Genomic DNA, 57,671 nt, shown 5'->3' on the forward strand with positions numbered 1-57,671 from the left:
AGTGAATTTGTATGTCTATTGAAGAGTTAAATCAAGAGTTAACTAGATTACGTCAATGCCTTCAGCAACTAAAAACAGATAATGCTGAACTACGCCAGGCAGTTCTAGAATATACTACTCAATTAAAGCAACACAAGAGCGAACAGCAAGCTGCACTGCTTGAGCGCCAACGGATAGAAGAACAACTCCAAACTACTCAACAGTTTCTGTATTCTGTGATTCAAACCATGCCTGTAGCAGTTTTTGTCAAAGATGTGGTTGATCTGCGAATTGTCTTATGTAATCAAGCTGCGGAAAAGTTAGCTGGTGTCAGTGCCGATGAAATTTTAGGAAAGAACGACTACGACCTATTCCCCAGAGAAGAGGCCGATTTTTTTACTACGCGAGATCGCGAAGCACTTAATAGCAAAAAATTATTAGAGATTCCTGAAGAAATAATTCGGACAAAAAGCGGCGAAACCCGCATTTTGCAGATTAAAAAAGCTCCGATTCTTGATTCTCAAGGACAGCCTAAATATTTATTAGTGGTTCGATACGACATTACGGAACATAAACAAGCAGAGGCTCAACTCAAACAGCAAGCAATAGAACTAGAGCAAACTCTCAAAAAATTACAAAGTACTCAAGCTCAACTTATCCAAAGTGAGAAAATGTCTTCTCTGGGTCAATTAGTTGCTGGAGTTGCCCATGAAATCAATAATCCAGTAAATTTTATCTCCGGCAATTTAACTTACGCTAACAAATATATCCAACAACTACTGAATCTACTTCATCTTTACCGCATAAACTATCCGAATCCGGCTCAAGAAATTCAAATGACAATTCAAGAGATGGAATTCGATTTTTTAGTAGAAGATTTGCTAAAATTACTCTCTTCAATGGAAATTGGTGCTGAACGCATACAGCAAATTGTAGTTTCTCTTCGTATCTTTTCGCGGCTAGATGAAGCCGAGTTAAAAGCAGTAGATATTCATCAGGGTATTGAAAGTACATTGAGTATTTTAGAGCATCGTTTAAAACCCAGAGCTAATCATGTAGAAATTCAGGTTCTTAAAGATTATGACGATTTACCTTTAGTTGAGTGCTATGCTGGCCAGCTAAATCAAGTATTTATGAATATTTTGTCCAATGCAATCGATGCTTTAGAAGAGGCATTAATTCAAGGGAAACTCTCGCATAACCACCCACAAATTCGGATTTGTACTCAACAACTGAATCCTCAACAAATAGTTATTCGGATCATCGATAATGGCCTTGGTATTCCCGAACAAGTTAAACAAAAGTTATTTGATCCTTTTTTTACTACCAAAGATGTGGGGAAAGGTACTGGTTTAGGTTTATCGATTAGCTATCAGATTATTACCGAACGGCATGGTGGTTCGTTAGAGTGTGTTTCTTCTCTTGAAGAGGGAGCAGAACTTATTATTACAATTCCAGTTGTACAACCCAAACAGTAATTTTGATTCAAAATGTGTGATTGCAGGTATCTGGAATATAGCGAGGATTTTGGGGATTGGTCGGAACTTGGGGTGCTGGCAGTGCTTTCGGGGTTACAGCAGGAGTTCTATCGGGGGCAGTTGGTGGGGTCCGGCTGAGGGTGGAGTGTCTTGCGGGAGCGGCGAAGTTACAAGGCTTTCCTGACTGGTACGAATTCCCTAACGAAACTGCTACGGCTGGGTCATCAGTGAGAGGTTAGAGTGATTGGACTTTTGTCAAGAGGGTGCGGGAAAAGGCGATAAATCCAGCTTTGAGACTGGCTTTCGTATGGCTTTGACAAACTCCTAAATCTTGATTTTCTTTTGCAGCAAAGTACTTAATCGGGTCATCAGCGTTACCTTTGTCGTAGGCAACACTAAAATGGTACAAACCCCGGAAAATCATCTCCAAAGAAATGCGGTCAAACGGTAGAGATAATTCGTCAGCAACCGCATCTCCCAAGTCAACCAAAACAGCATAAAACAGCCAGGTAGCCCAGACTTGTAACTTCACACCATTAATAGAACCAGTCCATAAATAAGATAGTCCCAGCAGGCGTTTGACTGTGTAAAAAGCTTCTTCAACTCTCCATCTTCGGCGATATAAATCTGCCACAACATCTCTGAGGTAATATTTGTGGATCGAGGACAGAAGTAACATAAGAATATGTGCTTTTACCAACCTTAATTTCTATTAAACGTAAAGTGAGTACTGGTGCGCCACGACGAACAGTGCCAAGTTGAATCAATCGGTCTTTAGTAGGAGTATTATGTTTGTGTACGTGGTCAGAGTTTTGCTTTGGTCGCTTGGGCATGGCGGTAAACCAAACTTTTCATTAACTCGTTTAATAATTGAATTTACCTAACAATGTTGCCCACTTCTTATAAATTTATTCTGCCGTTACAATACCTTTTCGCTTGAAATTTTAACTCTCAAAAAGTTTTTGATAATGATAATCAAACAGAGGGGAAAGGAGGCGAGCGACGCTCGCCTCCTTTCCCCTCCCCCACGCACGATTATCATTTTCAATAAGGCTATTTTGAGTATTTTAACTAATTGACAAAATGCGCTTTATTTTAACCTCTCACGGATGGGGCAAAAGTGGATGTTGGGGAATAGTCAACCATGTAGGTGAATTCAGCTGCACTGTAAAACTCTGGGATGGTGAGTACACCGTTTGCAGCACCTGAAGTCCTTCAACTACCTGCCTGCCGAATGTCAGCAGATGCAGGTGATTTGCGATCGCATTAATCAACGTGAGTTCGACAGAGCTAAAAAAGGGCAGGAGGTAGAGCAAGTAAGCCTTTTGGGTAAATGTCAATAGAAGGTTTTTTAGGCAAATAAGTATAAGCAGCTAAACCAGCCATTAAATTAACCAAAAAGTTAAATGGACTACGATGGCGAGAATGTTCGATTTGACATATATTTTTTAGATGGTCATTGACGGACTCAATCACAGCGCGTTTGCGTAACAGAATCTTATCAATCAGTTTTACCAAACGGTTTTTCATTTTCTTCTTAGATTTTGTGACTAACTGCAATCCGCGCTCATATAACTCCTCAAATAATTTTTGAGAGATGTATCCTCTGTCACCAAAAAGTTTACCAATTAAGTCACGAGTCATTTCTGGAACTGGTTTTCGGTCATCTACATTCGCCGGAGTTAATGAAAATGCAAGTAATTCTCCGCAATCATTAATAATCAAATGAAGTTTAAATCCAAAGTGCCAACCTACAGAATTTTTACCCCATTCTACTAAGCCTTTAAATACCTTATGAGAATGGGCTCGACAGTTATGACAAACATTAATCGGAGTGGAATCAATAAAGCTAATCCCTGTAATTTCTCCTGTACGTGTATGTAAAAAGCAACATAATAACATTAAGCACCAAGGCATCAATTCCACAAACCGAGTGTAGCTGACCAAATTCGGAAATGCTTGATGCCAACTTTGAAGCACATGCAGAGTGTAGAATTCCTTGAAAGTCTTATATCCACTGCCATGAAACGCAATGACTATTGTCATTACCTCTGATAAACACATCCTCGATTTACTGCGACGCTCTCCAGAAGTAGACGGTAATTGTGGTATTTGCTGCCATAGATTTTCCCATTGGTTACAGAAATCATCTACATCCCAGAATATTTGAGTGATATCGAGCCGAGATACAATGGTAGACATAGCCGAGACCTTGATTTTTCTTAGATATTTTTAGTCTCGGCATTTTTTTGTCACTTTTTCACAGATTCTCAATCAATCGTAGCGATCGCCTGAACAATACCCAATTGTGCAAATCTATATATGGCAAGCTTTTTTGGCTTTTTCTAACCGTCGAACTCGCATTAATCAGGTGTATTCCGATTCGCTGGAGGAGACAGTTTAAAGTCTGTTGCAGTTATTGGGAAAGGTGAATCGGCCTTATTTAACTGAGTTAGAAGAAAAACTTTTGAGCCTTCTAGAGTCTGAAGTTAAAGTGAATAGCTTTTAAGCAAGCTGTCGGTAGAACTGCCAGTAATTCCAAAGAACAAGGCAGTTCATGTAGTCGTAGATTCAACTGGGGTGAAAGTCTATGGTGAAGGCGAATGGAAAGTGCGTACACATGGGATTGGTAAAAGGCGGACATGGCGCAAATTGCATCTAGGAGTTGATGAAGAGAGTGGAGAAATTCTCGGCGCAGTTGTCACTACTAATGATGTAGCTGATTGTCAGGTGCTAACAGACATATTGGAGCAGATAGATGCGCTGATAGCGCAGGTTTGTGGTGATGGTGGCTATGACACATTTGACTGTTATGATACTATTGCCGAGCGCGGGGCAAAAGCGACAATTCCACCTCGTAGCAACGCCAAAATTCAACAACCAAATAATCAAGCACAGCCACACCCTAGAGATGAAAATCCGCAGCGGGTGAACCAAGTCGGGCGTAAGCAGTGGAAACTTGAAAGCGGGTATCATCGCCGTTCATTGTCCGAAACAGCGATCTTTCGCCTCAAAATCATCTTTGGTGGCAAGTTGAGACGACGCTTTTTTGATAATCAGGCTGTCGAGTTATTCTTACAATGCGCTACGCTCAATCGCATGATTCAGTTAGGTAAGCCCGACTTTTATAAAGTTGAAGACTAATTCCTATCGTCACTTCGGATTGGTGTGTCTTTTTTTCCTTTCATGCAACAAAGCCCTGTCAGGGTACAACTGTAGTACTAAGGCAAACCTTTAAATACTTAGCAAGTTCTTGAACATGAGGCATTGTCATTATTGTTGTATGATTTCCTTCAATTGAATAAGTCTTAACTGGCTCACCGATAAATTGACTCCAGCCATAGGATTCCTCCTGCCAAAGTTCTGAAGGGATAAGATCAACAAATTCAGGAGAAATATCAAGAGCACGAAATACTATGATGGGAGTTTTATAAATTTGCTTTTGAGAATAACAAAGTTGATGATTTGCCTTAATGACTTTTAAAATACTAGGACTTACGCATTGACAAAAAGGATCATCTATGAAGTCTAGATAATGCCATCACTGCTAAGGTTTGCAAAAATATGCTCACGTACAACTAATGTGAACATATTCCGTTGTACCTCGTACCAATTGCTAATTATTTTTTCAGACCGCATAAACTCCAATCTAATAAAAGCTTGAAGTGAACAAAATATGTGAGTCTTGATTGCATAGGTATCCCTAACCATGAATCGACAAATTCCACATACTTGTTTTATGGCTCGATGAAAGGTTTCAATTCCCCAATGGGTATCATGAATTGTGATAAATTCATTTCTGGTTATGTCCTTGATTCTTTCTTCATCTGGAACATACAAAATATAGTGTCTAGAGTCTTCTTTCTTGAAGTCTTTCCTAAACAACTTTATGAATCCAAATTCTTTCAGATGAGTTCTTAATCCTGACTCTGGAATCACCAAAGTACTTACCTGGCAATACTTATGCGGTTCATTTGAGACAGTTCTATTTTTTTCAATCCCGAATAGAAAACCCAGCTTCTGGTTTTTTAGAAATTTTAAATTCTCTACTCCTGAATACCAACTATCTCCTGTTACTATTCTTGGCTTGACTCCCCAGCTTATTATTTCACTCACCATTTCTCGAAAATAATCGTTTTTTGTTTTCGCCTCCTTTTTGTCATATATTCTGTAATTTATTGGGACTGAATTACCGTTAGTATCGCTGTAATATAAAGTGATTAAATTTAAGCCAATAATAGCTTTATGGGCTTTTACTGACCAAAAATAACTGATTAATTCGGCATTTTTTGGGTCGCTGTAAATCTTTTCTATTACTGTATCGTCTACACTTAATATCCCTCCTACCAAGTTAATGATTTTCTCTACTATGTTGAATAAATCTTTCGCTTCGTATCTCTCTCTCAACAAAAACCGATTCACACTATCATGTGAAACGTCTCCCAATATCTCTGCCAACCTACTGCACCCCCCAAACTTTGGCTCTGACAGCAGAAATAAGGTGTAGAGGTCTAGATTGCATTGTCCTGTGGATGGTTTAGTAATTTCTCTAATTGTCCGATACCTATAAAGTAAACAACCCTTATTTATGAATTCACTATTTTGTTATTCTGTCAATGCGTAAGTCCTAAATACCATAAGGTAACTGTATTTTACTTCCAGACGGAGAAAAATTAATCTGCTGTAACTGCTCTCCAATGTATTTGAGTTGTTTATCGGGTGCTAGAGATTGAAGAAATTCATTACTGATATCCAGCTTTTTACCATACATCAACTCGATGTTCCTAAGCAAACCACTTAATAATTTAATATCATCTAACTTAGTATTAAGTTGAAGTATAGGTGGTGGAGCATCGAAAATAGCAACCAAAGCAACTTCATGTCCCTTTTGCTGAAACTGCTGTGCCATCTCAAATGCAACTTTTGAGCCAAAGCAGTGACCACCAAGAAGGTAAGGACCATTTGGTTGGACTGCCTGAATTGCTTGAATGTAGTATGCGGCCATATCTTCAAGCTGAGTGAAAGGTTGAGATTTTCCATCCAGTCCCCGAGCTTGCAACCCATAAAAGGGTTGGTCTGAACCCAAAGCCTGTGCTAATTGATAAAGATAGATTGGAATTCCTTCAACTCCAGGTACGCAGAAAAAAGGTTGCTTGCTACCATTAGGTTGGAGTGGTACTAACGGCGACCAAGATTGTATATTTATTTCTTCACGGATTGCCAGAGCAAGGTGTTCTATAGTTGGACCTTGGAAAAGAATTGAAGCAGTTAATTCTTTTCCAAACTGCTGTTGAATAGGTTCTAACAAGCTAAAAGCTTTTAGAGAATCGCCGCCCAGTTCAAAGAAGTTGTCCTTAACTCCAATTGGGCTAACATCTAGCACCCGTTCCCAAATCTTGGCTAGTTTTATCTCTACAGTGTCACTGGGAAAGATTATAGTTTCTTGCAACTGCTGCTGACGTTCTTCAGGCGGTTTAATGTTGAGTAATTTTGCCATAGAGAGACGTTGAAGTTTCCCAGTATCTCCACGAGGGAGTTCGTCAAGAATGTGAAATCGAGCCGGTACTTTGAAGTCTGCCAATCGCTCTAAGCAGTGTAAGCGCAGTTCTTGTTCATCCACTTCAGTGTTTAACACCAATGCTGCATGAATGTTTTCTCCTAGTGTTTTATGGGTCACAGCAAAGGCGAGAGCTTCTTTTACAGCAGGATGGCGTAATAATACGTCATCTATTTCTACAGGAGAAATTTTTTCACCACCCCGGTTAATGAGTTCTTTTAAACGTCCGGTAAGAAATAAATACCCATCTTCATCTAGTTTACCTTGATCGCCAGTGCGAAACCAACCGTTGACAAAAGCACTAGCGTTTACTTCTGGGTCATGTTCGTAACCGTCAATAATATTGGTTCCTTTGATCACTACTTCCCCTAATTTACCTTTGGGAAGTAAATTACCGCTCTTGTCCATAATTTCGACTTTTACTTCTTTGCTGTAACCTACACTTCCTAGTTTGCGTACAGTCGGCGGTAAAGGATTAGTCGTCATCATGTGTGCAGCTTCTGTCATACTGTAGGACTCCAACACAGGAGCTTTTAATGTTGCCTCCATCTGCTCAATCACAATGGGTGACAAAGGAGCGCTGCTGGAACGCACAAAACGAAAACGGTTAGTTTCAACAATCTCTAAGTTGTTATTTGCCTGATCTAATACCATTTGATGGATGGTTGGTGCCGCTGAATACCAAGTGGGTTTAAACTTTTCAACTAGTTGCCAAAACTCTAAACTATTAAACCCAACTGGACAAATCACCGTTCCGCCAGAAGCAAATGTTGACAGCATCGACCCTACCAGCCCGTGAATGTGAAACAGTGGCATAATTAAAAGAGTTTTGTCATCTGCCATCAAAGAATAAGCTTTTTGAATGTGAGCGGCTGATGCTGCTAGATGACGATGACGAATTGGAACTCGCTTAGGACGACTAGTTGTGCCACTCGTATGCAAAATCACCGCCACGTCGTCAGGAGATGCTACTTCTACTGGGTGGGGACAATTGACTTCAGAAATACCTTCAAATCTAAGTGTACCGTTAGCTTTGGTATGAGCATAAAGTAGCATCATTTCTGGCGTTAAGGCAGCCAAAGCTTGTTCAACAGTTCCAGGTAAAGTAATCAACGCTTTGGCTTGGGTATCTTTATAGTAAAAAGAAAATTCTTCTTTTTTATATCTTGAATTTAATGGACAAGCAATCGCACAAAGAGCGCTAGCTAGAAATGTAATTATCATTTCTGGGCTATTGGGGATTGCAAGCGCAATGCGATTTCCCCGTTTTAAACCAAAGCTATTAAGCTGAGATACCAGTTCAACAACATTTTCTCGTAGTTGCTTGTAAGTCAAAGTCGGACGACCTGGCGTGACTAAGGCTATTTGTTCGTCACTACCTGCCAATAAATCTAATAAATTCATAAGATATTCGCTTTCAGATTTTCAATTGTCAAAATTAGAACACTTATTAACATTTAGATACATACTACAAAGCAGAACTTGAAGAGTAGCGGCTTTTCCTTAGACTGCCAGCTATTTTCTAAACCACCTGTCAGATTGTCCGTAACCAGCCATTGTATGTTTGTTCTAGCGCTTCAGCAATACCTGTCTGTTCTAAAAAAGACATAGGAAACGTTTAAAAAATTTATCCTCTACAAATCACACCTAAAAATTAGTTAATTCATAGAGTTAAGACATAGATTAATAAATCAAATTTATCAAATAATTTCAGTCATTAATCAATAGCTTATCTGAATAAAATTGGCTTACCCAACGCCGATATTTCATGATAGGCCCATCACCATCGCAAAGGATTGGGTCACTGCAATAAATCTTGTTTTCCCAAATTGTTATATCTTCATCTTGAGCTTCTTTAACATCAGAATTGATTATTTTGGCTATAAGAGAGGTTATAGCTTGATTGACAATTGTCTTCATACTAAAGAGTAAGCGAACCTCAATATACTCTTCATCAATTGGGGTTGTCAGAAATAAATATATCCAATCGATATTAATTTTTCCTTTTAAAGATACATGAAAAATTTCGTATCCCGATCCATAACGAGTAATTTTAATTGGAAATTCATTTTCAACCCCTAAAACTTTAGCAGCAAAGGAAGGTTTTAAATTAACAGATATTTGATGGATAAGCGTCGAACCATTTACTTCTAAAAACTCGCTTTTAGCATAGTTAAATACCTTTGAATGTACAAATGAAAAGTGAGCGGTATCGTAACTATTTTCTCCGTACTCTGCAATATTTGTGCGTACTTTCCATTGATGAAGAAAGCGCAATTCAGTCCATTCCCCAGAAGTATATTCAGATATATTTGGGATATTCCACTGAGGGGGAATATTCTCTGTATGATGGTACATCAGAATTAATCCATTAACTTCATGGACTAGCCAAGTAGGGATTTGTGCTTTAGGGGGGATTTTATTAGTGTATGGTACATCTATACATTGACCATTGCCTCCGAACTTCCACCCGTGAAACGGACATTGGATAGCTTCTCCTTCAACTCGTCCCCCATAGCCAAGATGCGCCCCCAAATGTGGGCAATGAGCATTGAGAATATGAGGAGTGCCATTCTTGGTACGAAATAAAATAAAATCTTTTCCAAAGTAGCGAAGCGCTCTAATTTTTCCAGGAGGAATATCTTTGCTTAATGCAACAACAAACCAACCATTTGGAAAAGTTGAAAATGCTGAACGAGAACTGAAAGCCTGTGTGTTTAATTTCCCTATTAAATTCATTAACTAACCTCAAATTTTAATGACTGATGTACAGGTATGCGTCCCTATAGATTAATCGCTAGCTAGTCAATTAATTGAGTTTCGCAAACTGAGAAGCTCGAATTTTTGCTAATTCTTTCCCAGTTGTACCCATAGTGTAGAGGATCTGATCTTTGTATTGATTGCTCCATTAATGACTTGTTCTGCTTGTGTCCGGTCTGCAACATCAGCTGAGATAGCTATAATATCCTGAGTAGAATGCGATCGCATTACCTCAATTTCTGCCTTTGCTGTTGCCAATACATTTTCGTTACGAGCGATAATCGAAATATTTGCACCAAGACTTGCTAATAATTTCGCTGTAGCCTTACCAATTCCACTAGAACCACCAGTAATAATAACGTGTTTTTGAGAGTAATTCATCAAAAATGTTGATATTAACGTAGATTACTTACTTTTTATTTTCGTCCATTCTTCAACTAAAGTATCCACAGTGAAATGAATTTGTTCCTCTGTATGATTACAACTAATAAAAAAGCGTAGACGAGCTGCGTTTTCTGGAACAGATGGATAAAACATCGGTTGAACGTTGATGTCTCGATTAAAAAGTGCTTCTGCCAACTGTATAGACTGTAAAGATTTACCAAGAATAATTGACACTATAGCTGAGTCACCACTCATACCTGTATTAAGTCCTCGTTCCTTAGCTAATTCCAAGAATAATTTTGCTCGTTGCTGAAGACAAGAGACTCGCTCTGGTTGAGCTTTCAGTAACCTAATAGCTGCTAATGCTGCTCCTGCGTTGGGTGGCGAAATACCTACACTATAAACAAAGCCTGGAGCAGTATATTTCAGGTATTTCACCAATGCTTTGCACCCTGCAATATAACCACCGCAACTAGCAAACGATTTACTAAGAGTACCCATCCATAAATCTACATCAATAGGATCAATCGCAAAATATTCACCAATTCCCCGGCCTTGCTTACCAAGAACACCAATAGAATGAGCTTCGTCTACCATTAAAAAAGCTTTATGACGTTTCTTGACCTCGATAAATTTTGGTAGATTGGGGATATCTCCATCTGCACTGTAAACACCTTCAATAACAACAAGTACCCTTTTATAATTATGACGGTGTTCGTATAGTATTTTATCGAGTGCTTGCCATTCGTTATGAGGAAAAGCAATCATAGTTGCTCCAGAAAGCAAACAGCCTTCTAAAATACTATTATGGTCAAGTAGGTCATAGACAATTAAGTCATCTCGTCCGAATAAATGACTAATTGTTGCCACATTAGTCGCATGACCTCCAACATATACAATACAGTCTTCAGTGCCGATCAAGTCTGCTATTTCTTTCTCTAACTCAAGATGCAATAACTTTTCTCCTGAAGAAATTCGGCTAGCAGAAACGGAAGTCCCATAATAATCAATGGCTTGTTTGGCTGCTTTTGATATTGTTGAGTCGCCAGACATTCCTAAGTAATTATAGGTGGAATAGTTAATCAGTTTCCTTTGATCTACGATTGTTGTATCCTTTGCAACTCCATCGTGAACTGTAAAAAAGGGATTAGTAGTACCTAAAGCCTCAATTTCTGCTAGTTGTTGCTCTAATTGAAGGTACTTAGGATAGAACTCAAAATTATAATACTCTGGCAGAATTTCAACGTATTTTGTATTTTCTATGAGTGAATTATTAGGCTCCTTGTCTGCACTTAATTCAGAAATTGATTCTGAAACATTCATCTGTTCAGCTAAATATAAACTCAAAGTGTTGATATTGGAATAATCCCAAAATAGAGTAGGGGAAAACTTATGATTTAAGATTTTTTCTAGGTTAGCTGATAAATTTATAGCTTCTAGTGAACTTATGCTGTAATCACTAAAATCTTTATAAATATCTATTTCACCAGGCTCTCTCTCTAGTCTTTCCGCTAACATAGAGATTAACAAACTTTGAATAGCTTCTACATTTGAAAACGAATTTGAGTGTATGGGAAGAGAATAAACTTTATTTTCTACCACTGTTTCTAACTCCTTAACAAGCACTTGTGATTTGCGATTATTGAAAATAAACTAGAGAAAATAGTTTATCTTCTCTGTATAACTTCAGCATTTTTTCAGCTACTCTATCCTCTACAAAGCACACCTAAAAATTAGTTAATTCATAGAGTTAAGACATAGATACTGCTGAAGTTGCTCAGATAAACTCTTCAACAAAGGTGCTAGTTGGTTGTTTATAAAAAAGTGGTCTCCTGGAAACATTTCCATCAGAAAAGAATTACGAGTTTGATAACGCCATGCAGCAATCTCTTGTTGAGTCACTATTGTATCTTCCATACCTCCAAAAGCTGATATTGGGCAATCAAAAGGTTCATCAGGATGGTAGATATATGTTTCTTCGAGTTCTGCATCAGACCGCAAAGCAGGTAAAAATAGTTGTATTAACTTTGGGTTTTGCAAAATTTCTTCTGGAACACTATTAGCACGACGCAAATGCTCTATAAATTCGATATCAGAGAATTTAGAAAAGGGAGTAATCTTCTTAGGTAATTGAGGTGCGCGACAACTAGCAATGAATAAATGAACTGGATATGAGTTACCTTGGCGTTGTAGTTGACGAGTAACTTCAAAGCAGATATTTGCACCTAAACTATGACCAAAAAAGGCGAACGGTTTATCGGTATCAGGAGTCATTTGAGTAACTAATACTTGGACGAGAGACTCCATAGAAGTGAAAGGAGTTTCTCGCAACCTGCTACCTCTTCCAGGTAGCTGCAATCCATAAACTTCTATACTTTCTGGCAAAAATTTATGCCAATTACGAAAAGCGTGCGGACCAGAACCACCATGTGGAAAGCAAAATAGACGAATACGTGCTTGGGGATTTGGTTGAGAACAAACCCACGAGGAGATGCGAGGAGGTGAACTCAGCAGATATTTGGTTTCAAGCATTAAATCTATATTTTAGTAACCGGAGAAACTAAGAGAGAATTGTTTATGGTTAAATCTTATATTTCTCTGCTAAATAGTTAGCCAGAGACTCAATGCTAGAGTAACTGTATGGTAGACTAGGGTCTACTTCATATCCTAGCCATTGTTCCAAATCACTAGTCATAGTTACAGTAATAAGAGAATCTAAACCATAACGATCAAAAGTAGCTTTTATATCCATTTTATCTGGATTAAGTTCTAATACTTTAGAAAGATAAGAAACTAACCAGACTTGAATTGCTGCTTCTGTTGGAACCTGCTTTTTGATATCTACTTCCGAGTAATCAATTTTGTTCATACTTATTTGTGTAGAGATATTAGGGACGTCAGAATTTTGGATTTGTACTCTTTCAAACTTCATAGTTTTAATAAGTATAGTTGATCGATCAAAACGACTTTGGAACTTACCTAAGCGACCTTATCGTATGCAGCTTTTTTAGATTCAATCATTTGCTTAGTAGGAATCTTAACATCCCAAACTAAACCTAATTTTTCTAGCCCACGGATAACCCGCGCACCAAAATCAAATTGCCACCATTCCAGTCCAAAGATTGCTGAGTTAATAAAGGCATGATGATTGTTATGCCAAGACTCGCCTAATGTAGGAATAGCTAACCAAATATTGTTAGTACTATGGTCATTAGTGTGGAAAGGACGGGAACCATAAAAGTGGGTGATTGAGTTGATACTCAAGGTCATATTTTCACACAGGAAAAGTCGCACTAATCCTCCCCAGAGAAATCCATACAAAGCACCTATTAAAGATCCTCTGATTATTCCTCCCATAATCGTAGGAATTGCCAGTCCCAGAAATAACCAAACTAAATACAATTGATTAACTTTCAAGATAATCTTGTCTCGCAAAAGTTCTGGCGCGTAGTAAATCGGGTTAGGAATTTCATGATTGAATATCCAATTAACGTGAGCGTGCCATAGTCCATACAACCAAGCGAAATTTCCATCTTTTTGAAGATGTGGTGAGTGAGGGTCGCCTGGTTGGTCGCTGTATTCATGGTGTCGTCTATGTACAGTTACCCAGTAAATTAATGGGCCTTGTCCGGCCATGCAGCCAAAGATTGTGAGGATAACTTTTATCGCTGTGTTGGTTTGAAAGGCTCGATGGGCAAAGTGTCGATGGAATCCTACAGTAATTCCACTACCGGTCAATATCCACATCCCTAAAAGTAGACCTATTTCAACATAGCCAATCTGATATGTGTTCAGCAGAGCGATCGCAGTAACAAACCCTAATAAAGGAATTAGAGTAATTGCAAAACCACGCAGATGCTGTGAAGCCAGCATACTACTATTTGGAATTATTTTTTTACTTTTATCAGGAAAACTCGTCATTAATTTTTGCTCTTTTTCAAAACCATTGTTTGTAGACATTATGTTTACTGACTTCATATTTAAATAATGCTTTGCCAGACGGTTTGACATTTATTTAAAATAAGCAATTGATCCCTTTTGATATCTGCCATCTACCTTGCTTGATAAACACAGAATATAGATGAGAAGTTGGTTAGGGATGAGCGATGGAATCAGGGACAAGCTCGTTACTCACTACAGATCGCATTATCCGACTTGTTTTCCTCTACACAAGGATGTTGCTGTTGGAAGTTTCTTTGGCTTTGAGGATTTTGTAACCACTCTCCCACTACAGTTAGACTTTTATCCAAAAACCTACTTCGACAAACACCGCGTTGGATTTTACCACTGGAGGTTTTGGGTATGTTGCCAGGTTTGAGTAATTGCAGACCATACACTTGTAGATCGTGTTCCTTAGCAATGGCGCGTCGAATTTCTCCAATCACTATCTCTGAATCAAGCTGCCGCAGAGTTGTGCGTTCTATTTCCTGCACCACAACTAATTTTTCTTCGCCATCCACTTGCACAGCAAAAGCTGCTCCGCAGCCCAGTCGTAAAGATGGATGACTCTGCTGAACCGTCTGCTCAATATCTTGAGGATAATGGTTGCGACCTCGAATGATAATCACATCCTTCAAGCGGCCAGTAATAAAGAGTTCGCCTCTGTGCAAAAATCCTAAGTCGCCGGTACGCAAAAATGGTCCTTCACCAGTGTCTGCAAGGACGGCTTGGAAGGTCTTTTTAGTCTGCTCAGGTTGATTCCAATAGCCCTGAGCTACACTCGCACTTGATACCCAAATCTCTCCTACTCGATCGGGTGGACACTGACAACTAGTTTCATAGTCAACAATTGTGACTTTTTGCTCTAACAAAGTATGACCACAACTGACAATTGCACGCACATCTGAGGAATTGTCAGTTGCTTTCACTACTTGATTCTGTGTTAAAGCTACTGAATCCACAGAGTAAATTACAGGAGAAGCTGTTTTTAACCCTCCCGAAACCAATAAAGTTGTCTCAGCCATGCCATAGCAGGGGTAAAATGCCTCCTCTCGAAAGCCGCAAGCATGAAAAGTCGTGGTAAATTCTGTCAATGTTTCGCTACGAATTGGCTCTGCTCCGTTGAAAGCCACATCCCAGCTACTTAGATCGAGACTTCCTCGCTGTTGAGGCGTAATCTTGTTAATACATAAGTCATAAGCAAAATTCGGTCCGCCGCTTGTAGTGGCTTTGTAACGAGAAATAGCCATCAGCCAGCGCACAGGCTTCTGAAGAAAGTCGATTGGCGACATCAGTATGACTGGAAAACCACTGTAGATGGGCTGTAACACTCCACCAATCAACCCCATATCATGATAAGGCGGCAGCCAGATTACTCCCTGGCTGTTGGGCGTATGCTCGAAATACTTTTGAATCAGAGCTAAATTGTGCAAGATATTTCCATGACTCACCATCACACCCTTTGGTTTTCCTGTAGATCCTGATGTGTACTGGAGAAAAGCTAGGGCGTCATTGTCCTCTTCAGGATATTGCCAATCTATCCCCTGATTGCTATCTATGTTATCGGTTGCTAACCAATGCACTGTAGGCATTTCTAAACTTTCTACCCATTTTGGCTCCAGGTTAGCTAATAATGGTGTAGTTGTTAAAGCAACCTTTGCTTGAGCATCTATCACCAGTGCCTGAAGACGAAACAGATTTTGGTTTACTCTTGGTGGATAAGCAGGAACTGCTATCACCCCAGCATACAGACATCCAAAAAAGGCAGTAATGAAATCTAGTCCTGACGGATATAGCAGCAAGACCCGCTCTCCAGCAGAAGCTTTAAATCTAATCTGGTAAGCAATTTTTTGCGCCTTGGTGTCTAGTTCTTGATAAGTTAATCTGCCTGATTCTGTTTCGCCATTTTGAAGAAAGATGAAAGCTGTTCGATTTGGTTGTTGTAACGCTCTGTAGCGCAGTAGGTCTACTAGAGTGGCGAATTGCCGTTTACTATTCGTGGTGTAATTTGAACAAAGCGACATCGCTCTCTCTTGGAGTAGTGTTATTAAAAGGTTGGAAATCTAAACTTTAAAAATTGGAGCAAACATTAATTTATTTGGTCAATTTATTTTATATTTCAATAGATATTCAATAATAAAGTTTTTGCTTTAAGAGGGGATTATATAATCTATAGAAGTTAGTTAAATTCTAGTTATGATGTAGTATTTATCGTATCTCAATTGTAGTTTACACGGTTGGCTGGCAGCATCTGAAGTCTTTCGATTACTTGTCTGCGGAGTGTGAGCAGATGGAGTTGCTGTGCGATCCGCTCCTACCAGAAACAATCCCCCAATCATAGTTTTGCAAATGAAACTTGAGAATGAGGCAATGAGTTAGAGAAAATTGTGATGCAGAGTATTAGCTCGACTTTATCTATTTTTTCGCGCCCCTCAAACTAAGGCTGAAACCTTTGTAGGACATTAGTTTGAGTTTTTAAATTTCACAGATAATCTGTCAAATTTAAAAAGTATTTGCCAAAAAGCCAATTTTGAATAAAGCTGATCTGACATGATGATACGAAGACGGGGTGATTATTTATGTATCGATCCAAATTCTCAAATCATCCCCTATTTATACAAATTTATTGCAGATCAGTTGAAATAGCACACTCAAAAAACGTAAGTCGTTGGGTGAGCGATCGCTTACATCAATTAAATTAAGTGAAAAATGGTAAGTTAAAAATGGCAAATTGTGAAGCACAATAATGAAAGTTACACTATATATTGCAGATAGTTTAGATGGCTATATTGATCGGAGTGATGGCGGAATTCATGTGTAGGGGCGCAGCCCATTACGTTAGCGTAGCAGGGCGCAGCCCATTACGAATTAACTAAAGAAGCTTCTCGACAGCACTGCTGAACTGCTCGTAAGGAGAAACTCCCACGATAGTCTCTTCTAAAACACCATCTTTGAAAATTAAAACAGCTGGAATGCTACGAAGACCATATTTTTTGAAAATTGGCTTGTTGCTATCAACATCTATCTTCACAACTTTGGCACGACCTTTGTATTCCCTGGCGAGTTGATCCATTAATGGAGCGATCAGGCGACAGGGACCACACCAAGTAGCAGTAAAGTCAACAACAATAACTTTCTCTTCAGTATCGGTTAAAAGAGAATTAAACTCACTTTCTTGAACATAAGCAACTATGTCAGTATCAGTAGACATTTTTAAGTCCCCAGTGTAAAAGTAAAATCTTAGTATCAGGCTGACTATACAAACTATACTTTGTTATGTGTATCAATTTCATCAATTTTCTAGATTGGTAAACCATAATTTAGGAATGTCAACCTAATCAGCATTCTAATTACAGCACTTTTCCTTTGGATGAAGTACAAAGATAGGCATTTTGAGGCGGGATAGCATAGCAGTAGCGAGTTTGGGAGCTTCGGCAAGAGTTAGAAACTTTTATTCTGATTTTGAGTCTGGCATTTTTCACCTCACTTAAAAAAGCAAACTGGTGTAAATCTTGCTAAACAAGCTATGTCAAAAAATATTCATTGAGCTACGATTAATTCTACTAACAAGGTTCAGAATTGGTTACATCGACAAGGAGCGATCGCCATTCCCCAACTGCTAGAAATGAGATTTCACTAGACTTTAATCGGGTTTTGGCTGAAGTTGACACTAATTTACAGATCTGCCTCCCATCTCATATTTTTTGTAATATTAAACACAGGTAGTTGTCGGAATGCAGTTAAGAGTGTCATAAAGAAAAGGTGAAGAGTTAACCTGTAGGGTATAACTTACCTGAGAGTTGCTTACACCTGTAGCTTCAATGGATCTATCACACTCATGACTGAACTTACGCTACGCCTACAAGAGGGAGATACCGATACAACCATCGCAGTTGAACAAGATGTATTCACAATTGGTCGTTTGCCAGAATGTAACTTGTACTTGCCTTTTGCTGGAGTATCCCGCAACCATGCCCGCCTTGTAAAAATGGCTGATGGTGTGTGGACTATTGAAGATTTGGGCAGTAAAAACGGGACGCAAGTAAATAAATATCTTGTTAACTCTCCCCAACAGTTACATCATGGAGATGTAATTTGGCTGGGTAATACTAGCCTGGTAGTGATGCTTACAACCCCTGTTTCCCACTCGACATTGACACCTGAGTATGTGCCAACTTCGGAAACTAATGAGCAAAGAACAATTCTTCACAATGTCGAACAATTACAACAGCAATGGATTGCAGCTGATAGTAAGGATGGAAATATCAGCAATAAAGATAAAACCATTGCCCGTCTCAAAGACTTAGTTGATATAGCTAAAAATCTCTGTGCGGCGGCATCCATAGAAGAGATTTTTTCGCAAGTGCAACAAGTTGTTTTTCGTTACCTTGATAGTATCGATCGCTTAGGCTTGTTAATTGATGTCAATGGTCGCGGCCACTTAGAGTTAGTGAATGCAGCCACCAGAAACGTTTCCCAACAAAAACATCTCCCTTCTGATGGTAGTTGGATTAGTCGTAGTATCTGTCAAAAGGTATTTGACGAAAAAGTTGTCATTCAAACCGGTGATACTCATCAGGATGAACGATTTGCTAGCGAACAGAGTATTTTAGTCAAAGGTATTCGCAGCGCAATGGCGGTGCCTTTATGGGATGAAAATAAAGTTGTGGGTGTATTATATGCCGATGCCAATTTTTCTTCTTACCATTGGGCAAATGAAGGCGAGGAAGAACTGAGCTTTTTTTCGGCTTTAGCCAACCTTGTGGCTTCTAGCGTCCAGCGTTGGTTGCTGGTGGAGAAACTGAAAACAGAAGAAATGATTCGTCACCGATTAGAACGTTATCATTCTCCAGCAGTCGTACAGCAGTTGATATCTATAGGCGCGTCGCCAGATGGTCGTTTAGCGCCAGCAGAAAGCGAAATTAGTATTTTGTTTGCAGATTTGGTTGGTTTTACAGCGATTTCTGAAAGATTAACACCAACTGCGATCGCTCAATTATTAAATAATTTATTTGAAGAAATGTTAAAAGAAGTGTTTACTTGCGGTGGCACTTTAGATAAATATATTGGCGATTGTATTATGGCATTTTTCGGCGCTCCAGAACCGCAACTAGATCACGCAGATCGCGCTGTTACCGCTGCCAAGGGAATGCTTACTCGTCTTGAACATCTTAATGCCAATGGTTTTTGGCACGAACCGCTACAACTACGCATTGCGATTAATAGTGGTAAGGCTGTCGTTGGAGATGTGGGTAGTTCCCAAAGGGTAGATTATACGGCATTAGGCGCGACAATTAATCTTGCCGCTCGTATGGAAGGAGTTTGTCCTCCGAGTGAATGCGTAATTAGTGAAGCCACCCATCAAATGCTTTCAGAACCATCAGATTTCCAGGAAATGGGAGATTATCGTTTCAAAGGTATTGATAGATTGGTCAAAGTTTATCAGACAAAATTGCAGCCAGTATCAACACTTATTAATCCAATCATTCATCTTTAGTTTAGGAATGATTGGGAATAGGGAATAGGGAAAAATCACTAATTATTTTTAGGACTTACGCAACTGGCATATTATTTTTAGTTTGTAGTAAGGACTTTAGTCCTCAAAATCAGGGCTGTTCGCGTTGGCGGAGCCTCTCTAAGAGTTGCGTTCCCGCAGGGTAGCCCTTACTACAAACTAAAAGTTTTAATTTTTTGTGACACTTGCGTAAGTCATAATTTTATAAAATGTGGGAGATGCTTAACCCTAGTATCAGTTGATTTTCCTGTTTTCTATAGGTCAATACAGTTCAGATAAGAGCAAAAGACTTGTAGAGACGGCGATTTATCGCGTCTCCTTAATTTTGAGATGAAGCTTGAATAACCTTATGTTAAATTTAGCTGAGTCTGCCAGCGCGAAAAATTTGCTCTGGGGTCAAATCTAACTCTGGAAAAGTTGGCGACTGAATACGGTCATCTCCTCGAAATTTACTAACGCGATACTCACCTTCTTCTAAACAGCAAACTAAAATAGTCGGTTGTTTGGGTTTGCCAATAAATTCCCTACCGCCCAATGCAGCATAATCGACAATCCAGTATTCAGGAATTCCCATTTCTTCATAGTCAGCGTATTTTTTCAGATAATCATCACGCCAGTTTGTACTGACCACCTCAATTACTAAAGGAATTGATGCTGCTTGACTAACAGTTGATGCTTTTTTCCACAGAGGTTCATTAACTAAATTAGGCTGATTTAGTATCAGGACATCTGGGGAATAAGCAGACTCGTTCTCAACTGGTTTGACAAATACTGTTTTGGGGATAAAATAACGAAGATTTAAGCGACTATATTCTAAAGTGATTTTTGTGGCTAAAAAGCCAATCACCTCTTCATGCTCGCCTGTTGGTTGAGGCATTTCTACTACTAGTCCATTATATAGTTCGTAACGTTGTCCTCTGTTATCTGGATATTTAGTAACGAACTCATCGAATGTAACTACTTTGCCTAAGACTTGAGTCATAGCTTGATTCCTCAATTGTGCAAATTATAGCAACTTTATTTGTATTTAATTCATCAATATTAATACTTATTGATTGGTATAGTTTGATTCAATTAAAATTGCGAAATTGTAATATTCAGCAGCTAATTTTTGGCTAAAAGACTAGAATTTGGGTGGTAGCTTCCTCAATTTACATGTATAACACTAGGAAGCCTACTTCAAGCTATTTTTTAACGGGAGGCCAGGTAATGGCGATCGCCACCATTAATCCCGCCACTGGGGAAACTTTTCAAACCTTTGAGCCGCTTAACGATGCAGAAATTAACGCTAAACTCGATTTAGCTCATCAGACTTTTGAACAGTACCGTCAGACTAGTTTTTTGACGCGATCGCAATGGCTACAAAAAGCTGCTGATATTTTAGAGCAAGACAAAGCAGAATTTGCTAAGTTAATGACTCTGGAAATGGGTAAGCCTTTGAAAGCAGCGATCGCTGAAGTCGAAAAATGCGCCGTTGTCTGTCGCTACTACGCGGAAAATGCCCCTAGTTTTTTGGCTGATATCAATGTAAAAACTGATGCCAGCCACAGTTTTGTTCGCTACCAACCAATGGGCGCAATTCTCGCGGTAATGCCTTGGAATTTCCCTTTCTGGCAAGTTTTCCGCTTTGCTGCACCGGCACTCATGGCGGGAAATGTTGGCTTACTCAAACATGCTTCCAATGTACCGCAGTGTGCCTTGGCAATAGAAGAGATTATCCGACGGGCAGGTTTTCCCGAAGGTGTATTTCAAACTCTGTTAATTGGTGCTGCCAAAGTCGCCGATTTAATGGCGGATGACCGCGTAAAAGCTGCTACCTTAACTGGAAGCGAACCAGCAGGTATATCCCTCGCTGTCGCCGCCGGCAAACAAATTAAAAAAACCGTTTTGGAATTGGGAGGAAGCGACCCATTCATTGTGTTAGAAAGTGCTGACTTAGAAGCAGCAGTTGTCACAGCAACTACAGCGCGGATGTTGAATAACGGGCAATCATGTATTGCAGCAAAGCGTTTTATTTTAGCAGAGGCGATCGCTGACAAATTTGAAAAATTGCTGGTAGAAAAATTCGAGGCGCTAAAAGTGGGCGATCCGATGCAACCAGACACCGATATAGGACCACTGGCAACTCCTGGTATTCTCCAGGATTTAGACCAACAAGTGCAAACTGCCACAAAAAACGGTGGTCAAGTTCTTACCGGTGGACATCCATTATCAGATCGGCCTGGAAACTTTTATCCGCCAACGATTATCATAGATATCCCGCCTGACACACCAATTGCCAAAGAAGAATTTTTTGGGCCAGTAGCTTTGCTATTCCGGGTTCCGGATATCGATGCTGCCATTAAACTCGCTAATGACTCACCCTTTGGCTTAGGTGCCAGCGCTTGGACAACCAACGACCAAGAACGCGATCGCTTAGTTGAAGAAATCGAAGCCGGCGCCGTATTTATCAATAGTATGGTCAAATCCGATCCCCGATTGCCCTTCGGTGGCACTAAGCGTTCTGGATACGGCAGAGAATTGAGTATCCAAGGGATACATGAGTTTGTCAACGTAAAAACTGTGTGGATGAAGTGATTAGTCATTAGTCATTGGTCATTGGTCATTAGCCAAAAAAATGACAAATGACAAATGACGAAGGACTAATGACAAAAGACAAATGACTAAATAAATAGTTAGGAAATAAAATGAATACAGCAGAATTATTGGTGCAGTGCCTAGAAAATGAAGGAGTGCAATATATTTTTGGACTCCCTGGTGAAGAAAACCTGCATGTTTTGGAAGCGCTAAAACATTCTTCCATTAAATTTATTACAACTCGTCACGAACAGGGTGCAGCATTCATGGCCGATGTCTATGGACGCTTAACCGGAAAAGCCGGAGTGTGTCTTTCTACTCTTGGTCCTGGGGCAACTAATTTGATGACGGGAGTAGCAGATGCAAACCTTGATGGTGCGCCTTTAGTGGCGATTACCGGTCAAGTGGGAACAGATAGAATGCACATTGAATCCCATCAATATTTAGATTTGGTGGCAATGTTTGCACCTGTTACTAAGTGGAATAAGCAAATTGTCCGACCAAGTATTACACCCGAAGTAGTGCGAAAAGCATTTAAGCGATCGCAATCAGAAAAACCTGGTGCAGTTCACATCGATTTGCCAGAAAATATTGCTGCTATGTCTGTAGAAGGCAAACCTTTGCGTAAGGATAATAGCGAAAAAACCTATGCCTCTTTTGCGAGTATTCGGGCAGCCGCAGCCGCAATTTGCCAAGCAGTTAACCCATTAATCTTAGTCGGGAATGGGGCAATTCGCGCTCATGCCAGCGATGCTGTAACCCAATTTGCCACCTTACTAAATATACCTGTTGCTAATACCTTTATGGGTAAAGGCGTAATTCCTTATACACATCAATTAGCTTTATGGTCAGTGGGATTACAGCAAAGAGATTTTATTACCTGTGCCTTTGACAACACAGATTTAGTAATTGCGATTGGCTATGATTTGATTGAGTTTTCTCCGAAAAAATGGAATCGTAATGGTGAAATTCCGATTGTGCATATTGGGGTAAGTCCGGCGGAAATTGATAGTAGTTATATTCCCAACGCCGAAGTTGTCGGAGATATTTCTGATTCTCTTTATGAAATTTTAAAATTAGCAGACCGACAAGGTAAACCCGATCCCTTTGCTATCAGCTTAAGGTCAGATATTCGTGCTGATTACGAACAATATGCCCATGATGACGGATTTCCGATTAAGCCACAAAAACTAATTTATGATTTACGGCAAGTAATGGGACCAGATGATATCGTTATCTCTGATGTTGGCGCACATAAAATGTGGATGGCTCGTCATTATCATTGCCATAGCCCCAATACTTGTATTATTTCTAATGGCTTCGCAGCTATGGGTATTGCTATTCCTGGCGCTTTAGCAGCAAAACTCGTTCATCCTCAGCGCAAAGTTGTTGCTGTAACAGGCGATGGCGGCTTTATGATGAATTCTCAGGAATTAGAAACAGCTTTGCGTGTCGGTACCCCCTTTGTCACCATAATTTTTAATGATGGTGGTTATGGCTTAATTGAGTGGAAGCAAGAAAATCAATTTGGTAAAGGAAACTCATCTTTTGTGCATTTTAGCAATCCTGATTTTGTCAAATTCGCTGAAAGTATGGGTTTAAAAGGTTACCGAGTTGAATCAGCTCTAGATTTAATTCCCACACTTAAAGAAGCCCTAGCTCAAGATGTACCTGCGGTGATAGATTGTCCCGTAGATTATCGGGAAAATCACCGCTTTAGTCAAAAAGCCGGCGAATTGAGTTGTGCAGTATGAAGAGTGCTGAGTGCTGTTAGCGGTAACGGGGCGTTTAGCCCATGCTGAGTTAAAAGACCGCCCAACTGTTGCGACAAGCTCATAACATCTCAACAGGGGGGTTTCAAGCTTCTCCTGACAAAAAGATTCCGCGGATTGTCTTCATAGGGGCGCAAGACTTTGTGCCCCTACAAATGTACAAAGAATTTGGAATGAGTTATTTTTTGTCAGTCTCTTAAGGTAGGGTGTAATAAGGGAAACCTAGCCAATACTTCTCGGGTTTTGCATTTTTAACTCGGAATCGGGTTTGGGGTAAAGGGTAAGGGTTAAAGGTTTTTTCTTTCCCTTTTCCCTTTCCCCTTTTCCCCTTAACCGAGAAGTATTGGGAAACCTAGCCACTATAAAATTGAACGGCTGATACAGTGGTAACGTCGATCGCTCTCAAACCAAGATTGTGGCCATGAGCAACTCAACTCCAATCAATGACGATAAAAATCTCCCAAAGAAGAAAGGCCGCTCACTTCCTCCAAAACTGATTATTTGGCTGGGAATGTTTGTTTGGACGACTCTTTGGCGGATAATGATGTCAAAACTCGCTCCTACCAATAAATCGGGAGCGTATATTCGTCCTAATAGCCAGTTCCGTAACTCCATCGGCACCGAAGAGGGGAATCCTTACCAACCCGCAGCGGGGCGCTACAAACTTTATGTTGGGTTGGGTTGTCCTTGGGCGCATCGAACTTTGGTAGTGCGATCGCTCAAAAAACTTGAAGCGGTAATATCAGTGTGTATCGTTTCTCCCTCTCCCATTGAAGGCGGTTGGATATTCAACGAAGAAGAACAGGGTTGTCGTACACTAGTTGAATTCTATCAGCGGGTAGAACCAGGCTACAGCGGACGCGTTACAGTTCCAATTCTCTGGGATAACCAAACAAAAACCATCGTTAACAATGAGAGTTCAGAAATTATTGTCATGCTCAACTCTCAACTTAACGAGTTCGCCAACAATCCAACATTGGATCTTTATCCAGTAGAACTCAAAGAAAAAATTGATTGGTGGAATGAGAAGATTTACCACGCAGTAAATAACGGCGTCTATCGCTGCGGCTTTGCCCAAACCCAAGAAGCCTATAATCAAGCCTGTAATGAATTGTTCGCTACCCTCGATGAAATTGAAATTGCATTGCAGACTAATCGATACCTATGCGGGGACAATCTTACACTTGCAGATGTGCGTTTATTTACGACATTATTTCGTTTTGATAGTGCCTATTACGGCTTGTTTAAGTGTAATCGGCGGCGAATTCGAGACTATGATAACTTGGGAGCTTACCTGAGAGATTTATATCAACTTCCAGGTGTTGCTGACACCTGCGACGTAGAAACTGTTAAACGCGACTATTACGGTAACTTGTTCCCACTCAATCCTGGTGGGATCGTTCCCGATGGTCCGGATATGTCGTATCTCGAACAACCACACGGTCGCGATCGCATTAACAAGGTAGGCGCTTTATAATACTCATTAAAAACCCCTATCGTGAACCAAATTAATCGAGTTGCAATTGTCGGCGGAACTCATGGTAATGAGTTTACAGGAGCTTACCTAATCGAAAAATTTGCCCAGTTTCCCGACTTGATTACTAGAGCAAGTTTTGAGACAGTTACTTTGTTAGCAAATCCTCGGGCTTTTGCAGCAGGTAGGCGATATCTAGATAAAGATTTAAACCGCTGTTTTCTCAGGGAAGAATTACAAAACCCGACTCTGAACAGTTACGAAGAATTGCAAGCTAAATCAATTCAAAATAAGTTAGCATCAAATGGGGATAAACCAGCAGATTTCATCTTAGACTTACACAGCACTACAGCTAATATGGGTCTGACAATTATTTTGGTCAACAATCATCCCTTAAACTTAAAGTTAGCTGCTTATCTGAGCCAGATGAATCCTTTGGTTAAGATTTATTACTGCTCTTTTCCATCAATTGCAGAGAATCCATTCCTGAATTCTCTGTGTGAATTAGGCTTTGCGATCGAGGTTGGTCCCATTGCCCAAGGTATCTTAAAAGCAACGCTTTTTCAACAAACAGAGCAACTTATTCATGGAGTTCTAGACTATCTAGAAAGATTTAACCAAGGTGAAATTCTCTCAACGGACGAAATGTTGGTTATCTATCACCATTTATCTGTTGTAGACTACCCCAAAAAGCAGGATGGAACAATTTTTGGCATGATTCATCCAGAGCTTCAAGACAAAGATTATCAAGCTCTGAATCGAGGAGATCCAATGTTTCTCACTTTTGATAACGAAACAATTGTTTACGCTGGAGAATCAACAGTTTGGCCTGTTTTTATTAATGAAGCAGCTTACTACGAAAAAGGAATTGCAATGGGTTTGACTCAGAAGCAGCAATTAAAAATTTAATTTTTCTTCAGCCATTATTTGACATTTAGTTCATACCTGAGGGCTTTTTGTAGAATGCTGTAGTACTAAAATTTCAAAGGATATTTGTAAAGTATCAGGTTGTATTAAGAAATCCGCTAATAGCCATAGTTGTTTTAGGGCAAACACTCCTCTATCCATCATAAAAACTATCTAGTCTCATCTCCCGCCAAATATCAGAGGGCTGCCAGCCTGAGTTGCCAACAGATTGAACTAGAGGGTTGTCACGCAGTGGAATATAATTGGGTTCTTTATACTCTGGAATGATTTCTGGTTTCTCCCCAACCACAGGTTCGGAAAAATCAGCCCCCTCAGCTTGAAGAGCCTGATCCTCAGCTTCTTCCATTTCCTTCATCTTTCTCAGGGTTAATTTTTCAGATTTTTTGATGATTTTCATATCTGCTAAAGCTTTGGAAAAGTGGTCATGAAAAAAGAGAATCTAAACGTCGATTCTTTGAGAGACTGATGTAGCCTTTCAAGAAGGTTCAGCCAGATCTATTAAGATGCTGCGATCGGCTGATGCGCGTCTAAAGTATATAAACACTCTTGACGATCGTTGACTGTTGACGGGTTTTCGGTCATCAGTCATCAGTCATCAGTCATCAGGTAAATGTACAAATTAAATGCGTAACAGCTCAGAGTTGAGTACTAAAAAATCGGACAGAATAAATACATTACAGCAAAATTGTGGAAAATACGAGTACTCTGCTGAATAATTGATTAGACCGCCAGCAAAACGCTTTCCGGAAGGTAACATAACATTAAGTGTTAATCCTCCATCGATAAACAATGACTAATCCCCTACTGTAATATAGGAAATTGTTAAAATCCCTTAATACTTGAGAGTGAAGTTAAAAAAGCATGGATGGCAAATTAATTGTATTTGAAGGGGTGGAAGGCTGTGGCAAAACCAGCCAAATACAACTTTGTTGTCAATGGTTGAAAAGTCTGGGTGTTTCGGTGGTGGTAACTCGTGAACCAGGGGGAACAGAGTTAGGCTTAGATCTTCGCCGCTTGTTACTAGAAAAAGCAGAAGATAAACCAGTTGCAGAAGTCACAGAATTGTTATTGTATGCTGCTGACCGATCGCAACACGTCGAACAAGAACTCAAACCAAATCTCGCCGCCGGGAAATATATTCTATGCGATCGCTACACAGACTCTACCATTGCCTACCAAGGATATGGTCGCGGTCTGAACATGAGTTTAATCAATCAGCTTAACTATATTGCTACCGGTGGCTTAGAAAGTCACCTAACGATTTGGCTAGATGTCGATGTTGAGGTGGGACTGTCTCGCAAACGAGGAGACGAAGTAGGACTAGACCGCATTGAACAAGAAGCGATCGCTTTTCATCGGCGCGTTCAGCAAGGATACGCAGAGTTAGCAGTATCATATCCCTCACGAATTGCGCGGGTAGATGGTAGCTTGAGTGCATTGGCTGTACAACAAGTAATTCAAGGAATTTTGCGCGAACAATTGAAGTTGTCTTAGCCTCTCCTGTAATCCTGGAACTAGATATAAAATGATACTTGTCTTGGAGATGAACTCGTGCGAAAGTAGTTTTTGTAAAATATCTAAAATCTATATATGTATTAGTTGTGTAATTCTTGGCATATATCAGTTTGAAAAAAGGAGCAAAAAATGACGGCTCACCCTCCGATTAATGATGATGCATTCAAACAGTTTGAGCGTAATGGGTTCTCTAGGGTGGCTGAAGAATACGATCGTGCGATCGCTCAGGTAACCTCTCAGGTCAATGAAGCTATATTGGATGCCGTAGAAACCGGGTATAATAGCCGACTGCTGGATGTCGCCTGTGGTACTGGGTGGCTCAGTACTGCCGCCGTCAAACGTGGGGCGATCGTTACTGGATTAGACTATACCGAGAATATGATCGCTATTGCCCGATGGCGGTGTCCGGAAGCTGAATTCCAGGTTGGGGACGCTGAAAATCTTCCCTTTGATTCAGGGGAATTTGAGGCGATCGTCTGTAACTTTGGCATCCTGCATTTTCCCGATCCAGAAAGAGCGATCGCTGAGTCCTTGCGAGTCCTGAAATCCGGAGGCCGCTATGCCTTCACTTGCTGGACGCCACCAACACGCAATCCTTTCATGGCGCTAATTCTGGGAGCAGTCCAGACTCACGGCATCATCGAGGTGGATTTACCTCCAGCACCACCGCTATTTCGCTTTGGCGACGCCGAGGAATGTAAAAAGGTCTTGAGTACCAGCGGATTCATATCGGTGTCTGTCAGCGAATTGCCTATCAAGTGGACTTTCTCTACACCTCAAGATGTGATGCCAACGATTGTTGCAAGTTCGGCACGTCTTGGGTCAATTCTGACGATGCAAACTCCGGAACAACGCCACAATATCGAGAATGAGATTATCGAGGGAGCAAAGAAATACGCCACAGATAATGGAATTGAAATTCCCGCTTCTGCGATCCTGGTTGTGAGTAGCAAACCATAAGCGGTAAAACTTATTGCCAAGCTAATGTACTTTTAATTTTTAATTTTTAATTTTTAATTGTTAAGGTTGGGGTGATTTAGCGATCGCTGCCCAAACTCGATGATGAACTTGCATAATTGGTGTAGGATATTTTGTTTCGAGTAATACCGCTAATTCTTGATCAAATACTTCTACCTTTTCTGGTGTTAAGCTGGCTCCTACACCAGCACTAGCACGAATTCGTCCCCGCCAATCTTCGTGGCTATAAGACACAAATACATCGTAAGAAAATGTGCGGATGTCTCGAAATCCGCCTTCGCCAATATCTTGTAACCACAGGGGATACAATCCAGTACCGCCGGCTAAATTCCAGGCTGGATTATGAGCCTTGATGAGTTGTTCCGTTGCTTCAACGACATTACCTTTTAAAGGTATCCAATCAAAATGAGCGATCGCGAGGGTGCCATACGCTCTCAAGATGCGGGTAACTTCCTTGACAGCACGCGGACGGTCAAACCAATGCCAACATTGTCCCGCTGTGACTACATCAGCACTGGCGTCGGGTAACTCAGTATTCTCCGCCGTTGCGACTCGATAATCTACTTTGATTTGGGCAGATTCGCTTAACTGTCTGGCTTGTTCTAGAAGTGATACTGATGGGTCGATGCCAATCACGTAAGCACCTCTATCCGCAAAACCCCGCGCTAGTGTTCCTGTTCCTGTACCCAGGTCAACAATATTTTGTCCTGGTAAACCGATACCATATTCAGACAATTTGTTGAATAATGAACTGGGAAAGCCAGCGCGGTGTTTTGCGTAATCAGCAGCAGTTGCACCAAAATCAATTTTCATACTTTCAAAACTATTTTTGTAACAATTGTCTTGGCTAGAAGTTCTCTACCCACGGTCGTAGTTCTACTTCCCATGTCCAAGCACTGCGGGGTTGCCGGAGGATATTGAGATAAGTTTGGGCGATCGCATCCGGATCGAGAGTACTATCAGTATTATCCACTGGATCTGGGCGGACTGCTGAACGAATTACACCATCAATGATGAAATGCGCCACATGGATATTTTTTGGTCCCAGTTCCCTAGCAATACTCTGAGCCAAACCCCGCAGTGCAAATTTCCCCATTGCAAAGGGAGCAGACTCAGGAAAACCCTTAACACTGGCTGAAGCTCCGGTAAAGAAAATAGCACCACCACCCTGATGCAACATCCGTTTGGCAGCAGCTTGGGCAACCAGAAAGCCACCATAGGCAGTCACATCGAGAGTTTTTGCCACCCCAGCAGGGTCTAGTTCAATCAGAGGTCCCCGCACCCGAAAACTAGGGTTATAAATCACGATATTTGGCGAACTTAGTCGATTTTCAACATCAATAAATAACTGTTCCACCTCATCTGGTTTAGAAGCATCAGCCGCGAAACTCACCGCCCCAATTTCACTACTTAGCTGAGTCAGTTTCTCAATTTGCCGAGCCGCTAAAGCCACAGTAAATCCTTCTTTGGCAAATAAGCGGGCTAAAGAGGCGCTTAGTCCACTACCCGCTCCCACTATCAATGCTGTTGTTGTTGCCATAATTTTAGATTGACCCCATCATGCCCAGTATGGCGTAAGTCAAACACTAATTCTAGATTAACGAAACCCTTACGCTGTATTAATTTTTAATTTTTAATTCCGCCCTGCGGTTGGGAGTTTGACCAATTTGCAGTACACAGACTGCGGCAATTAAGCATAAAACACCCGATAAAATAAACGCTTGGAAATAACTACCCATCCACGTTCTTAACACCCCAGCTCCGAATGCTGCTGTGGCTGCACCAATTTGATGTCCTGCGACAATCCAGCCGAACATCACGCCGACATTTTCTTTCCCAAAAGTATTGGCTACAAGACGCACTGTCGGGGGTACAGTGGCAATCCAATCAAGTCCATAGAAAACGGCGAACACAGAAAGTCCATAAAAGGAAAAATTGAAACTGAAGGGTAAGAAAATCAAAGACAAACCCCGCAATCCGTAGTACCAAAACAATAAGTAGCGATTGTTCCAGCGGTCAGATAGCCAACCCGACATAGTAGTACCAAAAAAATCGAATAGTCCCATGATTGCCAAAAGACCAGCAGCCTTGACTTCCGGGATACCGTGGTCGATACAAGCAGGAATTAGGTGAGTCCCAATTAAGCCATTGGTGCTGGCACCGCAGATAAAAAAGCTACCAAATAACAGCCAGAAGTCGCGGTTATGCATTCCCAGCCAAAGGGCGTTGAGGGTGGAGGCGATGGAATTTGCTTTTGGCTGTAATGTTTCGGCAGTTTCGCTTTTGTCGCCAAAGGGTCGCAAACCGATTTCTGCCGGTCGATCGCGCATAAAGGCAGCAATCAGAGGAATAATTAAAAGCGCTGCACCACTAAGACCGAGAGCCGCAATTCGCCAACCAAAGCGATCGCTAACTGACGCCAGCATCGGCAAAAACACCAGTTGTCCGGTAGCAGTACTCGCAGTCAAGATGCCCAGAACTAAACCCCGCCTTTCAAAAAACCATCGATTGACAACAATTGCCCCCAAAACCAAGGCGATAACTCCGCTACCACACCCGACAACTACACCCCACAGCAAGACTAACTGCCATGATGCTGACATCAAAGTAGTTAAACCGACACCGATCGCAATGACAGCCAGTGAAAACACCATCATCCGGCGAATGCCGATCCGTTCCATGATTGTGGCCGCAAAAGGACCAATCAACCCGTAAAGTAGCAAATTTAGAGAGATTGCCAAAGATATAGTAGCTCTACTCCAGCCGAATTCCTGTTCCAGAGGCACTATAAAAACTCCCGGAGCAGAGCGAATTCCCGCTGCTACCAACAAAGCTAGAAATGTTAAACCCGCGACGAGCCAGCCATAGTGGAGCGATCGACGCGCTAGGAATGAGGGTAAGGACATGAGTGGGGAATGGGGCAGAAGGGCGGAGGGGCAGAGGGGCGGAGGGGCAGAGGGGCGGGGGAGAAATTGCAGCAAACTTTTCTCCTCTTCCCCATGCCCAATGCCCTATGTCCAATGCCCCATGCCCAATTTAGCTATATGCGTTACCGATTCTGTCTACAGAGACGTTGTGAGAGAATGGTAAACGACCGGGATTCAAGCGTGGTTCGGCTGCATAGCCTACGGGAACTAAAACAGCGATCGCTAAATCGGGATTATCTTGGGCACCAATCACTTGTTTTACTTGATCCTCAATCCAACCGTTCATAAAACAAGTGGATAATCCCAGACTTTCTGCTGCTAACACCAAATGGGTAGCGGCAATAATCGCATCTTTGATGGCGTATTCGCGTCGCTTTTCGCCTAGCCCTGCTTGAAATTGTGGGACGGCGGTTTTAAAGTAGTTTACCGTACCTTCATTCCATGCTCCAGTCTGGAGTCCCTCTTCAAGAACTGGGGTTAAGTTTTGTTCGCCTGCGTTAGGATCGGCGGCAAAGACAAAGGTTACAGGTGCTTGAACAATTTGCTGTTGATTAAAAGATGCCGCTGACAATGCTGCCTTTTGCGCTTCATCTTGCACAAGAATAATTTGCCAGTCCTGGATATTATAGCTACTGGGCGCCGCCACAGTTAACTCTACCAATTGTTTGAGCAGTTCTGGAGCTATCGGGTCTGATTTAAAAGTTTTGATTGAACGACGTTGAGCGATCGCAGTTGGTACATCTAAAGGTTGAATTTGAGTGATGGGACTCATGAGATTCTCCTGATAATTGAGTAATGACTGAATAATTCTACAAATTATGATTTGGCTACTTGTTCGCTAAGATCTGGCCAAAATGGATAGTCTGTATATCCCTTTTCACCACCACCATAAAAGGTTGCTTGATTGGGTTCATTGAGTGGTGCATTCAAAGCCAAACGTCGAGGTAAATCGGGATTTGATATAAATAATGTACCAAAAGCGATTAAATCGGCTGCTTTGTTTGCCAATACAGTATCGCCTTTTTCACGAGTATAGCCACCATTGACGATGAGTGTATTTGTAAAGCGATCGCGTATATGACTAGTGGGTACAATTATCCCGCCATGTCTGATGTCTGCCTCTGTTGCCTCATAAATATGCAGATATGCTAAATTAAACTGGTTCAATGCTTGAGCCGCATAACCAAATGTCTCCAGAGGATTGGAGTCACGGATATCATTAAAAGTCCCACTGGGAGAAAAACGTACTCCGACTCGGTTAGAATCCCATACACTAGTTACCGCTTCTGTTATCTCCAACAGAAATCGAGTGCGATTTTCAATGGAACCCCCATATTTATCTGTGCGCTGATTGGTGCCATCTCGGAGAAATTGATCTATTAAATAACCATTAGCTGAGTGAATTTCCACGCCATCAAACCCAGCCGCCAGGGCATTTGCCGCTCCCTGACGATACTGTTCTACTATCTGCGGTATTTCTGAAGTTTCTAAAGCCCGAGGAGTCACAAAGGGTTTTGATCCCTGATAAGTTGAAGCTTCACCTTTGGGAGCAATGGCAGAAGGTGCCACAGGTAAAGCTCCATTTGGTTGTAAGTCAGGATGAGAAATTCTGCCTACGTGCCATAGTTGCAGAAAAATTCTCCCTCCCTTTTGATGCACCGCATCAGTTACTAATTTCCATCCTTCCACCTGTTCTGGTGAGTGAATCCCTGGTGTATAGGGATAGCCTTGTCCTTCAGGAGTCACCTGTGTGGCTTCCGAAATAATCAGTCCGGCGGTAGCACGTTGGGCGTAGTAGGTAGCATTGAGTTGGTGTGGTACGTTTCCCTCACCTGCCCTATTTCGCGTTAAAGGTGCCATCACTATCCGGTTTGGTAATTCCAGATCCCCTAATCGGTAAGTAGAAAATAAGTTGATATCAGTAGTCATTGGTTATATCTCCAAATTTAGTTTTGAATTGACCATTGGGCATTGCGGATGAGTCTTTAATACTCGCTGACGAGTCTTTAATACTGGTGAATGAGTCTTTGATACTCGCTGACGAGTCTTTGAACTTCATTCCCCAGTCCCCAATCCCCAATCCCCAGTCTCCAGTCCCCAGATTAAACAATCGACCGAATAACGCCACCATCTACCCGCAAAGCTGCACCATTTGTTGCTGAAGCTAGGGGACTGGAAAGATAAACTACGATCGCTGCTACTTCTTCAGGCGTTGCAAAGCGTTTAATTAAAGAAGTTGGACGGACATTTTGAAAAAATTCTGCCTCAACTTGGGCTGCCTCAATATCACGTTCATGGGCTAGGTTGGTGATAAACTCCTCAACGCCTTCTGAACGCGTTGGCCCCGGAAGGACGGAATTTACCGTCACTCCAGTACCAACAGTCATTTCTGCTAAACCTCTTGCAATGGCTAGCTGGGCTGTTTTAGTTGTGCCGTAGTGAATCATTTCCACCGGAATCTGAATGCCAGATTCACTGGAGATAAAAATTATCCGCCCCCAGTTTTGCTCTAGCTGCTTTTGCAGATATTGCCGACTCAAACGGACTCCACTGAGAACGTTAACCTCAAATATCTTTAACCAGTCTCGATCGGTAATCTCAAAAAAGGTTTTTGGCTCATAAATACCGACATTGTTAATCAGGATATCAACGTGAGGAACTTTTTGAAACAGTTCCTCTACCCCTGATGCTGTGGTTGCATCAGCCACAACCCCAGAAACTTTCGCTTCAGGTATATTTTGCTGGATTTTAGCGATCGCATCTGCTACTCTTTTTTCAGAACGACCGTTGATAATCACTGATACACCCTCTTGAGCCAATCCAAGGGCGATCGCTAAACCAATCCCTGCGGTTGAGCCACTGACTAGCGCAGATTTCCCATGTAATTTCAAGTCCATTTCGCTCTTTCCCCGTTAATTTGCTCTGGGAGTGGGGGAGGTGGGGCGGAGGTGCAGCACTTCTCCTGTCGGAGACGCTGCGCGAACGACTACGCTCAGTGACCCAGGGGCAGAGGGGCACTATGAGAAGTTGTAGTAAGTCTTTCTGCTCAGCACCCCATCTCTTTTGCTCCTCATCCTCTTCCCCATGCCCCATACCCTTTACTTAGATCTAAAGATGCTGTGCTAAGGTCTTATTCAAGGTAGTTTTTGGGACTGCTCCTACCACAGTATCGACCTGACGACCTCCTTTAAAAACCATGAGTGTGGGAATGCTGCGAATTCCATAATGGCTGGCGACAGTCGGATTTTGATCTGTGTTCAGCTTCACAAATTTTACCTGTCCTTCGTATTCAGCAGCAACTTCATCGACAACTGGACCCACCATCCGGCAAGGACCGCACCACGGCGCCCAAAAGTCTACTAAGACTGGAATTGCACTTTCCAATACTTCTTGCTTAAATGTGGCTTCTGTGACATTTGTAATGGATGACATAAATTGCCTTCCTGATATAATTCTATAATTCGATAATATCGAATAATAAAAATATATGCCACCTGATGAGATAATGCAACCATGAGATTCCTTTATCATCCAGATAGAAAAAATATTTCTTTACCGGGAGTGTTGTATGCATTGGGCGATCCAGTGCGGCTAGAGATTGTACGGCTGCTGGCTTGTGAGGGGGAACAATGCTGTGCCAGATTTGATTTTGCGATCGCTAAGTCTACGATGTCCAATCACTTTAAGATTTTGCGGGAGTCGGGAGTAGTCTTGACACGTAAAGAAGGGACACATCACATTAATATTCTGCGGCGTGAAGATTTAGAGGTGCTATTTCCAGGGTTGCTGGATGTGGTGTTGAAAGCCGCTCAACCATTGCCTGTTGAACCTGTGAGTAGTAGAGAGGCAACCTCTAGTGGTGTTAACTGAAGTTAGAAATGGCTTATCTGTAGGACTTACGCATTCACAAGAAATGCCAAATATAGATAATGTTGAAAACCCACATCTTTCGTAAGGGCACAGCATTGCTAATAGCTCTCAAATTAAGCTTATTTGGCTTATCCCACAGGCATTTTACCCCCCTTAATCCCCCCTTATAAAGCTACGGTGTACACACAAGTCAAATTACCCCCCTTAATCCCCCCTTATAAAGCTACCGTGTATACACAAGTCGAATTACCCCCCTTAATCCCCCCTTGGAAAGGGGGGAAAAAAGAAATCCAGTTCCCTCCCCAATACATACGGGGAGGGTTAGGGTGGGGTAACGCGGATCGTGATGGTACGCGAGAGCGGGGAAAATTCCTTATGCAGTAAGCAATTAGGATAATACTAATAATTAAGGCGATCGCTGAGGGAACTAGTGGTATCCAAGCGCTGTAATGGATTATAACAACAAGGCATACTCCGTAAAGGCTGGCGATCGCAATTGGAGTTGCAATTGCTAAATAAAACCACGGTCGAATGTAGTAAGCCAGTAAACTACCTGTTAATGACCATCCCCAAATCCAGATTATTTCCTGCCAAATAGACCAAACCCAGATAAGCGATCGCCCTTCGAGGGCTGCACTTAATAATTGACTAATCATTTGCGCTTGGAGAATAACACCTGGTATTTTCTCGATCGCACCTTCATTAATCTTTTGAGCAACCACTTTTAGCTTAGTTTTATTTTACGGGATAAACTCTTCCTTTCCAAGCGCCGCCGCGCCCTTGCCAGTGTCGTAGGGCTGAATCTAGAGTCATCAGGGTATAGAGAAAAGCGATCGCAGGTAAACTAAAAGCTAACCACGGAGAACATTTATAAAAGCGGATCGTGGGGTAGTAAGCAAAAGTCATTAACAACCATCCTAATAAACCTGTAAATGCGATCGCCCAATTGCTCCAAACTGCACCTAGAATTACACATACAGGTGGAGCTAAATAAATTAGAGGCATTCCTACTAAAGTTCCCAATAGTAGTAATGGAGAATAATTCAGTTGGGTATAGGCAGTACGAGCAACCATATCCCAAATCGTCGCCAGCGAATCATAAGGGCGCAAACTACGAGTCAAGCTACTCAATCCTAGCCAGATACGCCCTTGGCTTGGGATTGGGTATTGAGCATTGTGGGCATGGTTATTTTCTTTGTTTCCCCTGCTCTCCTGCTCCCTTGCTCCCCTGCTCTTCTTAACCGCCATCGCCAAAGTGCAATCGTCAATTAAAGCTTGGCGAATCACTTGAATACCCCCGATTCGCTCTAAAGCTTCACGGCTAATCAGAATAGATCCCCCAGCAGCAGCGGCTGTGGGATTATTGGGATTATTCACCCAGCAGAAGGGATAGAGTTTTTGGAAGAAAAAGACGAAAGCCGGAATTAAAAGTTTTTCCCAAAAGCTTTCACACCTGAGTCGCACCATTACCGAAACCAGGTCTAAATTTTCCTGCTCGGCTTTCGCAACAAGTCGGCGGAGATTACTAACGTCATGTTCGATATCTGCGTCGGTGAGGAAAAAATAGTCAGGTGCGAATTTACTAGCGTTCTGTATACCTTGTTCAACCGCCCAAAGTTTGCCAGACCAACCAGAAGGTAGTGAAACGCCTGAGATAATATGCAACTGCTGGGGTTTTCCTACAGCGTGGGCAACACCTTCGGCAAAATTTGCTGTCCGGTCTGTGCTGCGATCGTCTACTAAAAACACGTTGAAAGAACCAGGATAATCTTGAAGTAAGAGCGATCGCAAACTAGTTGGTATTAACTCAGCTTCGTTACGGGCTGGAACGACGGCACAAACTACAGGTAACGATTCTAGCTGAGTTTCTGTAATTTCTAATTGCTGGTCTAAGCGCCAAAACTGCCCCCGAAAACATAGTAATCCTAACCAAATTGTCAAGGATAAAAGCATCAATCCTAATACAATTACACCCATGACTGTCGCTTCGCTCCAATTCAAAATTCAAAAAAAAGAATGATCTATTGCAAATTCTCAGTGACTCAGACAGAATACTATGTCTATTCATAGAGGAAAATAATTTTTTTTACTGTGGTGTCGTGTTCATAACTAGTGTTGAGTGTTGAGGTTGAACGGTATTAGATGCAAACACAAGACAGGGTAAAAGTCAAGGAAATCGCAGAGGCGATCGCAGCTAGCCAAGAATATCTGCTTTCAATTCAAAATCCGGCAGGTTACTGGTGGGCAGAGTTGGAATCTAATGTGACTATCACTGCTGAAGTCGTCCTTTTGCATAAGATTTGGGGAACAGACCAAACAAGATCTTTGCACAAAGTTGCAGCCTACCTGCGTCAAGAGCAACGGGAGCATGGTGGCTGGGAGCTTTTCTACGGTGATGGTGGAGAACTTAGCACCTCAGTTGAAGCCTACATGGCGTTGAGACTGCTGGGTGTGCCAGCAACAGATCCGGCAATGGTTCGGGCGCGAAAGTTTATTCTGGAACACGGAGGTATCAGCAAAACTCGGATTTTTACCAAGTTGCACTTAGCCTTGATTGGCTGTTACAACTGGCGCGGTATTCCCTCGTTACCACCTTGGATAATGCTATTGCCCAACGCTTTCCCAGTTAATATTTATGAGATGTCTAGTTGGGCGCGTTCTAGCACAGTGCCATTACTAATTGTCTGCGATCGCAAGCCGATTTTTATCACCGACCCAACTATCAACCTAGATGAACTATACGTTGAAGGTATCGATCGCGTCCAATGGGAATTACCCCAAAGTGGCGATTGGACAGATTTATTCCTCACCCTCGATCGCGGGTTCAAGTTGGCAGAAAGCCTCAATTTAGTACCCTTCCGCCAAGAAGGCATCAAAGCCGCTGAAAAATGGGTTTTAGAGCGTCAAGAAGCTACAGGGGACTGGGGCGGTATTATTCCGGCGATGCTGAATTCAATGCTGGCTTTGCGGTGTCTGAATTATGGCCAAAACGACCCCATTGTGGAAAGAGGGTTGCAAGCAATTGATAACTTTGTCATTGAAACAGAGAATAGCTATCGGGTACAGCCCTGTGTTTCACCTGTTTGGGATACAGCTTGGGCAATGCGTGCCTTGGTAGAATCTGGTTTTGTACCAGATCATCCGGCAGTGGTAAAGGCTGGAGAATGGTTGCTGCAAAAGCAAATTTTAGATTACGGAGATTGGGCTGTCAAAAATCACCAGGGAAAACCAGGGGCTTGGGCGTTTGAGTTTGACAATCGCTTTTATCCCGATGTAGACGATTCGGCTGTGGTGGTGATGGCACTAGATTTAGCGAAACTGCCTAATGAAAAAATTAAGCAAGCGGCGATCGCCCGTGCTTTAAACTGGATTGCATCTATGCAATGTAAACCAGGCGGGTGGGCTGCTTTTGATTTGGACAACGATCAAGATTGGCTCAACTCCATCCCTTATGGAGACTTGAAAGCGATGATCGATCCAAACACCGCAGATGTCACCGCTAGAGTATTAGAAATGCTCGGTGCTTGTGATTTGTCCATTGATAGTGATAATTTAGAGCGATCGCTGACTTATCTTTTGAATGAACAAGAAACAGAAGGCTGTTGGTTTGGGCGTTGGGGTGTAAATTACATTTACGGTACTAGTGGCGTCCTTTCAGCTTTAGCATTGATTAATCCTCAAAGGCATAAACTGAGCATAGAACGAGGAGCCGCTTGGTTATTGGTATGTCAAAATTCCGATGGTGGTTGGGGTGAAACTTGTCGCAGCTATGACGATCCCAGCCTCAAAGGAAAAGGAAATAGTACTGCATCTCAAACCGCTTGGGCTTTAATTGGCCTCTTGGCAGCAGGTGAAGCAACTGGTAAGTTAGCTTTGGAGTCCATTGAGCGAGGAATTGCTTACCTTGTGGCAACTCAACAGCCGGACGGTACTTGGTTTGAGGCAGACTTTACAGGCACTGGTTTTCCTTGCCATTTTTATCTCAAGTATCATATGTATCAACAATACTTTCCTTTAATTGCTTTAGGTCGCTATCAAGCAGTGATTAAACAAAGTTAATTATCGTTGCCGTAAGGGCATAAAAACGTTTTGCCCTTACTCCAGATTAGGGATTTCCAAGTAAAAAAATATTGGATCGTTGTGTATGCCGAGGAGGCCGAGAAGAATGAATCTGCCACTATGAAAATGGGATAATTTATTTTCTGGAAGTCCCTTAGTTTCTATGATTAATAATTTGTATTACTTCATCTGGGGGAATTTATATTAGTAATGTATTGATGAAATTATTAAATATTTTATTAAAATACAATTCAGATAAAACTAAAAACCTCATGTAGAGACGCAATTTATCGCGTCTTCAAAGACCAATCATCTACACCAATAACGCTTAACCAAAGCTATTGGATTATATCAGCTTTTAAATAGAAAATGATTAGGGACACAAAACCCTGCGCCCCTAAGATGCGATGTTTTTTTAACTGGACTTCCCTAGCTAAGCTAAGTAATTTTTCGAAATCAAATCAGATTACTCTGGGTAGCTTAAAGGAACGTCAAAATTTCCAAATGCTAGTTAAAAATTCCTAAATTTCTTCCTAAATTTCTGCACCTGATTTTGCTTCGGCACCCATTGGCGAAACATAATCACGGAAAAGAGTAATCTGTTGCTCAAAGTCTAATCCTTGAATTCTACTAAACAATGCTTGAGATTCTGACGGAAGTTGATAATCATCGGGTACAGGAATGATACTACCATTGTCCATACCTTGAGATAATCGATACCAAAAAAGTAGCTTGGTTGTATCACCCAAAGAACCATATTCACGAGAAATTTGGGTATCTACTTTGTTAATTAGATCGCGCTGAACTTGCAATTGTTCTTCGTGGGTTAATTCTTTAACTTGATTAAATAAACCTTCAGCAATTTCTGGGGAAACAGTGCTAGCACCCGGAGCGGCTGGAGTAATTGAACTACCCATTTCTTTATAGATAAACCAAAACAAAGCGAGCTGTTGATCCACATCTAATTTTTGCCAAGCTTCAACATTTTGACGAATAGTTGGATCGCTAGTTTGTGTATATGTCATTATTAACTCCAATTGCAATTAATTGCTTTCATAACTAACCTTATCAAATATATATTTAGAGTTTTACCTTACTGAAGACATATGTATTTGAATCAGAAAGAGGAACAATTTAGAAAGAGAACATAAATTGGAGGACGTGTAGTCCTGCATTAGAAAGATTATATTTGATGAACTCATAGCATTTACTAACCCTGTTCTGTCACTTTGGGAGAAGCCAATGCCTGAAAGCCTTTGAGAGCTTTGCTTTTGGGTTTTTGGCTATAAATTTTAGTTTCTGTTAGAAAATAATGTCTCAAAGCTTGACTCAATAAAAGTTTTAGAATCTTGCTTCAATTATTGTTTTCCGAGAGTGACATAACAGGGCTAAGCAACTGAGATACACCAAAAAGTTTAGTAGCTTTGAAAAAGCACCTTACCAGGCTGCGAATCACCATATACAGCAGATTGCAACTTCTCTATAAGAGGCTACACCAAAGTGAGGTACAGCTTATTGTGAAGAGGATATTTTAAAAGTATTTTTTCTAACATCTAAGTCTCCGTAACCTAACCCCCGTAGAACACCAATTTAGTAATCCTGGAAAACTCCTCTACCTTGGCGTTAGTCTGCCGTTAGGCAAGCCCAGAGGGGAGTTTTGCTGCCCCTTTCATCGTAGGGAAGAGGGGGTTAGGGGGTTAGATTTTTCGTTAGCTTTTCCACATAACGTCAAAATTTAGAAAAGCACATTAGCTTATAATGAAACGGACATGATATTAGTTTTTTGCTCGAATAATTGATAGGAATTGTTCATAATCTTTTGGTGTATCAATATCGATTTTACCTTGAGGAAAAGGAATAGAAAACACTTCATTAAGATTATTATTAATAACTTTTTTGGCTCCTGAAGTTTCTTTCAAACCAGCAAGTTCTGAAAAAAATCTCTGATTAAATAGAGCAGGTACACCCAATGTCCCTGCATATTCGCAAGCAATAATCGGTTTTTTTGTTGAATAATATGTATCAACAAGTTGATTAATAATTTGGTGAGAAAGAAATGGTTGATCGCAAAGTGTAATCACTACTGCTTCTATTTTTTGCGGAAGATTATTTAACACTTCAATACCGCTCTTGATTGAAGTATTCATTCCATAAGACCAATCCAAGTTTTTAACTACTTTAACAGGAAGTTGCTTAATTACGGGATAAATCTGTTCTGCATTTGCTCCAAGAATTACTACCACAGGTTGACAAACTGAAGCGATCGCCATTTCTGTAGTATATTGCAAAAAGCTACGCCCTTGGTAAAGCAGTAGTTGTTTTGGTGTACCCATCCGTGTAGATGCACCAGCAGCAAGAATCATAATGGCTATGGTTGATTTTTCATTGTATATAGCAGTCATAAAAACTATGTGGTAAGTAGCAAGTTTAAGTTGGTTTCATCGTGTTGGTGAATTGGTTGATGGCGATTTCTTAAAAAATTACCACTGCGATTTGTTAGCACTGCTTGAATTTCTGCAATAATAGCGATCGCTATTTCTTCAGGTGTATCTGCTCCAATGTCCATCCCAATTGGGCTATGTAATCTTTTTAATTGTTCTGTAGTATAATCTATTCCTTGCAGACGTAAATCTTCTAGCAATCTTTCAGTACGCAGCTTTGGGCCTAAAACTCCTATGTAGGGTGCAGGAGATGGCAGCAACATTTTCAAAATTTCTCCGTCGTCAAGATAATTATGCGTCATCACTACAGCAACTGTGTGGGCATTTATAAATACCTGTTTATGTACAATTTCTCGGCGACTAAGAATAACATCACAAGGCATAGTAAATCGCGCCTTAGTTGCCTCATTAGCTCGACAATCGACTATAGTAACTTCCCAACCTAATGCTTGAGCAAACTGGGCTACTGGTGCAGCATCATAACCTGCACCAAATATTACTGCATGTGTAGGTGGTTGGATGACTTCGATGAAAACTTCTGCACTGCCTAAAGGTAACTGATATTTCTTTACCGTTGACTTTTGATTAGCAAAGGCTGCTTGACTATCTGCAAGCAGAGATTGAATTAAATTGGCATCTTTGATGTCAGTCAGCATTTTACCATTTGGATATAGCAATAAGCGCGACCCAAGTTTGACCTTGACTGCGCCTTCAAAGGCGAAGACTGTAGCAATAATACCCAAATGTTTTTTATTAAAGCATTCTTGTGTAAAAGCGATCGCATTTGGTGTATTTTCTCGCTCAAGACGTTCGATGAGAACTTGCACTATCCCATTACACCCCAAACCAAAGCCCCACAGAATATCTTCAGAAGCGGTACTATCGTAAGTAACAACAATTGGTTGTCCGTCTGACATTCGTTGTTGAGTATGTTCAAATACGTCGTTTTCTAAGCAACCAGCGCTGATTGTTCCGACCATGCGACCTGTATTTGTCATCAGCATTTTAGCACCTGGTCGGCGATAAGTTGAACCTTGAGTTTTGACTACAGTGGCAAGGAAAGTAATTTCACCAATTTTTTGACTTGACTCAAAGCCTTCTAAAATTGCTTGTAATTCGTTCATTTGATTGTTTAAGTGTATTTTAATATACTCTGCAAGATGCATTCACAATGCAAGCCGATGCATTCACAATGCAAGCTGATGCATTCGCAATGCAAGCCGATGTATTCACAATGCAAGTTGATGCATTCACAGTGCAAGTCGATGCATTCGCAATGCAAGTCGATGCATTCGCAATGCAAGCTAATGCATTCACAATGCTTACTTTTTGTTTAAGCTTGCCCGACTTAAAACTTTATCAGGAAAAGTAGAAGTTAAAGGGCAGGAAGAAAACAGCCTTTAAGTTGACTAAACTTCATCTAAGTTGAGAACCCTAGTTTTCGCCCTCACCCTAAATCCCTCTCCCAGATATGGGAGAGGGACTTTGAAATTCTAGCTCCCCTTCTCCCTTGGGGAGAAGGGGTTGGGGGATGAGGGCAAATCTTTTTCATCAAAGAAGAACTACAGGTTTCAAGATAGACGTGGTTTACTTCTTTTTTTCCTTTGTTGGGCTTACCATTACAGGCACTAAAGTTTTAACTAAACCCGTAATTGCCACAATCACTGTACCAATTCCCCCAATCGACAATGAAGTTAAAATTGCCGCCGCGAGGATGATTTCAGTGGGACTGTATCCATCTCGCATCCAAGTAGATGGATTTTCTACCGATGTTGGCGAGGCGGGGATTAATGGCGAAGTTTGAGTGGTTTGATTGGCGTTGAGTAAAACGGTTTTCATGGCTGAACTTCTTCTAAATGTTTCTATGCAAATGGTATTTCTGCCAGAAGAAGAGGAGATTGCCTAGAAGTAGAAACTTAAGTAGAATTAAGTAGAAATCTTACAAGCTGTCTATGCAATGGCGTGATTTTCTAGAACAAGAAGCCGCAAATCATGACTTGTCCTTGGAGGAAAAGGCAGCTTTTATAGAGCGGTTGAAGACTGAAAAATCAAGCAATAGTGAGGCAAAAGTTGCCAGCGAGTTAAACATTGGTGTTGCTGCTGTTAAAAAGCGGATGGCTGAAGTGTATGAAAAGTTTGCCAAGAGTTATCCTGAATTAGCCACTTCTAACAGTCGCGGTAAGCTAGAAAAGTTACGGGCTTGTTTGACAAACAAATATAATGGCGGGCAAGATGCCCACCCCACAATTAAAGAAATTCATCAAAATATTCCCCCTTCTGTCCCATTTGAAAAATTTGTGGGACGTGAGGCGGAACTACTAAAACTGCACGAGCAATTACAAATATCTCGGCAAGTTGCAATTGTAGCTGTGGCGGGTATGGGTGGAGTAGGCAAAACTGAACTTGCTACCCAATACGCCAAACAGCATTTGCAGAAATATCAAGGTGGGGTTTGCTGGTTATCAGCACAGGGAATAGATGTCGGAATTCAGATTCTCAGATTTGCCCAATTGAAATTTAAACTCATTGCACCGGACGATTGGGAATTAGCAGATAGGCTGAGATACTGTTGGCAGAATTGGCAACAAGGTGAAGTGCTGCTGGTTTTTGATGATGTCACCGACTACAAAACACAGGTTCAGCCTTATCTACCCCCAGAATCACCCCGGTTTAAAGTATTGCTGACAACGCGCCTGGGGTTTGATAGAACTTTGCCGCAATTACTTTTAGGTGTTCTAAAACCATTGGCGGCGATGAAATTATTAAAATCGCTGATTGACAGAGAACGACTTAAAAGCGAACCTTGGGCTGCGAGAGAAATTTGTAAATTCTTGGGATATTTGCCTTTGGCGTTAGAGTTGGTGGGGCGATATCTGGATACAATGCCAGATTTGTCTCTGGAAAAAATGCTGAAGCGGCTAGAAAAAAAGCGACTGGAACATGAAGCAGTAGCCAAAGCTAACCCATTAATGCATTATGAATATGGTGTCGCTGAAGCTTTTGCATTGAGTTGGGAACAATTGGATGAAAATGCACAAAGCTTAGGCTGCTGGCTGAGTTTGTATGCTTTGGCTGATATTCCTTTTTCTGTTGAGGCGATAGAAGATGACGAAAAACAAGAACTCAACGATAAAGCCATAGGTGATTTACTGAAACTACATTTAATACAATGGCAAAGTAAAGGAATATATCGTCTACATCCACTGATTCGGCAATTTTTCCAAATGAAATTGGATAAGTCAAGTGAGGCGGATGAGGTGAAAACTGCTTTTGTAGCGCAGATGGGAAAGGTGGCAAAGCAAATTCCTCAACAGCCTAACCGTGAAGATATTTTCAACTTCACTCCCTTTATCTCCCACATTGCAGAAGTTGCAACCCACCTATCCCAATATCTCAGCGACGAGGATTTAATTTGTCCCTTCACAGGCTTAAGCTGGTTTTATCAAGGTCAAGGACTTTATCAGCAAGCAGAACCTTGGTTACAGCAGTGTGAAAAAGTCACTAAAAATCGTCTTGGTTTAGAACATTCTTATGTCGCCATTAGTCTGAACAATCTCGCAGAACTCTACCGTTCTACAGGACGCTACAGTGAAGCCGAACCCCTCTTTCAGCAAGCTTTGGAACTGAGAAAACGCTTATTGGGAGACAATCATCCTGATGTCGTTATTAGTCTGAACAATCTCGCAGCACTCTATTGTTCTACAGGACGCTACAGCGAAGCCGAACCCCTCTTTCAGCAAGCTTTGGATTTGGTAAAACGCTTACTGGGAGACAATCATTCCGATGTCGCCACTATCTTGGACAATTTCGCAGAACTCTACCGTTCTACAGGCCACTACAGCGAAGCCGAACCCCTCTATCAACAAGCTTTGGAACTGAGAAAACGCTTACTGGGAGACAATCATTCCGATGTCGCCATTAGCCTGAACAATCTCGCAGAACTCTATTGTTCTACAGGACGCTACAGCGAAGCCAAACCCCTCTATCAGCAAGCTTTGGATTTGGTAAAACGCTTACTGGGAGATAATCATCCTGATGTCGCCATTAGCCTGAACAATCTCGCAACACTCTACTGTTATACAGGACACTACAGCAAAGCCGAACCTCTGCATCAGCAAGCTTTGCAACTAAGCAAACGCTTACTGGGAGACAATCATCCCAATGTCGCCACTAGTCTGAACAATCTCGCAGCACTCTACTGTTTTACAGGACGCTACAGCGAAGCTGAACCTCTGTATCAGCAAGCTTTGGATCTGATAAAACACTTACTAGGAGACAAGCATCCTAATGTCGCGGCTAGCCTGAACAATCTTGCGGCACTCTACGAATTTACAGGACGCTACGGCGAAGCCAAACCTCTGTATCAGCAAGCTTTGACAATTTATGAACGTATTTTAGGTGTAGATCATCCCCATACAATGACGGTAAGGGAAAATTATGCAATCTTTTTAAGAGAAGCATATCTCTAACGATCGCACCCTTTCCCCCAAAATCACACCAAATTGATGCCACACAATAGTTGTAGTTTAAATTTTAGCAGCGATCGCCATCAATTCTAACTTCAAAGAGCGATCGCCTTTGCTTATATCTTCAATTGCAAGAGATGTACAGACATTCCATACCGGCTCATGTACTTGACACCACTTTGCGGGGCGCTAAAAAGCCAAGGACAATTGCTACCAAAAACAATGCTGGAACATCACCAAACAAGTGTCCCTGTTCAAGAGGGTCAATTACTGCATGTACCGCCATTATCAGCCCGTGGACTACACTTGACCAGACGGTGAACCAGATTAAACTGAGGTGAGCTTCTGGTTGCCTTGAAGCTAACAGCAAAAAGACACCAAGTGTTGCATAAACACCAACGATCATCTGTTCGTATTCGTGCTGACCTGGTTGCCATAACCAGCCTGATGCCCAGACCTGAGTTAGCGGATAGATAAGTAAAAAAGCTATGCCAACAAGAACCAGAGCGATTTGTAAGTACCGATCGCGCTCATCCATTGCTTTAACCTCCGCTATTTTCTAGTGCAGTCTCTACTAACAAAACTGTATAATTTTTTGATTGTATTCCCACTAGTAGTACTTCAGCTTTAGAGTGTTAGAAATTTTAATGCTCCTCCTAGTTTAAAACTGATTCAACTGTAAATGCAAGTCGATGCATTCACAATGCAAGTCGATGCATTCACAATGCAAGTCGATACATTGACAATGCAAGTCGATGCATTCACAATGCAAGTCGATGCATTCACAATGCAAGTTGATACATTCACAATGCAAGTTGATACATTCACAATGCAAGTTGATACATTGCAAATGCTTACCTTTTTTTTAAACTTGTCCGATTTAAAAACTTTACCTTACTGATAAATTTTTGAGTTGCAATGGGTACATTATATGTACACTACACTACTGTATATATCTATGACCATCCAAGATACAACACGCCGTTTGCGCCCTCAAAACATTAGTCAAGATATTGACTCATTCCACGGTTTGCAAACCGTCAGCACCTACAATACAACTCGTGCTGATGCCTCAGTTGCTAAGTTACAAGAAGTTTATCAAGCGATGTTGATTTCTCAGCAAACTGAAACTGAGAAACTAGCTTTATACCGTGCTGCTGCTGATGCTGCCCGATTAGCAGAATGGGAATTTCATAATGCTGTATTAGCGATGAAAGAAGTTGTACGCGGGCAATATGGTTCAGATAGCGATCAGGCTCAAGCTGTAGGACTGAAGAAAAAATCAGACCGCAAACGTCCTTCGCGGAAAAAGACAGTTGCGATCGCAAGTTAATCAACTTAATTGAGTTTGAAAATGGCGATGCCTACGGCTGGCTACGCCTACGCATTTGCAGTATTTGGCGTTGCAGTTGATGAGAGATGCGATGGACAGTAATTAATCTCTTGCGCTTATATCTTGCACTTGCTGATTGCTTGGACGCTCTAACTCCAAATCTTCCCAAGAAACTGGATCTTCTATAGGTTCCAGATGAGTTGTAACGTGGGTTGAAGGCAGCACCCGAACAATAGCAAGCTCAATTTCCTCGCACAAATCATGCCCTTGTTGCACTGTCCAAACTCCAGGCACAAGAACATGAAACGAAACAAACCTACGGGTTCCAGCAGTGCGGGTTCGCAAGGCATGAAACTGGATGTCTTGACGTTTGTACTCTTTAAGGATGCTCTTGATTGCGTCAATTTCTTTTTTAGGTAAAGCTGCATCCAGTAACGCGCTACTGGTTTCCCGTAGCAAACGAAATCCTGTCCAAGTAATATTTACTGCTACTATCAGTGCAACAATTGGATCGAGTATGAGAGCGCCTGTTACCTGGACAAGGAAGATTCCAACTACTACACCACCCGAAGTCACCACATCGGTAAACAGATGGTGAGCATCAGCCCTCAGTGTAATAGAACGTAACCGTCGCCCTGCCCGTAGCAAGATAAAAGCAACAACGCCGTTGATTGCAGTTGCCAATAGGGAGAGTGCTAACCCTAATCCCAGCTGTGTTAATGGTTCTGGATGCAACAAGCGTCCCGAAGCTTCAACAGCAATGCTAATGGCTGCCACTATAATCAATGCACCTTCTGCACCACTGGAGAAGTATTCGGCTTTAGAATGCCCAAAAGCATGTTCAGCATCGGCTGGTTTCTCAGCATAGGTCAATGCCCATAGAGCCACCAATGCTGCTACAAGATTTACAATTGATTCAATAGCATCTGAAAGCAAACCTACCGATCCGGTTAGCAGGTAAGCGCCAAATTTTATGCCAATAGTGACGATTGCCGCTGCAATCGATAAGAAAGCGTAGGATCGGGCTGTTCGACTACTCATCTCGGTCACGGAGGTAATTACAGTGATTCCCAGTTAAGAGTACCAAATTTTACTTGAGTTGGTCATCAGTCCTGAGTCTTCTACTGATTGGTATTTCAAGACGCGATAAATTCAAGACGCGATAAATCGCGTCTCTACAAGGGATCATTGCCCCGTATGAACTTCTTGCTAATACTGGTAATGTTGCGATCGCCATATCTACAGTAGTTTGTCTAAGGCAATTGGCAAATCTCGCACGTGCTTACCTGTGGGATGATAGACAGCATTAGCGATCGCTGCCGCAGTTCCGGTAAGGGACATCCAAAAATTAAATTACTCAATTTTTGCATCTAATTACGAACAGGGGGACAAGGTAGACAAGGTAGCAATATTTCTCCCTTGTCTCCCCGTTCTCCCTTGTCTCCCCCCTCTCCCTTGTATGCCTCTTGTATCTTAAAAGTAGTAGGATGAAAATTAAAACATTATTTTATGGATAGTAAAGAACTAGCACAATATATTGAAGCAACAGATAGCATCACTAAACCTTGGCTATTAGTACAATTGCGTCTCAAGAAACTGGAAGAGCGTCGAGCTACACTTACAGACGAGACCTACAACAAAGAATTAGAAGATATTTACCAAGATATGATGAATTTGGGGGAATGGTGGCGCGGTATTGAAGATGAAGTATTTTAAAGTAGAGACGCAATTAATAGTGTCCATACAAGAGAGACGTGATTAATTGTCTCTATACAGGAGTTAGGGTTTTTTTTAATTCCTGACTTCTAGCTTAAATTAATACAAGGTGTAGTAAGGAATGGATTATCGGGATGCAGGAGTTGATGTTGAGGCGGGTCGAGGCTTTGTAGAGCAAATTCGCAACTTGGTTCACAGTACTTTCACACCTGGAGTCATTGGTGGGTTGGGTGGCTTTGGTGGCTGTTTTCAATTACCAGGGGGTTTTAAGGAACCGGTTTTGGTTTCTGGGACAGATGGTGTGGGTACAAAGCTGAAAATTGCTCACCTTCTCAATCGGCATGATACTGTTGGGATTGATTTGGTGGCAATGTGTGTTAACGATGTGTTGACATCTGGTGCAGAACCGTTGTTTTTTCTAGATTATGTGGCAACTGGGAAGCTGGATAAAGAGCAATTAACTGATGTGGTTGCGGGTATAACTTCTGGATGTAAGCAAGCTGGTTGTGCTTTACTGGGAGGAGAAACGGCAGAAATGCCTGGTTTCTATCAAGTGGGTGAATATGACTTGGCTGGATTTTGTGTGGGAATTGTTGAAAAAAGTTTGATGCTTGATGGTTCCCAGGTAAAAGTAGGAGATGTGGCGATCGCTCTTCCTAGTACTGGCGTACACAGTAATGGTTTCAGCTTAGTCCGAAAGATTGTTAGCGATGGCAACTTTGCCTGGAGCGATACTCCAGAATTGTTAGGCGGCGAAACTATCGGTGAAACTTTCCTGAAACCGACGCGCATTTATGTCAAACCGGTTTTAGCAGCGCTACAAGCAGGTTTGTCAATTCATGGTATGGCTCATATCACAGGTGGCGGATTACCAGAAAATTTGCCTCGATGCTTGGGAAAAGGTCAAGGAATTAAAATTGACTCCAACAGTTGGAATATTCCCCCTGTATTTCAATGGTTAGCTGAAGCCGGAGAGGTCAGTCCCCAAGCTATGTATAATACTTTTAATATGGGAATCGGATTTGTATTGCTCGTGTCGCCCGATCGGGTAGAGCAGACAATTAGCCATTTTCAATCGCATGAAATTGCCGCTTTTGCCATTGGTGAAGTCATTAGTGGTTCGGGGGAAGTAGTGGGATTACAAATTTAATAAATGTCTTTTATACAAAAGTATAATATTTGAGTTTTGGCTTAGTAGAGTAACTTTCTCTACTAGGCTTGAGAATATAAGTCATTTTCCACTGAGAATATAAGTATAATTGTAGGATAAAGTATGAAATATTTATTACTTCTGATATTTAAGAGTAGTCCTAATTACCCATGACTACTGAGGTTGAGATTTGCTAACGTAGTCTTAACATATCGAAAAATTTGCTAATAAAGCTGAGAAATTAGCTGTCAACACTAATTTACAGACCTGAGTATTTCTCATATGTAGGTGTGGCGTTTTAGTGTGTTAGCAATATATATTTTGTTTAGAGGGGGTTATGGTTGTAAATTTGTCCCGCACGATTGCTTCTACAGAACTTTTGAAGCAAGTATTCCAGAACATTGATGCACATAGTTGTCCCAGATTATTCAACTTTCATATGCACACTATCTACTCAGATGGCAGGTTGCAGCCGAGTGGATTGATGGAACAGGCGATCGCAATTGGGTTAAAAGGATTAGCGATTACCGATCATCATTGTATTAGCGGCTATCAAGCATCGCTTGCTTGGTTAGAGGATTGGAAGTGGAATAATCCTGGTGCAAGCACTCCTCTATTGTGGAGTGGTGTGGAAATCAATGCCAACCTCTTGGACATAGAAGTTCACATTTTGGCTTATGCTTTCGAGCCAGAACACCCCAGTATCAAACCCTATGTGCAAAGAAGGCCGACTATAGGCAAAGAATATCAAGCAAGTAACGTGATTGCTGCTATTCATGAAGCAGGGGGATTGGCAGTTTTGGCTCATCCAGCTCGTTACAAGCGATCGCATTTTGATTTAATTCCAGCTGCGGCTCAAGCGGATATTGATGGTGTGGAAGCTTTCTATGCCTACAATAATCCCAATCCTTGGCAACCAAGCGTCTTGGAATCGGAACAAGTGCAAAAGTTAGCTGATGAATACTTTCTTTTCAATACGTGTGGTACTGATACCCACGGCTTGAATTTACTACAGCGCTTGTAAAGCAATACCTTAGCCAATTTACGAGCCTTGGGAATAGGATTTAAGCTGGTTTTAAAGGTAAAACAAGAAAACCCCTTGGTTAAATTAATTGACCCTAAGCGGAGCGTCTCTGGCTCCGCAAAATTCTTTTACGCTGATTTTCCTGTTGGCAGCTTTATGAATTATTATTGACAGACTCAATTAATTGAGTAACTCGTTCTTGAATCTCATCGCGCACTCTGGGGAAAATTTCTGGTTGTTCTGCTGGATCATCCAATTCCCAGTCTTCAAATATTTCCCGCAGTACCCATTCTTCAGGCAAATTCACTCCACAGCCACACAAAGAAATTACTACATCAAAGTCCTCTGCTTTAAACTCACTCAGAGATTTGGAATATTGATCGCTAATGTCGATGCCAACTTCTTTCATGGCCGCGATCGCCTCTGGTCTCACTTTACTTGCTTCTAATCCAGAGCTAATCACTTCAATCTTTTCCTTACCCAGAGTTTTGGCAAAACCTTCTGCCATTTGAGAACGGGCAGAATTCTTTTTACAGACAAACATCACACGTTTCATAGTTCAACTCCCCAGAATAATTTGACTAGATTGATCGGGTTCTCGATTCAGATGACGAAAAATAACGTTTTTCAAACCAGAAAGCAACATTAACCAGACCAATTAATACAGGGACTTCCACCAGAGGTCCGACAACGGCAGCAAAAGCAACGCCTGAATTAATGCCAAAGACGGCGATCGCCACTGCGATCGCTAGTTCAAAATTATTTCCGGCGGCTGTAAAGGCTACACTTGCGGCTCTAGAATAGTCTGTCTTAATGCGCCAAGCCATGTAAAAGCTGACTAGAAACATGATGACGAAGTAGACGATCAGCGGAATTGCAATCTTCACTACATCCAAGGGTATTTGAACGATCAAATTCCCTTTTAAGCTGAACATAACCACAATTGTAAATAACAAAGCAATCAGCGTAATCGGGCTGATTTTAGGCACAAATTCCTCGTGATACCACTGCTTACTTTTCAGTTTCACTAGAAAGAAACGAGTGAAAAATCCAGCTAAAAAGGGAATACCGAGATAGATAAATACACTTTTGGCAATCTCAGCAATGCTGACATTAACAACACTGCCTTGTAACCCAAATAGTGGTGGCAAGACAGTGATGAAGAACCATGCATAAGGACTATAAAAGATGACTTGAAAGATACTATTAAAGGCAACCAATCCAGCTGTGTACTCTGTATTCCCTCTTGCCAAGTCACTCCACACAACTACCATTGCAATACAACGGGCTAATCCAATCAGAATTAATCCCGTCATGTATTCAGGGTAACCATGTAAGAAGATAGTCGCTAGAGCAAACATCAAAATTGGCCCAATGATCCAATTCTGAAGTAGTGACACACCAAGAATTTTTCCGTTGCGAAATACATCTCCTAACTCTTCATACCGCACCTTGGCTAGGGGCGGATACATCATCAGAATTAACCCGATGGCGATCGGTATATTAGTTGCTCCCACCTGGAACTGGTTGATAAATGCTTCTACACCAGGAAAGAAATAGCCCAGACCAACACCGATCGCCATTGCTAAAAAAATCCACAAGGTTAGGAAACGGTCAATAAAGGAGAGGCGTTTTGAAGTTTTTTTGTTCATTACAGAATCCGTACACTTATCTTCATTGACCCCACTCCTGTGAGTTATATCAAGAGTATATTTCTATCATTTCAAAAAAAATTGATTTGTCAACATTTAGAAAGCTATAAATGAACAAAACATTACAAAAAAAATTGATGCATTTTTTAACTCTCGCAGGGTGGACGAATAGGTAATATTGGGCTAAAGCGGCGGAATTCTGCTAAATACTGCTCTAGGGTGACAAACTGTGCCAGATTGAGACTGTAGTAAATCCAGCGACCTTCTTGACGAGAGCGAACTAAACCAGCTTCTTTCAGGGTTTTGAGGTGAAAAGACAGTTTAGACTGAGTGGTTCCCAGGTGGTCACACAGGTCACACACACATAGCTCTTGAGAGCGTAACAGTTCTAAAACCTGAATTCGTAGGGGGTCAGACAGGGCATGAAAGCCAGCAGCGATCGTATCAGGAATGGAGGTGCTATTAGGAGCCATCAAATTTTATTGAAGTATTTCTTTATGGTAAAGTCTAAATCATAGATTAGTCATCTTCCGGAAATTAGCTTAATAGCCTAAGACAAATGCGTGCATCAATACACTTGGGTTAAAGGTTATTTATGTAGATAATTGGTATTTGAAGACGCGATAAATCTTCAAGATGCGATAAATCGCGTTTCTACATGAGGGTTTTGGGCTTAATTGATCTATAAATTAATTAACGCGATGTGCAACTTTCTTTCTATAGATAAAAGTCCCATCCTATGCTTAACTCTCATCTCAGAAAACTTGCGTCGGGACACTACAGCTTTAGCTTGCTTTGCTATACCTTCAAATACTCTCGAATCTTCATGTAGGCGGCATACCCTTGGTGAAGGCTACTTGGATTGTTAATAGTGTTGCCGAAGTCAATCAGCAAAATGTTTGTATTTCTTTATGTCCTATAAAATGAAGTGCGGAATGTGGGTATTAAGATTAAAAAATTATCGGTAAGCATCACCCAATCTACAGTTTTTTTTAGATGATGAAACAGAGACAAGCAACCATATATAAATACACTCAGCTACTTTGGAGTCTTTTGTTAGTCTTGGTAATTTGGAATCTACCCCAATACGCTCTAGCAGATGTCAATCCACAGGAGATAAATGCAATTATTCGCACACGGGATATTGCCCTCGAAGCCCTAAACACTCGCAATTTTGCCAAAATACAGCCTTACTTGCACCCAAATTTCACAATCACAACAGTTGATAACCAGATTTTTCACAAAGTTCCTGAGTTTGAAAAGTACTGGAATCAGCAGTTTTCCAGTTCTATTAAAGATATCAAAATGCAACTAAAGGGAGATACTCTCAGAACATTTCTGACTCCAGAGATAGATGTTTCATCTGGAGAGGCGATCGCATCTTTTTCTTTCAAAGATGGCAAAACGGCTGATATGGCGTTGCGATGGACAGCAGTGCTGCAAAAACTCCAAGATAAATGGACGATTCAATCGCTGCATTTTTCCTCAAATCTGCTAAATAACCCAGTGCTAAATGCTGCTCAACAATTGGGACGAATTCTAGCAGTTGCAGCGGGCGTAGGCGGTTTTCTTCTGGGAGCAGTGACGATGCTATTATTACGTCGCAAGACTAAGCCACGAACCGAAAGGATATAGCAAATAAAGTGGGAAGAAGTACTTATCAGCCCAATAAAAATATTAGCTTTCATCGCCGTCTCAAAGCAACCATAGTAGTTTTATTAGTTTGGGGTGGTGTGAGTTTGCTGCACTGGCTACCAGAAACACAATGGTTGATGCTGGGATTAACGGCAATCCTGACTGTGCAAACATTACGGATGCTGTTAGCAAAACCAGGGGCGCCGGTGATGGAGAGTGAGATTTATTTACCGTCAGTCTCGATTTTAGTTCCGGCTAAAAATGAAAGTCCAGTCTTGGCTAATCTAGTTTACAGCCTATGCCAATTGAATTATCCCAGCGATTCTGTAGATATCTGGGTTGTTGATGACGGTAGTACCGATGAAACCCCCCAGGTTTTGAGGGAATTACAAATTCAATTTCCATCTTTGCAAGTTCATCGACGGGAATCAAAAGGTGGTAAATCAGGGGCGTTGAATGCGGTGTTTCCTTTTACCCAAGGGGAGATTATTCTAGTATGTGATGCAGATGCTCAGTTACCTGCCAATTTTCTCCAGCAAACAGTACCGCTGTTTCAGAAACAAGCGATCGGTGCAGTGCAAGTGCGAAAAGCGATTTCTAATGCTAATACCAATTTCTTAACCCGTTGTCAGCAGATGGAAATGAACTGTGATAGCTTTTTGCAAACTCATCGCATTGCTATTGGTGGAATGTCTGAACTGCGCGGTAATGGGATGTTAGTTCGTCGGGAATTATTAGAAAAGTGTCAAGGTTGGAATGAGAACACTGTCACCGATGATTTGGATCTTTGTTTCAAACTGTATTTAGCAGGTGCGGAAATTGAGTTTGTGACAGTTCCATCAATTCAGGAAGAAGGTGTAACTACTTGGGAAAAACTTTGGAATCAACGCTGTCGTTGGGCTGAAGGTGGCTATCAGCGTTACCTAGATTATTTTCCGCAAATTCTTACTTTAGGTTGGGCGAAAGAAATTGATTTACTATTATTTTTTATATTGCAATTTCTTCTGCCAATTGGACTAATTACCGACTTACTTTGGACAATATTTTATAGCCATCACCCAGTTTTGTTTCCACTCCAGACACTACTCAGTATCATTTTGACAATTGCCTTTATTGCTGGACTTTACCAATTTCAAAATTTACGAGGATGGTCTTTGATTTGGGCGACAATTCAAGGTTCATTATATATGGTGCATTGGATTCCTGTGATGATTGTGACGACTTTAAAGATGTGTGTGCAAAAAGAGCGATCGCGCTGGGTGAAAACTGAGCATCGTGGTCAAAATCCTGACAGTGATTATAGAAATAAATAAAATCTAATATGCCTGCAAAAGATATCTATCACGATGCTGTTAAAAATTCTTTAATTAAAGAAGGTTGGATAATTACAGATGACCCTTTGCATTTAAAATGGGGTCAAAAAGATATGTATGTAGATTTAGGAGCAAAACAACTTTTAGCAGCAGAACAAGGAACTAAAAAAATAGCCGTAGAAGTTAAAAGTTTTGTCAGTCCTTCAGAAATGGCAGACCTCAAAAATGCCATCGGCGGATTTATTCTGTATCGTGCTGTTATCAGTCGCCTAGAACCTGATAGAATATTATACTTAGCAGTGCGTGACAACGTATTCACAGCTTTATTTGAAGAACCAATTGGTACACTTTTAATAGAAAGTGAAAATTTAAATTTACTTGTTTTCAATCCTGAAACTGAGAGGATTATCCAATGGATACCTTAGATAACTATCGACGCATTATCAAAGAGGTGTTAGTACCTTATACACAAATTCCTTACTCCTACGCAGTTATTGAATGTAAAACAGTTTTTGATAGCGAAAATGACAGCTATTTGCTAATAACTCTTGGTTGGGACGGTGTTAAAAGAATTCACGGTTGCTTAGTTCATATTGACATTATCGATGGCAAAATCTGGGTACAACGGGATGATACAGAAGATGGTGTAACCTACGAATTAGAAGCTGCCGGAATTCCTAAAGATAAAATTGTTTTAGGATTTCACCCGCAAAATGTCAGGCAATATACGGGATATGGCGTTGTATAAGTTTAGCTGAGTAAATTTGAATAATTAGCGATGCCTACGGCGGTAAACTACGCGCTGGGTGAAGACTGAGCATAGTGGTGGAAAAAATTATGATTGAAGAATCAGATAATCTGATAGAAAAGCATAAAAAATACTTTATGTTAATTGGAGTAAGTGTTTATGAAGGTCAAGCAATTGAATATAAGCTGAAAAAGCTTAGTAAATTTATTCATCCTAATATTGATGATCCATTGCCTGAAATTACCAAAGAAGATTTTTTGGCGAGAGAGAAGATTTTAGAAAGAAAAACGTTAGGGTTTATTTTCAAGCATTTAAAGGAAAATAAATTATTATTAAATGATGATGCAGAATTTTTAGTTAATAAATTTGTAAATGATAGAAATACTGTTATTCATCACCTTGTAAAATTACCAGGTTTTAATCTGAATACAGAAGAAGGTATAGATCGAGGAATACAGTTTTTAGAAGAATATAGAAAAACA

General features: G+C 41.2%; 53 protein-coding genes and 2 pseudogenes (1 of these 55 running past the window's edge). 23 read left to right on the top strand and 32 right to left on the bottom strand.

All coding sequences use genetic code 11. From position 1 onward, the window contains the following. Positions 1-11 precede the first annotated feature (11 nt). A complete protein-coding gene (locus ACFG4S_RS28635) occupies positions 12-1,457 on the top strand; it encodes an ATP-binding protein (protein ID WP_392532295.1) in 1,446 nt (481 codons plus the stop codon). Between the two features lie 267 nt (positions 1,458-1,724). Here the strand turns inward: ACFG4S_RS28635 and ACFG4S_RS28640 are convergent. Further along, positions 1,725-2,302, bottom strand: a pseudogene (locus tag ACFG4S_RS28640) (transposase); the annotation flags it as partial. A gap of 445 nt (positions 2,303-2,747) precedes the next feature. Then, the gene (locus tag ACFG4S_RS28645) at positions 2,748-3,659 is read right to left on the bottom strand and encodes an IS982 family transposase (protein WP_392530720.1); all 912 of its coding nucleotides are present in this window, start codon (positions 3,657-3,659) and stop codon (positions 2,748-2,750) included. 309 nt (positions 3,660-3,968) lie between these two features. Between ACFG4S_RS28645 and ACFG4S_RS28650 the strand changes: the two are divergent. Continuing rightward, a pseudogene (locus tag ACFG4S_RS28650) lies at positions 3,969-4,601 on the top strand (IS5 family transposase); the annotation flags it as partial. Positions 4,602-4,985: 384 nt separating this feature from the next. Here the strand turns inward: ACFG4S_RS28650 and ACFG4S_RS28655 are convergent. From ACFG4S_RS28655 to trxA (ACFG4S_RS28700), 10 genes are all read right to left on the bottom strand, one after another. Then, a complete protein-coding gene (locus tag ACFG4S_RS28655) occupies positions 4,986-5,951 on the bottom strand; it encodes a transposase (RefSeq protein WP_392536101.1) in 966 nt (321 codons plus the stop codon). A gap of 133 nt (positions 5,952-6,084) precedes the next feature. Then, positions 6,085-8,418 carry an AMP-binding protein gene (locus tag ACFG4S_RS28660; RefSeq protein WP_392532296.1) on the bottom strand — a complete coding sequence of 778 codons (2,334 nt, stop codon included), beginning with the start codon at positions 8,416-8,418 and terminating at the stop codon, positions 6,085-6,087. Positions 8,419-8,724: 306 nt separating this feature from the next. Then, positions 8,725-9,753 (bottom strand): Rieske 2Fe-2S domain-containing protein, encoded by a 1,029-nt coding sequence (locus ACFG4S_RS28665; RefSeq protein ID WP_392532297.1) that lies wholly within the window; start codon positions 9,751-9,753, stop codon positions 8,725-8,727. Positions 9,754-9,861: 108 nt separating this feature from the next. Beyond that, entirely contained in the window at positions 9,862-10,155 is a 294-nt protein-coding gene (locus ACFG4S_RS28670) for an SDR family NAD(P)-dependent oxidoreductase (protein WP_392532298.1), read from the bottom strand. A gap of 24 nt (positions 10,156-10,179) precedes the next feature. Then, the gene (locus ACFG4S_RS28675; RefSeq protein WP_392532257.1) at positions 10,180-11,760 is read right to left on the bottom strand and encodes an aminotransferase class I/II-fold pyridoxal phosphate-dependent enzyme; all 1,581 of its coding nucleotides are present in this window, start codon (positions 11,758-11,760) and stop codon (positions 10,180-10,182) included. Between the two features lie 135 nt (positions 11,761-11,895). Next, positions 11,896-12,690: a thioesterase II family protein gene (locus ACFG4S_RS28680; RefSeq protein ID WP_392532258.1), complete on the bottom strand. Its 795-nt coding sequence runs from the start codon at positions 12,688-12,690 to the stop codon at positions 11,896-11,898. Positions 12,691-12,739: 49 nt separating this feature from the next. Beyond that, entirely contained in the window at positions 12,740-13,027 is a 288-nt protein-coding gene (locus ACFG4S_RS28685; protein WP_392532259.1) for an acyl carrier protein, read from the bottom strand. A gap of 110 nt (positions 13,028-13,137) precedes the next feature. Then, positions 13,138-14,118 (bottom strand): acyl-CoA desaturase, encoded by a 981-nt coding sequence (locus ACFG4S_RS28690; protein ID WP_392532260.1) that lies wholly within the window; start codon positions 14,116-14,118, stop codon positions 13,138-13,140. A 167-nt stretch (positions 14,119-14,285) separates the two neighbouring features. Next, the gene (locus ACFG4S_RS28695) at positions 14,286-16,121 is read right to left on the bottom strand and encodes a fatty acyl-AMP ligase (RefSeq protein WP_392532261.1); all 1,836 of its coding nucleotides are present in this window, start codon (positions 16,119-16,121) and stop codon (positions 14,286-14,288) included. Positions 16,122-16,969: 848 nt separating this feature from the next. Beyond that, positions 16,970-17,308 (bottom strand): thioredoxin, encoded by a 339-nt coding sequence (gene trxA, locus ACFG4S_RS28700; RefSeq protein WP_392532299.1) that lies wholly within the window; start codon positions 17,306-17,308, stop codon positions 16,970-16,972. A gap of 627 nt (positions 17,309-17,935) precedes the next feature. Between trxA (ACFG4S_RS28700) and ACFG4S_RS28705 the strand changes: the two genes are divergently transcribed. After that, positions 17,936-19,594 (top strand): adenylate/guanylate cyclase domain-containing protein, encoded by a 1,659-nt coding sequence (locus ACFG4S_RS28705; RefSeq protein WP_392532300.1) that lies wholly within the window; start codon positions 17,936-17,938, stop codon positions 19,592-19,594. Between the two features lie 376 nt (positions 19,595-19,970). Here the strand turns inward: ACFG4S_RS28705 and ACFG4S_RS28710 are convergent, their stop codons facing one another. Continuing rightward, positions 19,971-20,594 (bottom strand): Uma2 family endonuclease, encoded by a 624-nt coding sequence (locus tag ACFG4S_RS28710; RefSeq protein ID WP_392532301.1) that lies wholly within the window; start codon positions 20,592-20,594, stop codon positions 19,971-19,973. Between the two features lie 227 nt (positions 20,595-20,821). Here ACFG4S_RS28710 and ACFG4S_RS28715 point away from each other — a divergent pair, with 227 nt between their 5' ends. The 4 genes from ACFG4S_RS28715 to ACFG4S_RS28730 all read left to right on the top strand — a co-directional run bounded on the left by ACFG4S_RS28715 (position 20,822) and on the right by ACFG4S_RS28730 (position 26,344). After that, positions 20,822-22,189: an NAD-dependent succinate-semialdehyde dehydrogenase gene (locus ACFG4S_RS28715; protein ID WP_392532302.1), complete on the top strand. Its 1,368-nt coding sequence runs from the start codon at positions 20,822-20,824 to the stop codon at positions 22,187-22,189. A 110-nt stretch (positions 22,190-22,299) separates the two neighbouring features. After that, positions 22,300-23,943 (top strand): acetolactate synthase large subunit, encoded by a 1,644-nt coding sequence (locus ACFG4S_RS28720; protein WP_392532303.1) that lies wholly within the window; start codon positions 22,300-22,302, stop codon positions 23,941-23,943. 439 nt (positions 23,944-24,382) lie between these two features. Next, entirely contained in the window at positions 24,383-25,438 is a 1,056-nt protein-coding gene (locus tag ACFG4S_RS28725; protein ID WP_392532304.1) for a glutathione S-transferase family protein, read from the top strand. A 21-nt stretch (positions 25,439-25,459) separates the two neighbouring features. Continuing rightward, a complete protein-coding gene (locus tag ACFG4S_RS28730; RefSeq protein ID WP_392532305.1) occupies positions 25,460-26,344 on the top strand; it encodes an aspartoacylase in 885 nt (294 codons plus the stop codon). Between the two features lie 151 nt (positions 26,345-26,495). Here the strand turns inward: ACFG4S_RS28730 and ACFG4S_RS28735 are convergent, their stop codons facing one another. Next, positions 26,496-26,759, bottom strand: a complete 264-nt coding sequence (locus ACFG4S_RS28735) for a hypothetical protein (protein ID WP_392532306.1) — start codon at positions 26,757-26,759, stop codon at positions 26,496-26,498. A gap of 464 nt (positions 26,760-27,223) precedes the next feature. Between ACFG4S_RS28735 and tmk the strand changes: the two genes are divergently transcribed. Both tmk and ACFG4S_RS28745 read left to right on the top strand, forming a co-directional pair. Beyond that, complete coding sequence (gene tmk, locus ACFG4S_RS28740) at positions 27,224-27,856, top strand: dTMP kinase (protein WP_392532307.1); 633 nt, start codon at positions 27,224-27,226, stop codon at positions 27,854-27,856. 150 nt (positions 27,857-28,006) lie between these two features. Beyond that, positions 28,007-28,837 carry a class I SAM-dependent methyltransferase gene (locus ACFG4S_RS28745; protein ID WP_392532308.1) on the top strand — a complete coding sequence of 277 codons (831 nt, stop codon included), beginning with the start codon at positions 28,007-28,009 and terminating at the stop codon, positions 28,835-28,837. A 60-nt stretch (positions 28,838-28,897) separates the two neighbouring features. Here ACFG4S_RS28745 and ACFG4S_RS28750 read toward each other — a convergent pair whose 3' ends face one another. The 7 genes from ACFG4S_RS28750 to trxA (ACFG4S_RS28780) all read right to left on the bottom strand — a co-directional run bounded on the left by ACFG4S_RS28750 (position 28,898) and on the right by trxA (ACFG4S_RS28780) (position 35,214). Then, positions 28,898-29,668, bottom strand: a complete 771-nt coding sequence (locus tag ACFG4S_RS28750; RefSeq protein ID WP_392532309.1) for a class I SAM-dependent methyltransferase — start codon at positions 29,666-29,668, stop codon at positions 28,898-28,900. A gap of 34 nt (positions 29,669-29,702) precedes the next feature. Continuing rightward, on the bottom strand, positions 29,703-30,395 hold the full coding sequence (locus tag ACFG4S_RS28755; protein ID WP_392532310.1) for an SDR family NAD(P)-dependent oxidoreductase: 693 nt from the start codon (positions 30,393-30,395) through the stop codon (positions 29,703-29,705). A gap of 79 nt (positions 30,396-30,474) precedes the next feature. After that, positions 30,475-31,761, bottom strand: a complete 1,287-nt coding sequence (locus ACFG4S_RS28760; RefSeq protein ID WP_392532311.1) for an MFS transporter — start codon at positions 31,759-31,761, stop codon at positions 30,475-30,477. A 130-nt stretch (positions 31,762-31,891) separates the two neighbouring features. Next, a complete protein-coding gene (locus tag ACFG4S_RS28765; protein ID WP_392532312.1) occupies positions 31,892-32,554 on the bottom strand; it encodes a nitroreductase family protein in 663 nt (220 codons plus the stop codon). 44 nt (positions 32,555-32,598) lie between these two features. After that, a complete protein-coding gene (locus ACFG4S_RS28770) occupies positions 32,599-33,711 on the bottom strand; it encodes an alkene reductase (protein WP_392532313.1) in 1,113 nt (370 codons plus the stop codon). A 173-nt stretch (positions 33,712-33,884) separates the two neighbouring features. Next, a complete protein-coding gene (locus ACFG4S_RS28775; protein WP_392532314.1) occupies positions 33,885-34,679 on the bottom strand; it encodes an SDR family NAD(P)-dependent oxidoreductase in 795 nt (264 codons plus the stop codon). A 211-nt stretch (positions 34,680-34,890) separates the two neighbouring features. Continuing rightward, a complete protein-coding gene (gene trxA, locus ACFG4S_RS28780) occupies positions 34,891-35,214 on the bottom strand; it encodes a thioredoxin (protein ID WP_334800559.1) in 324 nt (107 codons plus the stop codon). Between the two features lie 81 nt (positions 35,215-35,295). Here trxA (ACFG4S_RS28780) and ACFG4S_RS28785 point away from each other — a divergent pair, with 81 nt between their 5' ends. Next, positions 35,296-35,652: an ArsR/SmtB family transcription factor gene (locus ACFG4S_RS28785; protein WP_392532315.1), complete on the top strand. Its 357-nt coding sequence runs from the start codon at positions 35,296-35,298 to the stop codon at positions 35,650-35,652. A 215-nt stretch (positions 35,653-35,867) separates the two neighbouring features. Here ACFG4S_RS28785 and ACFG4S_RS28790 read toward each other — a convergent pair whose 3' ends face one another. Continuing rightward, on the bottom strand, positions 35,868-36,374 hold the full coding sequence (locus tag ACFG4S_RS28790; RefSeq protein WP_392532316.1) for a CHASE2 domain-containing protein: 507 nt from the start codon (positions 36,372-36,374) through the stop codon (positions 35,868-35,870). 13 nt (positions 36,375-36,387) lie between these two features. Beyond that, positions 36,388-37,629: a glycosyltransferase gene (locus tag ACFG4S_RS28795; RefSeq protein ID WP_392532317.1), complete on the bottom strand. Its 1,242-nt coding sequence runs from the start codon at positions 37,627-37,629 to the stop codon at positions 36,388-36,390. 165 nt (positions 37,630-37,794) lie between these two features. On the opposite strand from ACFG4S_RS28795, the gene shc reads away from it, so the two are divergent. Continuing rightward, positions 37,795-39,711 carry a squalene--hopene cyclase gene (shc, locus tag ACFG4S_RS28800; protein WP_392532318.1) on the top strand — a complete coding sequence of 639 codons (1,917 nt, stop codon included), beginning with the start codon at positions 37,795-37,797 and terminating at the stop codon, positions 39,709-39,711. Positions 39,712-40,244: 533 nt separating this feature from the next. On the opposite strand, the gene ACFG4S_RS28805 is transcribed toward shc, so the two are convergent. The 3 genes from ACFG4S_RS28805 to ACFG4S_RS28815 all read right to left on the bottom strand — a co-directional run bounded on the left by ACFG4S_RS28805 (position 40,245) and on the right by ACFG4S_RS28815 (position 43,276). Next, positions 40,245-40,736, bottom strand: a complete 492-nt coding sequence (locus tag ACFG4S_RS28805) for an orange carotenoid protein N-terminal domain-containing protein (RefSeq protein ID WP_392532319.1) — start codon at positions 40,734-40,736, stop codon at positions 40,245-40,247. A 750-nt stretch (positions 40,737-41,486) separates the two neighbouring features. Next, complete coding sequence (locus tag ACFG4S_RS28810) at positions 41,487-42,113, bottom strand: NTP transferase domain-containing protein (protein WP_392532320.1); 627 nt, start codon at positions 42,111-42,113, stop codon at positions 41,487-41,489. A gap of 5 nt (positions 42,114-42,118) precedes the next feature. Next, positions 42,119-43,276 carry an XdhC family protein gene (locus ACFG4S_RS28815; RefSeq protein ID WP_392532321.1) on the bottom strand — a complete coding sequence of 386 codons (1,158 nt, stop codon included), beginning with the start codon at positions 43,274-43,276 and terminating at the stop codon, positions 42,119-42,121. 47 nt (positions 43,277-43,323) lie between these two features. On the opposite strand from ACFG4S_RS28815, the gene ACFG4S_RS28820 reads away from it, so the two are divergent. Continuing rightward, on the top strand, positions 43,324-43,524 hold the full coding sequence (locus ACFG4S_RS28820; protein ID WP_392532322.1) for a hypothetical protein: 201 nt from the start codon (positions 43,324-43,326) through the stop codon (positions 43,522-43,524). A 215-nt stretch (positions 43,525-43,739) separates the two neighbouring features. On the opposite strand, the gene ACFG4S_RS28825 is transcribed toward ACFG4S_RS28820, so the two are convergent. After that, entirely contained in the window at positions 43,740-43,991 is a 252-nt protein-coding gene (locus ACFG4S_RS28825) for a hypothetical protein (RefSeq protein WP_392532323.1), read from the bottom strand. 113 nt (positions 43,992-44,104) lie between these two features. Here ACFG4S_RS28825 and fxsT point away from each other — a divergent pair, with 113 nt between their 5' ends. Then, the gene (gene fxsT / locus ACFG4S_RS28830; protein WP_392532324.1) at positions 44,105-46,621 is read left to right on the top strand and encodes an FxSxx-COOH system tetratricopeptide repeat protein; all 2,517 of its coding nucleotides are present in this window, start codon (positions 44,105-44,107) and stop codon (positions 46,619-46,621) included. 157 nt (positions 46,622-46,778) lie between these two features. On the opposite strand, the gene ACFG4S_RS28835 is transcribed toward fxsT, so the two are convergent. After that, complete coding sequence (locus ACFG4S_RS28835) at positions 46,779-47,156, bottom strand: DUF6632 domain-containing protein (RefSeq protein ID WP_392532325.1); 378 nt, start codon at positions 47,154-47,156, stop codon at positions 46,779-46,781. Between the two features lie 144 nt (positions 47,157-47,300). On the opposite strand from ACFG4S_RS28835, the gene ACFG4S_RS28840 reads away from it, so the two are divergent. Both ACFG4S_RS28840 and ACFG4S_RS28845 read left to right on the top strand, forming a co-directional pair. Beyond that, positions 47,301-47,519, top strand: a complete 219-nt coding sequence (locus ACFG4S_RS28840) for a hypothetical protein (RefSeq protein ID WP_392532326.1) — start codon at positions 47,301-47,303, stop codon at positions 47,517-47,519. 57 nt (positions 47,520-47,576) lie between these two features. Beyond that, positions 47,577-47,951: a hypothetical protein gene (locus tag ACFG4S_RS28845; protein WP_392536102.1), complete on the top strand. Its 375-nt coding sequence runs from the start codon at positions 47,577-47,579 to the stop codon at positions 47,949-47,951. Between the two features lie 102 nt (positions 47,952-48,053). On the opposite strand, the gene ACFG4S_RS28850 is transcribed toward ACFG4S_RS28845, so the two are convergent. Beyond that, positions 48,054-48,992, bottom strand: a complete 939-nt coding sequence (locus ACFG4S_RS28850; protein ID WP_392532327.1) for a cation diffusion facilitator family transporter — start codon at positions 48,990-48,992, stop codon at positions 48,054-48,056. Positions 48,993-49,460: 468 nt separating this feature from the next. Here ACFG4S_RS28850 and ACFG4S_RS28855 point away from each other — a divergent pair, with 468 nt between their 5' ends. The 3 genes from ACFG4S_RS28855 (at position 49,461) to ACFG4S_RS28865 (ending at position 51,841) form a co-directional block, all read left to right on the top strand. Beyond that, positions 49,461-49,667, top strand: a complete 207-nt coding sequence (locus ACFG4S_RS28855) for a hypothetical protein (protein ID WP_392532328.1) — start codon at positions 49,461-49,463, stop codon at positions 49,665-49,667. Positions 49,668-49,788: 121 nt separating this feature from the next. Beyond that, entirely contained in the window at positions 49,789-50,817 is a 1,029-nt protein-coding gene (purM, locus tag ACFG4S_RS28860) for a phosphoribosylformylglycinamidine cyclo-ligase (RefSeq protein ID WP_392532329.1), read from the top strand. A 337-nt stretch (positions 50,818-51,154) separates the two neighbouring features. After that, positions 51,155-51,841, top strand: a complete 687-nt coding sequence (locus tag ACFG4S_RS28865) for a PHP domain-containing protein (RefSeq protein WP_392532330.1) — start codon at positions 51,155-51,157, stop codon at positions 51,839-51,841. Between the two features lie 154 nt (positions 51,842-51,995). Here ACFG4S_RS28865 and arsC read toward each other — a convergent pair whose 3' ends face one another. From arsC to ACFG4S_RS28880, 3 genes are all read right to left on the bottom strand, one after another. Next, entirely contained in the window at positions 51,996-52,397 is a 402-nt protein-coding gene (arsC, locus tag ACFG4S_RS28870) for an arsenate reductase, glutathione/glutaredoxin type (protein ID WP_392532331.1), read from the bottom strand. Between the two features lie 25 nt (positions 52,398-52,422). After that, the gene (gene arsB / locus ACFG4S_RS28875; protein ID WP_392532332.1) at positions 52,423-53,493 is read right to left on the bottom strand and encodes an ACR3 family arsenite efflux transporter; all 1,071 of its coding nucleotides are present in this window, start codon (positions 53,491-53,493) and stop codon (positions 52,423-52,425) included. Positions 53,494-53,639: 146 nt separating this feature from the next. Continuing rightward, the gene (locus tag ACFG4S_RS28880; RefSeq protein ID WP_392532333.1) at positions 53,640-53,966 is read right to left on the bottom strand and encodes an ArsR/SmtB family transcription factor; all 327 of its coding nucleotides are present in this window, start codon (positions 53,964-53,966) and stop codon (positions 53,640-53,642) included. Between the two features lie 523 nt (positions 53,967-54,489). On the opposite strand from ACFG4S_RS28880, the gene ACFG4S_RS28885 reads away from it, so the two are divergent. The 5 genes from ACFG4S_RS28885 to ACFG4S_RS28905 all read left to right on the top strand — a co-directional run. Then, positions 54,490-55,128 carry a YybH family protein gene (locus ACFG4S_RS28885; protein ID WP_392532334.1) on the top strand — a complete coding sequence of 213 codons (639 nt, stop codon included), beginning with the start codon at positions 54,490-54,492 and terminating at the stop codon, positions 55,126-55,128. Between the two features lie 8 nt (positions 55,129-55,136). Next, positions 55,137-56,441, top strand: coding sequence for a glycosyltransferase (locus ACFG4S_RS28890; RefSeq protein ID WP_392532335.1), 1,305 nt, complete (start codon positions 55,137-55,139; stop codon positions 56,439-56,441). An 8-nt stretch (positions 56,442-56,449) separates the two neighbouring features. After that, on the top strand, positions 56,450-56,866 hold the full coding sequence (locus ACFG4S_RS28895; RefSeq protein ID WP_392532336.1) for a XisH family protein: 417 nt from the start codon (positions 56,450-56,452) through the stop codon (positions 56,864-56,866). After that, positions 56,854-57,189, top strand: a complete 336-nt coding sequence (locus ACFG4S_RS28900; RefSeq protein ID WP_392532337.1) for a XisI protein — start codon at positions 56,854-56,856, stop codon at positions 57,187-57,189. Before ACFG4S_RS28895 ends, ACFG4S_RS28900 begins: the two co-directional genes overlap by 13 nt. Before the next feature lie 89 nt (positions 57,190-57,278). After that, on the top strand, positions 57,279-57,671 hold the start of the coding sequence (locus ACFG4S_RS28905) for an OST-HTH/LOTUS domain-containing protein (RefSeq protein WP_392532338.1). It continues 537 nt past the right edge of the window; 393 of the gene's 930 nt are visible here — the first part of the coding sequence; the start codon lies at positions 57,279-57,281; the stop codon falls past the right edge of the window.

Source organism: Nostoc sp. C117 (assembly GCF_043099735.1).
In the GTDB taxonomy this organism is placed as follows: Bacteria; Cyanobacteriota; Cyanobacteriia; order Cyanobacteriales; family Nostocaceae; genus Nostoc.

Coding starts and splice junctions, on each gene's coding strand:
- arsB (WP_392532332.1), bottom strand. CDS start 53,493: ATGAACAAAAAAACTTCAAAACGCCTCTCCTTTATTGACCGTTTCCTA.
- ACFG4S_RS28680 (WP_392532258.1), bottom strand. CDS start 12,690: ATGCTTGAAACCAAATATCTGCTGAGTTCACCTCCTCGCATCTCCTCG.
- ACFG4S_RS28805 (WP_392532319.1), bottom strand. CDS start 40,736: ATGACATATACACAAACTAGCGATCCAACTATTCGTCAAAATGTTGAA.
- ACFG4S_RS28715 (WP_392532302.1), top strand. CDS start 20,822: ATGGCGATCGCCACCATTAATCCCGCCACTGGGGAAACTTTTCAAACC.
- ACFG4S_RS28770 (WP_392532313.1), bottom strand. CDS start 33,711: ATGACTACTGATATCAACTTATTTTCTACTTACCGATTAGGGGATCTG.
- ACFG4S_RS28785 (WP_392532315.1), top strand. CDS start 35,296: ATGAGATTCCTTTATCATCCAGATAGAAAAAATATTTCTTTACCGGGA.
- tmk (WP_392532307.1), top strand. CDS start 27,224: ATGGATGGCAAATTAATTGTATTTGAAGGGGTGGAAGGCTGTGGCAAA.
- ACFG4S_RS28895 (WP_392532336.1), top strand. CDS start 56,450: ATGCCTGCAAAAGATATCTATCACGATGCTGTTAAAAATTCTTTAATT.
- ACFG4S_RS28755 (WP_392532310.1), bottom strand. CDS start 30,395: ATGGCAACAACAACAGCATTGATAGTGGGAGCGGGTAGTGGACTAAGC.
- ACFG4S_RS28845 (WP_392536102.1), top strand. CDS start 47,577: ATGACCATCCAAGATACAACACGCCGTTTGCGCCCTCAAAACATTAGT.
- ACFG4S_RS28795 (WP_392532317.1), bottom strand. CDS start 37,629: ATGGGTGTAATTGTATTAGGATTGATGCTTTTATCCTTGACAATTTGG.
- fxsT (WP_392532324.1), top strand. CDS start 44,105: ATGCAATGGCGTGATTTTCTAGAACAAGAAGCCGCAAATCATGACTTG.
- ACFG4S_RS28750 (WP_392532309.1), bottom strand. CDS start 29,668: ATGAAAATTGATTTTGGTGCAACTGCTGCTGATTACGCAAAACACCGC.
- ACFG4S_RS28725 (WP_392532304.1), top strand. CDS start 24,383: ATGAGCAACTCAACTCCAATCAATGACGATAAAAATCTCCCAAAGAAG.
- ACFG4S_RS28835 (WP_392532325.1), bottom strand. CDS start 47,156: ATGGATGAGCGCGATCGGTACTTACAAATCGCTCTGGTTCTTGTTGGC.
- purM (WP_392532329.1), top strand. CDS start 49,789: ATGGATTATCGGGATGCAGGAGTTGATGTTGAGGCGGGTCGAGGCTTT.
- arsC (WP_392532331.1), bottom strand. CDS start 52,397: ATGAAACGTGTGATGTTTGTCTGTAAAAAGAATTCTGCCCGTTCTCAA.
- ACFG4S_RS28645 (WP_392530720.1), bottom strand. CDS start 3,659: ATGTCTACCATTGTATCTCGGCTCGATATCACTCAAATATTCTGGGAT.
- ACFG4S_RS28670 (WP_392532298.1), bottom strand. CDS start 10,155: ATGAATTACTCTCAAAAACACGTTATTATTACTGGTGGTTCTAGTGGA.
- ACFG4S_RS28880 (WP_392532333.1), bottom strand. CDS start 53,966: ATGGCTCCTAATAGCACCTCCATTCCTGATACGATCGCTGCTGGCTTT.
- ACFG4S_RS28760 (WP_392532311.1), bottom strand. CDS start 31,761: ATGTCCTTACCCTCATTCCTAGCGCGTCGATCGCTCCACTATGGCTGG.
- trxA (WP_392532299.1), bottom strand. CDS start 17,308: ATGTCTACTGATACTGACATAGTTGCTTATGTTCAAGAAAGTGAGTTT.
- ACFG4S_RS28695 (WP_392532261.1), bottom strand. CDS start 16,121: ATGTCGCTTTGTTCAAATTACACCACGAATAGTAAACGGCAATTCGCC.
- ACFG4S_RS28710 (WP_392532301.1), bottom strand. CDS start 20,594: ATGACTCAAGTCTTAGGCAAAGTAGTTACATTCGATGAGTTCGTTACT.
- ACFG4S_RS28900 (WP_392532337.1), top strand. CDS start 56,854: ATGGATACCTTAGATAACTATCGACGCATTATCAAAGAGGTGTTAGTA.
- ACFG4S_RS28850 (WP_392532327.1), bottom strand. CDS start 48,992: ATGAGTAGTCGAACAGCCCGATCCTACGCTTTCTTATCGATTGCAGCG.
- ACFG4S_RS28745 (WP_392532308.1), top strand. CDS start 28,007: ATGACGGCTCACCCTCCGATTAATGATGATGCATTCAAACAGTTTGAG.
- ACFG4S_RS28720 (WP_392532303.1), top strand. CDS start 22,300: ATGAATACAGCAGAATTATTGGTGCAGTGCCTAGAAAATGAAGGAGTG.
- ACFG4S_RS28820 (WP_392532322.1), top strand. CDS start 43,324: ATGCAAGCCGATGCATTCACAATGCAAGCTGATGCATTCGCAATGCAA.
- shc (WP_392532318.1), top strand. CDS start 37,795: ATGCAAACACAAGACAGGGTAAAAGTCAAGGAAATCGCAGAGGCGATC.
- ACFG4S_RS28690 (WP_392532260.1), bottom strand. CDS start 14,118: ATGTCTACAAACAATGGTTTTGAAAAAGAGCAAAAATTAATGACGAGT.
- ACFG4S_RS28815 (WP_392532321.1), bottom strand. CDS start 43,276: ATGAACGAATTACAAGCAATTTTAGAAGGCTTTGAGTCAAGTCAAAAA.
- ACFG4S_RS28665 (WP_392532297.1), bottom strand. CDS start 9,753: ATGAATTTAATAGGGAAATTAAACACACAGGCTTTCAGTTCTCGTTCA.
- ACFG4S_RS28825 (WP_392532323.1), bottom strand. CDS start 43,991: ATGAAAACCGTTTTACTCAACGCCAATCAAACCACTCAAACTTCGCCA.
- ACFG4S_RS28885 (WP_392532334.1), top strand. CDS start 54,490: ATGATGAAACAGAGACAAGCAACCATATATAAATACACTCAGCTACTT.
- ACFG4S_RS28705 (WP_392532300.1), top strand. CDS start 17,936: ATGACTGAACTTACGCTACGCCTACAAGAGGGAGATACCGATACAACC.
- ACFG4S_RS28810 (WP_392532320.1), bottom strand. CDS start 42,113: ATGACTGCTATATACAATGAAAAATCAACCATAGCCATTATGATTCTT.
- ACFG4S_RS28865 (WP_392532330.1), top strand. CDS start 51,155: ATGGTTGTAAATTTGTCCCGCACGATTGCTTCTACAGAACTTTTGAAG.
- ACFG4S_RS28735 (WP_392532306.1), bottom strand. CDS start 26,759: ATGAAAATCATCAAAAAATCTGAAAAATTAACCCTGAGAAAGATGAAG.
- trxA (WP_334800559.1), bottom strand. CDS start 35,214: ATGTCATCCATTACAAATGTCACAGAAGCCACATTTAAGCAAGAAGTA.
- ACFG4S_RS28635 (WP_392532295.1), top strand. CDS start 12: ATGTCTATTGAAGAGTTAAATCAAGAGTTAACTAGATTACGTCAATGC.
- ACFG4S_RS28765 (WP_392532312.1), bottom strand. CDS start 32,554: ATGAGTCCCATCACTCAAATTCAACCTTTAGATGTACCAACTGCGATC.
- ACFG4S_RS28775 (WP_392532314.1), bottom strand. CDS start 34,679: ATGGACTTGAAATTACATGGGAAATCTGCGCTAGTCAGTGGCTCAACC.
- ACFG4S_RS28855 (WP_392532328.1), top strand. CDS start 49,461: ATGGATAGTAAAGAACTAGCACAATATATTGAAGCAACAGATAGCATC.
- ACFG4S_RS28840 (WP_392532326.1), top strand. CDS start 47,301: ATGCAAGTCGATGCATTCACAATGCAAGTCGATGCATTCACAATGCAA.
- ACFG4S_RS28660 (WP_392532296.1), bottom strand. CDS start 8,418: ATGAATTTATTAGATTTATTGGCAGGTAGTGACGAACAAATAGCCTTA.
- ACFG4S_RS28685 (WP_392532259.1), bottom strand. CDS start 13,027: ATGAACAAAATTGATTACTCGGAAGTAGATATCAAAAAGCAGGTTCCA.